This window comes from Pseudomonas plecoglossicida NBRC 103162 = DSM 15088, assembly GCF_000730665.1.
GTDB lineage: Bacteria > Pseudomonadota > Gammaproteobacteria > Pseudomonadales > Pseudomonadaceae > Aquipseudomonas > Aquipseudomonas plecoglossicida.
The window spans coordinates 1-47,231 of the sequence record NZ_BBIV01000047.1 but is presented as its reverse complement, the minus strand read 5'-3'; the positions used below and the strand labels follow the sequence as shown (position 1 = coordinate 47,231).

General features: G+C 64.1%; 38 protein-coding genes and 3 pseudogenes. 21 read left to right on the top strand and 20 right to left on the bottom strand.

Going from position 1 to position 47,231, the window contains the following annotated elements; genetic code table 11:
* Positions 1 to 135: 135 nt before the first annotated feature.
* The 11 genes from PPL01S_RS25880 (at position 136) to PPL01S_RS20845 (ending at position 15,649) form a co-directional block, all read left to right on the top strand.
* Complete coding sequence (locus tag PPL01S_RS25880) at positions 136 to 2,793, top strand: LuxR C-terminal-related transcriptional regulator (protein WP_028624906.1); 2,658 nt, start codon at positions 136 to 138, stop codon at positions 2,791 to 2,793.
* A 112-nt stretch (positions 2,794 to 2,905) separates the two neighbouring features.
* Positions 2,906 to 4,693: an acyl-CoA dehydrogenase C-terminal domain-containing protein gene (locus PPL01S_RS20890; RefSeq protein WP_016395068.1), complete on the top strand. Its 1,788-nt coding sequence runs from the start codon at positions 2,906 to 2,908 to the stop codon at positions 4,691 to 4,693.
* Between the two features lie 163 nt (positions 4,694 to 4,856).
* Positions 4,857 to 6,959: a 3-hydroxyacyl-CoA dehydrogenase NAD-binding domain-containing protein gene (locus tag PPL01S_RS20885; RefSeq protein ID WP_028624907.1), complete on the top strand. Its 2,103-nt coding sequence runs from the start codon at positions 4,857 to 4,859 to the stop codon at positions 6,957 to 6,959.
* 33 nt (positions 6,960 to 6,992) lie between these two features.
* A complete protein-coding gene (locus PPL01S_RS20880; protein ID WP_016395070.1) occupies positions 6,993 to 8,177 on the top strand; it encodes an acetyl-CoA C-acyltransferase in 1,185 nt (394 codons plus the stop codon).
* A gap of 17 nt (positions 8,178 to 8,194) precedes the next feature.
* On the top strand, positions 8,195 to 8,968 hold the full coding sequence (locus PPL01S_RS20875) for an SDR family NAD(P)-dependent oxidoreductase (protein WP_016395071.1): 774 nt from the start codon (positions 8,195 to 8,197) through the stop codon (positions 8,966 to 8,968).
* A 17-nt stretch (positions 8,969 to 8,985) separates the two neighbouring features.
* Entirely contained in the window at positions 8,986 to 10,614 is a 1,629-nt protein-coding gene (prpR, locus tag PPL01S_RS20870) for a propionate catabolism operon regulatory protein PrpR (RefSeq protein WP_016395072.1), read from the top strand.
* Between the two features lie 94 nt (positions 10,615 to 10,708).
* Positions 10,709 to 12,046 (top strand): UDP-glucose dehydrogenase family protein, encoded by a 1,338-nt coding sequence (locus tag PPL01S_RS20865; RefSeq protein WP_016395073.1) that lies wholly within the window; start codon positions 10,709 to 10,711, stop codon positions 12,044 to 12,046.
* Positions 12,034 to 13,008, top strand: coding sequence for an NAD-dependent epimerase/dehydratase family protein (locus PPL01S_RS20860; protein WP_016395074.1), 975 nt, complete (start codon positions 12,034 to 12,036; stop codon positions 13,006 to 13,008). Before PPL01S_RS20865 ends, PPL01S_RS20860 begins: the two co-directional genes overlap by 13 nt.
* Before the next feature lie 35 nt (positions 13,009 to 13,043).
* Positions 13,044 to 13,775, top strand: a complete 732-nt coding sequence (locus tag PPL01S_RS20855; RefSeq protein WP_016395075.1) for a glycosyltransferase family 2 protein — start codon at positions 13,044 to 13,046, stop codon at positions 13,773 to 13,775.
* Positions 13,772 to 14,044 (top strand): lipid-A-disaccharide synthase N-terminal domain-containing protein, encoded by a 273-nt coding sequence (locus PPL01S_RS20850; RefSeq protein ID WP_016395076.1) that lies wholly within the window; start codon positions 13,772 to 13,774, stop codon positions 14,042 to 14,044. Before PPL01S_RS20855 ends, PPL01S_RS20850 begins: the two co-directional genes overlap by 4 nt.
* A 3-nt stretch (positions 14,045 to 14,047) precedes the next feature.
* Entirely contained in the window at positions 14,048 to 15,649 is a 1,602-nt protein-coding gene (locus tag PPL01S_RS20845) for an ArnT family glycosyltransferase (RefSeq protein ID WP_042156604.1), read from the top strand.
* A gap of 422 nt (positions 15,650 to 16,071) precedes the next feature.
* Here the strand turns inward: PPL01S_RS20845 and PPL01S_RS20840 are convergent, their stop codons facing one another.
* The 5 genes from PPL01S_RS20840 to PPL01S_RS25250 form a co-directional block, all read right to left on the bottom strand.
* A complete protein-coding gene (locus tag PPL01S_RS20840) occupies positions 16,072 to 16,533 on the bottom strand; it encodes a hypothetical protein (protein ID WP_144062907.1) in 462 nt (153 codons plus the stop codon).
* Between the two features lie 378 nt (positions 16,534 to 16,911).
* Positions 16,912 to 18,183, bottom strand: a complete 1,272-nt coding sequence (locus PPL01S_RS20835) for a Rid family hydrolase (RefSeq protein WP_016395079.1) — start codon at positions 18,181 to 18,183, stop codon at positions 16,912 to 16,914.
* A gap of 226 nt (positions 18,184 to 18,409) precedes the next feature.
* Positions 18,410 to 22,405, bottom strand: a complete 3,996-nt coding sequence (locus PPL01S_RS20830) for a hybrid sensor histidine kinase/response regulator (RefSeq protein WP_016395080.1) — start codon at positions 22,403 to 22,405, stop codon at positions 18,410 to 18,412.
* A gap of 41 nt (positions 22,406 to 22,446) precedes the next feature.
* Positions 22,447 to 23,601, bottom strand: a complete 1,155-nt coding sequence (locus PPL01S_RS20825; protein WP_016395081.1) for a response regulator — start codon at positions 23,599 to 23,601, stop codon at positions 22,447 to 22,449.
* 216 nt (positions 23,602 to 23,817) lie between these two features.
* Positions 23,818 to 24,129, bottom strand: coding sequence for a hypothetical protein (locus tag PPL01S_RS25250; RefSeq protein ID WP_156042647.1), 312 nt, complete (start codon positions 24,127 to 24,129; stop codon positions 23,818 to 23,820).
* Positions 24,130 to 24,395: 266 nt separating this feature from the next.
* Here PPL01S_RS25250 and PPL01S_RS20820 point away from each other — a divergent pair, with 266 nt between their 5' ends.
* Positions 24,396 to 25,625 (top strand): MFS transporter, encoded by a 1,230-nt coding sequence (locus tag PPL01S_RS20820; protein ID WP_016395082.1) that lies wholly within the window; start codon positions 24,396 to 24,398, stop codon positions 25,623 to 25,625.
* Positions 25,626 to 25,698: 73 nt separating this feature from the next.
* Here the strand turns inward: PPL01S_RS20820 and PPL01S_RS20815 are convergent, their stop codons facing one another.
* On the bottom strand, positions 25,699 to 25,950 hold the full coding sequence (locus PPL01S_RS20815; RefSeq protein ID WP_016395083.1) for a hypothetical protein: 252 nt from the start codon (positions 25,948 to 25,950) through the stop codon (positions 25,699 to 25,701).
* A 146-nt stretch (positions 25,951 to 26,096) separates the two neighbouring features.
* Positions 26,097 to 26,468, bottom strand: a complete 372-nt coding sequence (locus PPL01S_RS20810) for a DUF6632 domain-containing protein (RefSeq protein ID WP_016395084.1) — start codon at positions 26,466 to 26,468, stop codon at positions 26,097 to 26,099.
* A 255-nt stretch (positions 26,469 to 26,723) separates the two neighbouring features.
* Here PPL01S_RS20810 and PPL01S_RS20805 point away from each other — a divergent pair, with 255 nt between their 5' ends.
* The 4 genes from PPL01S_RS20805 to PPL01S_RS20790 all read left to right on the top strand — a co-directional run bounded on the left by PPL01S_RS20805 (position 26,724) and on the right by PPL01S_RS20790 (position 29,229).
* Positions 26,724 to 27,173: a hypothetical protein gene (locus tag PPL01S_RS20805; protein WP_016395085.1), complete on the top strand. Its 450-nt coding sequence runs from the start codon at positions 26,724 to 26,726 to the stop codon at positions 27,171 to 27,173.
* A 96-nt stretch (positions 27,174 to 27,269) separates the two neighbouring features.
* On the top strand, positions 27,270 to 28,082 hold the full coding sequence (locus PPL01S_RS20800; RefSeq protein ID WP_016395086.1) for a hypothetical protein: 813 nt from the start codon (positions 27,270 to 27,272) through the stop codon (positions 28,080 to 28,082).
* Positions 28,083 to 28,130: 48 nt separating this feature from the next.
* Positions 28,131 to 28,661 (top strand): hypothetical protein, encoded by a 531-nt coding sequence (locus PPL01S_RS20795; protein WP_016395087.1) that lies wholly within the window; start codon positions 28,131 to 28,133, stop codon positions 28,659 to 28,661.
* A gap of 13 nt (positions 28,662 to 28,674) precedes the next feature.
* The gene (locus PPL01S_RS20790) at positions 28,675 to 29,229 is read left to right on the top strand and encodes a YdeI/OmpD-associated family protein (RefSeq protein WP_016395088.1); all 555 of its coding nucleotides are present in this window, start codon (positions 28,675 to 28,677) and stop codon (positions 29,227 to 29,229) included.
* Between the two features lie 305 nt (positions 29,230 to 29,534).
* Here PPL01S_RS20790 and PPL01S_RS20785 read toward each other — a convergent pair whose 3' ends face one another.
* The 3 genes from PPL01S_RS20785 to PPL01S_RS20775 all read right to left on the bottom strand — a co-directional run bounded on the left by PPL01S_RS20785 (position 29,535) and on the right by PPL01S_RS20775 (position 32,248).
* Positions 29,535 to 29,975, bottom strand: coding sequence for a CopD family copper resistance protein (locus PPL01S_RS20785; protein ID WP_016395089.1), 441 nt, complete (start codon positions 29,973 to 29,975; stop codon positions 29,535 to 29,537).
* A gap of 9 nt (positions 29,976 to 29,984) precedes the next feature.
* Positions 29,985 to 31,172: an NnrS family protein gene (locus PPL01S_RS20780; protein ID WP_016395090.1), complete on the bottom strand. Its 1,188-nt coding sequence runs from the start codon at positions 31,170 to 31,172 to the stop codon at positions 29,985 to 29,987.
* Positions 31,173 to 31,321: 149 nt separating this feature from the next.
* Positions 31,322 to 32,248 carry a transporter gene (locus PPL01S_RS20775; RefSeq protein WP_244212777.1) on the bottom strand — a complete coding sequence of 309 codons (927 nt, stop codon included), beginning with the start codon at positions 32,246 to 32,248 and terminating at the stop codon, positions 31,322 to 31,324.
* 116 nt (positions 32,249 to 32,364) lie between these two features.
* Here PPL01S_RS20775 and PPL01S_RS20770 point away from each other — a divergent pair, with 116 nt between their 5' ends.
* Together PPL01S_RS20770 and PPL01S_RS20765 are read left to right on the top strand one after the other, a co-directional pair.
* On the top strand, positions 32,365 to 33,411 hold the full coding sequence (locus PPL01S_RS20770) for a L,D-transpeptidase (protein ID WP_255212399.1): 1,047 nt from the start codon (positions 32,365 to 32,367) through the stop codon (positions 33,409 to 33,411).
* A gap of 152 nt (positions 33,412 to 33,563) precedes the next feature.
* The gene (locus PPL01S_RS20765; protein ID WP_016395093.1) at positions 33,564 to 34,280 is read left to right on the top strand and encodes a murein L,D-transpeptidase catalytic domain family protein; all 717 of its coding nucleotides are present in this window, start codon (positions 33,564 to 33,566) and stop codon (positions 34,278 to 34,280) included.
* A gap of 96 nt (positions 34,281 to 34,376) precedes the next feature.
* Here PPL01S_RS20765 and PPL01S_RS20760 read toward each other — a convergent pair whose 3' ends face one another.
* Complete coding sequence (locus PPL01S_RS20760; protein WP_081663664.1) at positions 34,377 to 35,177, bottom strand: FAD-dependent oxidoreductase; 801 nt, start codon at positions 35,175 to 35,177, stop codon at positions 34,377 to 34,379.
* 341 nt (positions 35,178 to 35,518) lie between these two features.
* On the opposite strand from PPL01S_RS20760, the gene PPL01S_RS20755 reads away from it, so the two are divergent.
* Both PPL01S_RS20755 and PPL01S_RS20750 read left to right on the top strand, forming a co-directional pair.
* Positions 35,519 to 37,312, top strand: a complete 1,794-nt coding sequence (locus PPL01S_RS20755; protein WP_033743016.1) for an alpha/beta fold hydrolase — start codon at positions 35,519 to 35,521, stop codon at positions 37,310 to 37,312.
* Positions 37,313 to 37,431: 119 nt separating this feature from the next.
* Positions 37,432 to 38,370: a malate dehydrogenase gene (locus PPL01S_RS20750; RefSeq protein ID WP_016395096.1), complete on the top strand. Its 939-nt coding sequence runs from the start codon at positions 37,432 to 37,434 to the stop codon at positions 38,368 to 38,370.
* A gap of 48 nt (positions 38,371 to 38,418) precedes the next feature.
* Here PPL01S_RS20750 and PPL01S_RS20745 read toward each other — a convergent pair.
* The 9 genes and pseudogenes from PPL01S_RS20745 to PPL01S_RS20705 all read right to left on the bottom strand — a co-directional run.
* A pseudogene (locus PPL01S_RS20745) lies at positions 38,419 to 38,953 on the bottom strand (sodium/glutamate symporter); the annotation flags it as partial.
* Positions 38,896 to 39,336 (bottom strand): annotated as a pseudogene (locus PPL01S_RS24820) (arginase family protein); the annotation flags it as partial. The pseudogenes PPL01S_RS24820 and PPL01S_RS20745, both read right to left, overlap by 58 nt.
* 1 nt (position 39,337) lies before the next feature.
* A pseudogene (locus PPL01S_RS20735) lies at positions 39,338 to 39,610 on the bottom strand (helix-turn-helix domain-containing protein); the annotation flags it as partial.
* 232 nt (positions 39,611 to 39,842) lie between these two features.
* Positions 39,843 to 40,439: a cytochrome c3 family protein gene (locus PPL01S_RS20730; protein WP_016395100.1), complete on the bottom strand. Its 597-nt coding sequence runs from the start codon at positions 40,437 to 40,439 to the stop codon at positions 39,843 to 39,845.
* Between the two features lie 9 nt (positions 40,440 to 40,448).
* Positions 40,449 to 40,934: a nitrate reductase cytochrome c-type subunit gene (locus PPL01S_RS20725; RefSeq protein ID WP_016395101.1), complete on the bottom strand. Its 486-nt coding sequence runs from the start codon at positions 40,932 to 40,934 to the stop codon at positions 40,449 to 40,451.
* Between the two features lie 11 nt (positions 40,935 to 40,945).
* Positions 40,946 to 43,444: a nitrate reductase catalytic subunit NapA gene (gene napA / locus PPL01S_RS20720; protein WP_028624909.1), complete on the bottom strand. Its 2,499-nt coding sequence runs from the start codon at positions 43,442 to 43,444 to the stop codon at positions 40,946 to 40,948.
* Positions 43,441 to 43,701 carry a chaperone NapD gene (locus PPL01S_RS20715; protein ID WP_016395103.1) on the bottom strand — a complete coding sequence of 87 codons (261 nt, stop codon included), beginning with the start codon at positions 43,699 to 43,701 and terminating at the stop codon, positions 43,441 to 43,443. Before PPL01S_RS20715 ends, napA begins: the two co-directional genes overlap by 4 nt.
* 33 nt (positions 43,702 to 43,734) lie before the next feature.
* Positions 43,735 to 43,902, bottom strand: coding sequence for a periplasmic nitrate reductase, NapE protein (napE, locus tag PPL01S_RS20710; protein WP_016395104.1), 168 nt, complete (start codon positions 43,900 to 43,902; stop codon positions 43,735 to 43,737).
* 118 nt (positions 43,903 to 44,020) lie between these two features.
* Complete coding sequence (locus PPL01S_RS20705; protein WP_028624910.1) at positions 44,021 to 45,586, bottom strand: sensor domain-containing diguanylate cyclase; 1,566 nt, start codon at positions 45,584 to 45,586, stop codon at positions 44,021 to 44,023.
* A gap of 248 nt (positions 45,587 to 45,834) precedes the next feature.
* On the opposite strand from PPL01S_RS20705, the gene PPL01S_RS20700 reads away from it, so the two are divergent.
* Positions 45,835 to 47,160, top strand: a complete 1,326-nt coding sequence (locus tag PPL01S_RS20700; protein WP_016395106.1) for an MFS transporter — start codon at positions 45,835 to 45,837, stop codon at positions 47,158 to 47,160.
* Positions 47,161 to 47,231 lie beyond the last annotated feature (71 nt).

Below are 47,231 nucleotides of genomic sequence, written 5' to 3'. Positions count from 1 at the left end.
GCTCGCGATGCGCCGCGCGGGCGGCGCTCGATGTTCGCCCCCACGCAACTCCCACGACATCCACACCAAAAATTTACCCGCCGCGCTGCCGCGCTCCGCTAGGATGTCTGGCCGAACCGACGGAACCTGCTCACCATGCATCTTCCCGCGCTCAAACCGAACCAGCTGCGCCCACCCGCCGAGCCGTCCAAAGGCGTGGTGCGCACGCGGCTGCTCGAACAGCTGGCCAACGCGCTGGAGGCGAACACCTTCGTGCTCCTGCAAGCACCGCTGGGCTATGGCAAGAGCACCCTGCTCGGCCAGTTCGCCCGCAGCCTGCCAGGGGCCTGGGGATGGCTGCGGCTGACCCGCGCCGAAAACCAGCCATTGGCCCTGCTGCTGCACCTGCACGCGGCGCTGCAACTGCCTGAGCAGCAACGCGAGACGCCACAGGCCGAACAGCTGTGGAGCCTGATCCTGGCTGACCTGGAGGCGCGCCAGGCACCTGTCACCCTGCTGCTCGACGACCTGCACCTGCTCAACGCAGCGCCCGCCTGGCACTACCTGGACACCCTGCTGCGCTACCCGCCGCCCGCGCTGCGCCTGCTGGCGGCCAGCGAAGGCCCGCCGTTCCTGCCCCTGGCCCACCTGCGCCGTGACGACCGGCTGACCCAGCTCGGCGCCTGCGATCTGGCCCTGGACAGCGACGAGACCCAGCAGTTGGCGATCGCCCGCGAGGTCAAGCTGGGCAGCGATGCGCTCTATCAGCTGCGCGCCGGCAGCGAAGGCTGGCCCACTGGCGTGCTGTTCTGGCTGCAGGCCTACCGCGCGGCATTGCACAGCACCGGCCAGGCACCCGGCGACCTGCGCCCGATCACTCGCCAGGCCTACGCTCAGGCCCGGCAGTTTCTCGAAGAAGAATGCCTGCAACGCCTGCCCGTGGGCTTGCGCGGGTTTCTCGAGCAGACCGCCGTGGCCCAGGTGTTCGATGCAGGCCTTGCCGGTGAACTCGCCGCCCCGGCCGATGTGCCAAGCGCGCTGCGCCAGTTGCAGCGCATGGCCCTGATCATCGAGGTGCCCCAGGGCGAGCACACCGAATACCGCTACCACCCTGCCCTGCGCAACAGCCTCTACCAGCGCCTGGAACAGCGCGACCCGCAACACCTGCGTCAACTGCATCGTCAGGCCGCCAACTGGTTGCTGGCGCAGCGCCGCTTCACCGAAGCGATCTACCAACTGGGGCGCGCCCGCGACCTGGACGCCGTGCTCAGCATCGTTGACCGCCACGGTTTCGAACTGCTGCGCGAGGGCAAGGTCAATACCCTGGTCGATGTGCTCGACGAAGTCGCCGGCAACAAAGGCAACGACAGCTTCACCCTGGCGGTGACCGAAGCGTCCACGGTGATGGTCACCAACGACATCGCCCAGGCCTGTCACTGCCTGCACCAGCTCTACGCCCTGCAGCGCCGTCAGACGGTGCCGCGCCACCCCGAGCGGGTGCAGCAGACAGTGATGTTCCTGCGCAGCCGCCTGGCCTACCTGGGCGGCAACCTGGGGCACGGCCTGGCCCTGGCGGCGCGGGCCTTGCAGCAGTTCCCCCAGGACAATGCCGCGCGCTCGGTGCTGTATTTCGACCGTGCCAACTGCCTGGCCGCGCTCGGCCACCTGCCCCAGGCCCATGCCGAAGGCAGCCGCGCCCTGCGTCAGCTGCAGGGCTTTGGCCTGAGCGGTTACACCAACCTGCTGCAACTGCTTTTGGCCCAGATCGAGCTGGCCCAAGGCGCCAACGAGGCAGCCTGGGCGCGCCTGCAAGGCATGGCCGAAACACCCGCTACCGGCAGCTCCGGGCGCTTCTATGAACTGTTCCACCACCTGGGCAAGGGCCTGGCGCTGCTGCAGGCCAACCGCCTGGCCCAGGCGCGCCAGGAAATGGCCCAGGCCGAAGTGCTGGCGCTGGGCTTTCCCCACAGTGCCGCGCTGCCCTGGGTGTTCCACCACCAGGCGTGCCTGCACTGGGCACTGGGTGAAACGGCCCAGGCCAAGGCCCGCTGGGTGGAGGTGCGCCGACTGGCCCGACAGTTCCGCCTGTTCACCCTCTACCGCCAGGCCGGGGCATGGCAGGCGCGCCTGGCCCTGCACGACAACGACCAGGACTACCTGCCCGACTGGCTCGGCCAGTGGCACTGGTGCAACCGCCAATATGGCGAGCAACTGCTGCCCGAGGAGTGGCTCGCCTACGCCTGGGTGCAACGCCACCTGGGCCAGCGCGACAAGGCGCGACAGATCCAGCAGATGCTGCAGGCCAGGGCCCAGGCACAGGCCAACCACCGCCTGTTGCTCGATGCCCAGTTGCTCGACGCGGCGCTGCTGCAGGACCGCGGTGAGCGTGACGAGGCCCTGCTGAGCCTCGAACAGGCCTTGCAACTGGCCTGCGCGCACGGTTTCGGCCAGTTGCTGCAGTACGAAGGCGACACCAGCCTGGAGGCCCTGCGCCAACTGTTGCTGCCGCAGGTTCGCGAACGCCTGGGGCTGACAGCGCCGGCGCCGCCTCGCGAGCACCTCAATGCGCTGTTCCGCCCGCTGCTGGCGGGCAAGGACAGTGCCGAGAGCGCGCTGATCGTGCCGCTGTCGCGCCGCGAACTGGAAGTGCTGCAGCGCATGGCCCGCGGCCAGAGCAACGGGCAGATCGCCGAGGCCATGTTCATCAGCCTGAGCACGGTCAAGACCCATATCAACAACCTGTTCCGCAAGCTGGATGTGGCCGACCGCGACAGCGCCCTGTGTTCGGCGCGCGAACTGCAGCTTTTGAACTGACCTCCACCTGGGCCCAGCGCCGATTCCACCCGCCAATCCACCTGGGGGGTGGACGCGGCGCCCGGGCCCTGCCTGTTACAACATGCCGAGTCCACCCAGCCAGGAGTCAGGCATGCCCAGCTACACCGCCCCATTGCGCGATATCACCTTCGTGGCCCAGGAACTGCTCGACCTGTGCAGCCACTACCAGCAACTGACTGGCTGTGAAATCCCGGATGAAGCCACCTTCGCCGCCATCGTCGAGGAAGGCGCCAAGTTCGCCGAGCAGGAGCTCGCCCCGCTCAATGCTGTGGGCGACCAGCACGGTTGCCAGTGGCAGGACGGCAAGGTCATCACGCCGCCAGGCTTCGCCGATGCCTACAAACGCTTTGCCGACAACGGCTGGCTGGGCCTGGACAAGGACCCGGCCTTCGGTGGCCAGGGCCTGCCGCCGTCGCTGGGCTTCGTCAACTACGAAATGGTCTGCAGCGCCAACCATGCCTGGGGCATGTACGGCAACCTCGCCGGCGGTGCCATCAGCACCCTCAGCGAGCACGCCGACGAAACCCTGAAGCAGCGCTTTCTGCCGGCGATGATCGAAGGCCGCTGGGGCGGCACCATGTGCCTGACCGAAGCCCACTGCGGCTCGGACCTCGGCCTGCTGCGCACCAGCGCCAGGCTCGAGGCCGATGGCAGCTACCGGATCAGCGGCAGCAAGATGTTCATCTCCGCCGGTGAACATGACATGACCGAAAACATCATCCACCTGGTGCTGGCGCGCATCGAAGGTGCGCCGGCGGGGGTCAAGGGCATCTCGCTGTTCGCCGTGCCGAAGATCCAGGTCGATGCCCAGGGCCAGCTGGGCGCGCCCAACGGCGTGAGCTGCGGCTCCATCGAACACAAGATGGGCATCCACGGCAACGCCACCTGCGTACTCAACTTCGACGGCGCCAACGGCTACCTGCTGGGTGAGGCCAACCGTGGCCTGAACGCCATGTTCACCTACATCAACGAGTCGCGCCTGGCCGTGTCCCAACAGGCCCAGGCCCATGCCGAGGCGTCGTTCCAGGGGGCCCTGGCCTATGCCCGCGAACGCGTGCAGATGCGCGCCACGCCGCGCCTGCGCGTTGAGCAGCCGGCCGACCCGATCATCGGCCATGCCGATGTGCGGCGCATGCTGCTGACCCAGAAAGCCTACGCCGAAGGCGGCCGCATGCTCGCCTACACCTGCGCCAAGGGCGTCGACCAGCTGCACCACGGTGCCAGCGCCGCTGTACGCCAGGCTGCGGCACGCCGCCTGGCACTGCTCACGCCGATTGCCAAGGGCTTCCTCACCGAAACCGGCAACGAAGCGGCGCAGCTGGGCATCCAGGTGTTCGGCGGCCACGGCTACATCCGTGAATGGGGCATGGAGCAGATCGCCCGCGATGTGCGCATTACCGCGATCTATGAAGGCACCAACACCATCCAGGGCCTCGACCTGCTGACTCGCAAGGTTTTGGCCGATGGGGGTGAAGCCCTGGGCGAACTGCTGGGCGAAATCGAAGATTTCATCCAGGGCAGCACCGCCCCGGCCCACCTGGCCCAGGCCCTGCTCAAGCAAGTGACGGCCTGGCGTGAAATCAGCGACTGGCTGCGCGACGCCAGCGCTACCGACGCCAACCTGATCGGCGCCAGCGCCTTCGACTACCTGATGCTCAGCGGCTACACCCTGCTCGGCTACCTCTGGCTGCGCGCTGCGTGCGCGGCCGAACGGGCTCTGGCCGCTGGCAGCGATGAGGTGGCGTTCTACCAGGGCAAGCGCGAAACCGCCCGCTTCTACCTGCAGCGCCTGCTGCCACGCGCCAGCCTGCATGAAACGCTGATTCGCAGTGGCAGCAACAACCTGATGGACATCAGCGAGGCCGCTTTCGCCCGCTGATTTGCGCCGAGCTGGTTTGCGCTGCCTGTCCCCTCCGGGCAGCGGTTTTTGCGGGTGGCGGCCCGCGCTACGGGCCGCCACCTGGTTTTTTTATTCAATCGTCCCAGCCCAAGGCGAGGCCCACAAAGCTTCGTCCGGCAAAGAAAACATAAGGCTTCCTCCCATGCAGCTCATCGACTATCGTCGCGACAACCAACTGGCCCTGATCGGCCTGAGCCATGCGCCGGTCAACGCCCTTGGCCACGGCCTGCGCCAAGCGTTGTTGCAGGCCTGCAGCCAGGCCGCCGCCGACCCTGAGGTGCAGGCCATCATCCTGCACGGGCAGCAGCTGCCCTTCAGCGCCGGCGCCGACATCAGCGAGTTCGGCAGTCCACTGACCTGGGAGGCGCCAGCGCTGGGCGATCTGCTCGACGCCCTGACCCGCATCGACAAACCGGTGATCGCCGCCATCGACGGCGTGGCCCTGGGCGGCGGCCTGGAGCTGGCGCTGGCCTGCAGCCACCGCCTGGCCACGGCCAACGCCCGCCTGGGCCTGCCTGAAGTGCGCCTGGGCCTGCTGCCCGGCGCCGGTGGCACCCAGCGCCTGCCGCACCTGATCGGCGTGGCACCGGCGTTGGACATGATGCTCAGCGGTGACCCGATCGATGGTCGCCAGGGCCACGCCCTGGGCCTGGTCGACCGCCTGGCCGAACGCGGCCAGGACCTGCTGCAACTGACCTGCGTCTTCGCCCGGGACCTGCTGACCCAACCCGCCGCAGTCAAAGCCGAGCAAGCCCACTTGGTGCACGACCAGGCCAACGACTTCTTCGCCACCCGCGAGGCCCAGCTGGTTGCGCGCAAGCCCGGCCAACGGGCGCCGTTGCGGGTGTTGGCCGCCGTCCGTGCCGCCTGCGAGCTGCCCCTGGGCGAAGGCCTGGCACGTGAACAGGCGCTGTTCCGCGAAGCCTTGCAAGACCCGCAGGCCACGGCCCTGCGCCACCAGTTCTTCGCCGAGCGCGAAGCGCTGCGGGTGCCGGGTATCGACGCCAGCACCACGCTGCGCGACATCGCCAAGGTGGCGGTGATCGGCGCCGGCACCATGGGCGCCGGTATCGCCATGAACTTCATCAACGCCGGCATCCCGGTGCGCTTGCTGGAGCTCAAGCCCGAAGCCCTGGACCGTGGCCTGGCGCAGATCCGCAAGAACTACGAAAGCAGCATCAAGCGCGGCAAGCTCAGCGCCGAGCAACTCGAACAGCGCATGAGCCTGCTGCAAGGCACCCTCGACTATGCCGACCTGGCCGACGCGGACCTGGTGATCGAAGCGGTATTCGAGGACCTGTCGATCAAGCAGCAGGTGTTCCGCACCCTCGACCGGGTGTGCAAGCCCGGCGCGATCCTGGCCAGCAACACCTCGACCCTGGATGTCGACCGCATCGCCGCCTGCACCCAGCGCCCGCAGGATGTGGTTGGCCTGCACTTCTTCAGCCCGGCCAATGTCATGCGCCTGCTGGAAGTGGTGCGTGGCCGGGCCACGGCGCCGGACGTGCTGGCTACCACGCTGAAGATCGCCAAGCGCATCGGCAAGCTGCCAGTGGTGTCCGGCGTGTGCTTTGGCTTCATCGGCAACCGCATGCTCGAACCCTATGCCCGCGAAGCCCACCGCCTGGTGCTCGAGGGTGCCTCGCCCGCACAGGTGGACAAGGTGCTGACCGACCTGGGCCTGGCCATGGGGGTGTTCGCCATGTACGACCTGGCCGGCATCGACGTCGGTTACCTGGTGCGCCAGTCACGGCAGAGCGAGATCGCCCACGACCCGAGCTACTTCCGCCTGGCCGACGAGCTCTACACCCTCGGCCGCCTCGGCCAGAAGAGCGGGCGCGGGTTCTACCGCTACGAAGGCCGCGAGCGCATCGAAGACCCGGAAGTGGAGCAGATCGCGGCGCAACTGGCAGCCAAGCTGGGCATTACCCGACGCACCATCAGCGACGCGGAAATCCACGACCGCTGCCTGTTCATGCTGATCAACGAAGGCCTGCAGCTGCTCGACGAAGGCATCGCCCTGCGCAGTGGCGACATCGACCTGGTGTGGACCAACGGCTACGGCTTCCCGGCCTGGCGCGGCGGGCCGCTGCACTACGCCCGCGACCTGGGCCTGGACAACGTGCTGGCAGGCATCGAACAGCTGCGCGAACAGCTCGGCGCCTACGGCCGCATGTGGCTGGAACCTGCCCCGTTGCTGCACCGCCTGGCTTCCAGCGCGAAGCTGCGTGAACCAAGCCTCTGAGTCGTTCTCCCCTGGTCTTTAGGAACCCCGAACATGAAAGAAGCCGTCATCCTCTCCACCGCCCGCACCCCTATCGGCAAGGCCTTTCGCGGTGCACTGAACAACGTCCGCTCGCCGAGCCTGGCAGCACACGCCATTCAGGCAGCGGTCGCACGCGCCGGCATCGCCGCTGACGAAATCGAAGACCTGGTCATGGGCACCGCGATGCCCTCCGGCACCGCCGGCTGGAACCTTGGCCGCATGAGCGCGCTGGCCGCCGGCCTGCCGGTGTCGGTCAGCGGCCAGACCCTGGACCGTCAGTGCGCCTCCGGCTTGATGGCGATCGCCACCGCGGCGAAGCAGATCATCGTCGATGGCATGCAAGTGACCGTCGGCGCCGGCCAGGAAAACATCAGCGCGGTGCAAACACGCAACCTCGAATGGGCGCTGGGCGAACAGGACAGCACGGTGATCGAGCGTGTCCCGCATGCCTACATGCCGATGCTGCAGACCGCCGAACACGTGGCCAGCCGCTACGGCATCAGCCGCGAAGCGCAGGACGCCTACGCCTTGCAGTCGCAGCTGCGCACCGCCGCCGCCCAGCGCGACGGGCTGTTCGAGGCCGAGATCGTGCCGGTGACGGCCCAGCAGCGGGTCGTGGACAAGCAGACCGGCGAGGTCAGCTACCGCCAGGTCACGCTGTCGCAGGACGAGGGCAACCGCCCGCAAACCGTCCTCGACGACCTGACGCGCCTGCAGCCGGTGCTCGACGGCGGTTGCATCACCGCCGGCAACGCCAGCCAGCTGTCCGACGGTGCCAGCGCCTGCGTGCTGATGGACGCGCGCCTGGCCGAACAGCGCAACCTGCGCCCGCTGGGCCTGTACCGCGGCATCGCGGTGGCCGGCCTGGCCCCGGAAGAGATGGGCATCGGCCCTGTGTACGCGGTGCCGCGCCTGCTCAAGCAGCATGGGCTGAAGGTCGATGACATCGGCCTGTGGGAACTCAACGAAGCCTTTGCCTGCCAGGTGCTGTACTGCCGCGACAAGCTGGGCATCGACCCGATGCGCCTGAACGTCAACGGCGGCGCCATCGCCATCGGCCACCCCTATGGCATGAGCGGCGCACGGATGGTCGGGCATGCCCTGCTCGAAGGCAAACGTCGCGGGGTACGCTACGTGGTGGTGACCATGTGCGTGGGCGGTGGCATGGGTGCCGCCGGCCTGTTCGAAGTACTTTGAGATCAAGGACCAACGACATGCTTGCAAACACATTCTCCCTGGCCGGCAAGACCGTGCTGGTGACCGGTGCCTCCAGCGGCCTGGGCGAGCACTTCGCGCGCCTGGCCCAGGCCGCCGGTGCCCGCGTGGTGCTGGCCGCCCGCCGGGTCGAGCGCCTGCAGGCGCTGGCACAAGCGCTTGAGGCCAATGGCGGCGAGGCCTTGGCGGTAGCGCTGGACGTGACCCGGCGCGACAGCGTCGAACTGGCCTTCGACCAGGCCGAGGCACGCTTCGGCGTGGTCGATGTGGTAGTCAACAACGCCGGTATCGGCGACCCCGGGCGCTTCCTCGACCTGAGCGAGCAGGACTGGCAGCGCATGCTCTCGACCAACCTCGACGGCGTGTTCCACGTCGCCCAGTGCGCCAGCCAGCGCCTGGTCAAGGCCGAGCGCCCGGGCAGCATCATCAACATCGCCTCGATCCTCGGCCTGCGCGTGGGCAGTGGCCTGAGCCACTACTGCACGGCCAAGGCCGCCGTGGTGCAGCTGACCAAGGCCATGGCGCTGGAACTGGCCCGCTACCGGATCCGTGTCAACGCCATCGCACCGGGCTACTTCAAGACCGAGATGAACGAAGACTACTTCGACGGCGAGGCTGGCCAAAGCTACATCAAGGGCCAGGTGCCGATGCGCCGCCTGGGGCAATTGCACGAGCTGGACGGGCCCTTGCTGCTGCTGGCCAGCGACGCCGGTGCCTACATGACCGGCAGCGTCCTGGCCGTGGATGGCGGGCACCTGGTCAACCCGCTGTAACCCAACAAGGAGCCTGTATGCCTGTTGCCGCCTACCTGCCGCGCGTGGTCGCGCTGGTCACCCACTTGCATCGCCCCGCTGCACCCAGCCGCATGGCGCAGTTGATCGAGCAGGTCGGCGCCGACTACCGGCAGCAGGCGCGCATCGAGGTCATCGAGACCACCCTTGCCGATCTGCTGCCGCTGGCGCGCGAGCTGGAAAGCCGCCAGCAGGCGGACGTCATCCTGTGTTCCGGTGCTGCCGCCGACTACCTGCGCCAGCACCTCTCGACCACGGTCAGGGCCCTGCACCTGGGCGAATTCGACCTGATCCGGGCGCTGGTCCTGGCCCGCGACCGGGCCAGCCGGGTGGGCATCCTCAGTTTTGCCCAGCCCTACCCGGAGCTGGCCGCGATGCAGGCGCTGTTCACCCTGCAGATCCGCGAACACACCTACACCAGCCTGGAGCAGGCCCGGGAACAGGTCGAGCGCCTGGTCGAGGATGGCTTCGAGGTCATCATCGGCTCGCCGACGGTGTGCCAGCTGGCCGATGCGGCAGGCGCCCAGGGGGTGCTGGCGCTGGATGCCGAAAGCCTGCGCCACACCTTCGACAGCCTGGTGACCCTGGCGGCCAGGCCGGATGAAACACCCGTACGGCGCCTGCCGCGTCGCAGCCGCGAGCACACCGCCACGCGCCCCTTCACCGCCCGCCACCGCTTCGAGCAGATGCTCGGCGAGGCCCCGGCCTTTCGCGCCACCCTGAGCCTGGCGCAGCGTTACGCGCAGAGCGACGCCACGGTGCTGATCACCGGCGAAAGCGGCACTGGCAAGGAGTTGCTGGCGCAAAGCATGCACAACGCCAGCCCGCGCCAGCAGGCGCCATTCGTGGCCATCAATTGCGCAGCCTTGCCCGAATCACTGCTGGAAAGCGAACTGTTCGGCTACGAGGACGGCGCCTTCACCGGCTCACGCAAGGGCGGCAAGCCCGGCCTGATCGAGCTGGCCGACAGCGGCACCCTGTTCCTCGACGAAATCGGCGACATGCCAGTGGCCCTGCAAACCCGCCTGCTGCGTGTCTTGCAGGAGCGCGAGGTGCTGCGCCTGGGCGCCTGCGAGCCGACCCCGGTGGACATCCGGGTGATTGCCGCCACCCATTGCGACTTGCCTGCGCATATCGCCGAGCAGCGCTTTCGCCAGGACCTGTACTACCGCCTGAACATTCTGCGCCTGGCCGTGCCGCCATTGCGTGAGCGGGTGGCGGACATCGTGCCGCTGTTCAACGCCCTGCTTGCGCGCCACAGCCGGGCGAGCGACAGGCCACGCCAGGCGCAGGTCGAGCGCCTGCTACCACTGCTGCTGCGCCATGGCTGGCCAGGCAACATCCGCGAGCTGGACAATATCGCCGAGCGCGCGGCCCTGTGCCTGGGTGCACTGGGCCAGGATGATGGCATCAACCTGACCACGCTGTTCCCGGAGTTCTTCCAGGCCGGTGCTGCCGAAGCGCCGAGCCCGTCCCCTGCCCCCAGCGACAACCTGCGCAGCCTGGGCAAGGCCACGGAAGCGGCCCATGCACGCCAGGTCCTGGACCAGTGCGCCGGCGACATGGCCGAAGCCGCACGGCGCCTCGGGGTCAGCCGCAGTACGGTCTGGCGGCGGGTACGCGGCTGATTTCAGGTCACCCTGGTCACAAATCCTCAATACAAACGTGACATTTTTTTTCAGCTTGCCGCGATCTGCCTAGAGACGACGACGGAGCTGTCAAATGAAGGTTACGGTTTTTGGTACCGGCTATGTTGGCCTGACCCAGGCAGTGTGCCTGGCCCAGGTGGGGCACTCGGTACTGTGCATGGATGTCGATGCTGAACGGGTCAAAGCCCTCGAACAAGGCCATTGCCCGATCTTCGAGCCGGGCCTGGCGCCCCTGCTGCAAAAGAACCTGGCGTGTGGTCGCCTGCGCTTTACCACCGACGCAAGCCTTGCCAGCCACCATGCCCGCCTGCTGTTCATCGCCGTCGGCACCCCGCCGCAGGCCGATGGCAGCGCCGACCTGAGCCAGGTGTTCGCGGTGGTGGACAACATCCTCGAACACGCCACGGATGCCAAGGTGATCGTCAACAAGTCCACCTCGCCGGTTGGCACGGTGGATCGGATCAAGGCGCGTATCGCCCAGGCCGTAGGCGACACCGGGCGTTTCCAGGTCATCAGCAACCCGGAGTTCCTCAAGGAAGGCACGGCCCTGGATGACTGCATGCGCCCTGAGCGCATCATCATCGGTGGCGCCGAGCCGGCCGAGGTGGAGCTGCTGCGCGAGCTGTACCTGCCGTTCAGCCGCAACCGGGAAAAGCTCATGGTGATGGACGCCCGCAGCGCCGAACTGACCAAGTACGCGGCAAACTGCATGCTGGCGACGAAGATCTCCTTCATCAACGAAATGGCCAACCTGGCCGAGCACCTGGGCGCCGACATCGAGATGGTGCGCCGCGGTATCGGCTCGGATCCGCGCATCGGCTACGACTTCATCTACGCCGGTTGTGGCTTTGGCGGCTCGTGCTTCCCCAAGGACCTGCAAGCCCTGCGCCGCAGTGCCGAAGCCGAGGGCTTCGAGCCGCAATTGCTGCACGCGGTCGAGTCGGTCAACCAGCGGCAGAAGCACCGGCTGTTCGACAAGATCCGCCGGCACTACCCCGGCGGGCTGCGCGGCAAGGTGTTCGCCCTCTGGGGCCTGTCGTTCAAGCCCAACACCAACGATATCCGCGAGGCATCCAGTCGGGTGCTGCTGGAAGCCTTGTGGGCCGCTGGCGCGCGCGTGCAGGCACACGACCCGCAGGCCATGGAAGAAATCCAGCGGCATTACGGCCCGCGCCCAGACCTGCAACTGGTGCCATGCAAGGACGATGCACTGGAAGGTGCCGACGCGCTGGTGATCGTCACCGAATGGCAGGACTACCGGGTACTGAACCTGGCGCAGGTGCCGCAGCAACTGGCCGACCGGGTGGTGTTCGACGGTCGCAACCTGTTCGAGCCCGAGCACATGACTGCCGCCGGCCTTGCGTACTACGGTATCGGCCGTGGCCAGGTGCAGCCCGCATGCCCGTACTGATCACCGGGGTCGCCGGCTTCATCGGCTTCCACCTGGCCCGGCGCCTGTGCCAGGCAGGGCTGGAAGTGGTCGGTATCGACAACCTCAACACGTACTACAGCGTCGAGCTCAAGCAGGCGCGCCTGCAACAGCTGGCGCAGTGGGCCAATTTCCGCTTCCAGGCGGTGGACATCGCCGAGCCGGCCGCGCTGCAGGGCGTGTTTGCCGGTCAAGCTTTCAGCGAAGTGATCCACCTGGCTGCCCAGGCCGGCGTGCGTTACTCCCTGGACAACCCGGCGGCCTACGGCCAGGCCAACCTGGTCGGCTTTCTCAACATTCTCGAAGCCTGCCGCCAGCAGCCACCGCGCCACCTGATCTATGCCTCCAGCAGCTCGGTGTACGGCGCCAATGCCAAGCAGCCGTTCAGTGTCGACGACCCGGTCGAGCAGCCGGTCTCGCTGTATGCCGCGAGCAAGCGCGCCAATGAGCTGATGGCCCACAGCTACGCCCACCTGTACCAGGTGCCCTGCACCGGACTGCGCTTTTTCACCGTTTACGGCCCGTGGGGTCGACCTGACATGGCGCTGTTCAAGTTCACCCAGGCAATGCTCGAAGGCCGGCCCATCGATATCTACAACCATGGCCTGATGGCACGCGATTTCACCTATATCGACGACATCGTCGAAAGCCTCGTGCGCCTGCGCCTCAAACCACCCCAGCCAGCCCGTGGGCAAGCGCCCAGCCAGCTGTTCAACGTCGGCCTTGGCCAGCCGGTTCGGCTGTTGCAGTTCGTCGACTGCCTGGAGCAGGCCCTGGGCATCGAAGCGCGGCGCGAGTACCTGCCCCTGCAGGCCGGCGACGTGCTGCAGACCTGGGCCGATACCCGCGCGTTGACGCGCTGGATCGACTACACCCCGAGCACGCCCCTGCAACAGGGTGTGCAGGACTTCGTCGGCTGGTACCGGGACTTCTACCGGACCTGAACCGCGCCATCACCACAAGGACACAGGTAGCCCGAATGACAGACCCGCTTGACCTTTCGGTTCTGATACCCGCCAAGAACGAAGCCCAAAACCTGCCGGCATTGCTGCTGGAAATCCGCAGCGCACTGGCCGCTGAAGACTATGAAGTACTGGTGGTCGACGACGGCAGCAGCGATCGCACCCTGGACATGCTGCAGCAGCTGAAAAACCAAGGTTTCGCGCAGCTGCGCATCCTCCGTCATGAGCGCTCGCTGGGCCAGAGCACGTCGATCTGGCATGCCGCGCACGCGGCCCGCGGACGCTGGCTGGCCACCCTCGATGGTGACGGCCAGAACGACCCGGCGGATATCCCGGGGATGCTGGCCCTGGTGCGTGGCCAGGACGACATCACGCTGGTCGCCGGCCACCGCGTCGACCGCCGCGACAGCGCCAGCAAGCGTTGGGCCTCGCGCCTGGCCAACGGCCTGCGCCGGCGCCTGCTCAAGGACGCCACCCCCGATACCGGCTGCGGCTTGAAACTGATCGAGCGGGCAGCCTTCCTGCGCCTGCCCTACTTCGACCACATGCACCGTTACATCCCGGCGCTGATCCTGCGCCACAACGGCCGCCTGCGGGTACACCCGGTCAACCACCGCCCGCGCCAGGCCGGGGTGTCCAAGTACGGCAACCTGGACCGCGCCCTGGTCGGCATCCTCGACCTGGTCGGGGTCTGCTGGCTGCTGCGCCGCACCCGCCTGGACAGCCCCCCGCAGGAGCTCGAAGGATGACCCGCGAGACCCTCTGGCTGATCGTCGGGTTCGCCGGCCAGGCCGTGTTCACCGGGCGCTTCGTGCTGCAGTGGCTGTACAGCGAGCTCAAGCGCCGCAGCGTCATCCCGGTGGGGTTCTGGTACCTGAGCATGCTCGGCAGCGCGCTGCTGCTGGTCTATGCCATCTACCGCCAGGACCCGGTGTTCATCATCGGTCAGTCGTTCGGGATGCTGGTGTACCTGCGCAACCTGCAACTGATCGCGCGTCACCCCGTGCAGAAGGAATAGCCTTTGCCAAGGTTCAAGTCTTTGGGCGTCGAACGCCTGGTGCTGGTTGCGCTGGCGCTGATGCTGGTGGGCGCCGGCATCGGCTGGCGCCAGCCGATGAATGTCGATGAAGAGCGTTTTCTCGGCGTGGCCCTGGAGATGCTGCAGAGCGGCAACTGGTTCATTCCCCACCGCGCAGCGGAAATCTATGGCGACAAGCCGCCGTTGTTCATGTGGACGGTGGCCCTGTTCAGCTACCTGACCGACTCGCCCAAGGTCGCGCTGTACCTGCCGGGGCTGCTGTCCACGGCCACCCTCGTGCTGGTGCTGCACGACCTTGGGCGGCGCCTGTGGTGCCGGCGTGTCGGGGTGATCGCCGCACTGCTGTTCCTGGCGACCTACCAGAGCTACAGCATCCTGCGCACCGGGCAGATCGACAGTTTTCTGTGCCTGTGGGTGGCGCTGGGCGTCTACGGGTTGTTGCGCCACCTGCTGCTGGGGCCGGCGTGGGCCTGGTTCTACCTGGCCTGCGCGGCCATGGGCCTGGGCATCATCAGCAAAGGCGTGGGCTTTCTGCCGGCGCTGCTGCTGCTCCCCTATGCCTGGGCGGTGCACAAGCAATGGCGCGGGGTGGTGGCCATGCCGGGCCAGGGGTGGCGCTGGAGCCTGGGCCTGCTGTGGCTGCTGGCAGGTTGCGCGGTGTGGCTGCTGCCGCTGCTGGTGTCGATCGCCGACGGTGGTGGCGCGGCGGAGCTGGCCTACCTGAAGGAAATCCTCCTGCGCCAGACTGCCAGCCGCTATGCCAATGCCTGGGACCACCGCGAGCCGTTCTGGTACTTCTTCGTCGAGGTCATTCCCAAGTACTGGCTGCCGCTGGTACTGGCCTTGCCCTGGCTGGTGCCGGCCTGGCGCCGGCAACTGCAAAAACGCGACGGGCGCTTTCTCGTGCTGCTGGGCTGGGTGGCGCTGGTGCTGCTGTTCTTCAGCCTCAGCAGCGGCAAGCGCAAGCTGTATATCTTCCCGGCCCTGCCCGGCCTGGTGCTGGCCATCGCGCCGCTGCTGCCGTGGCTGCTGCAACGCTGGTGGAAGGGTCGGCCAGGCTGGCGCAAGGCGTTCACGGCCGTGGTGCTGGCGTGGTTCTGCCTGTGGTTCGCCAGGGGGTTCATCGAGCCGGTCAAGGAAGGTCGCAACCCCCACGAGACACTGATGGCCGAGGCCGCACGTGCCACCGACGGCGCGGAACTGGTGCTGGTCAACTGGCGCGAGGGCCACTGGCTGTTCGCCCGCCAGCCGATCGTCCATTTCGGGTTCAGCGGTAGCTCCAACGCCGAGGCCGCCGCCTACTGGCTGCGCCAGCACCCAGCGGCCTTCGCCTTGGTGCCGGCGGCCGAACTGGGGCACTGCTTCAGTCCGAGCAAGGCACGCAAGCTGGGCGATACCTCGCGGGCCACATGGTATGTGGTGGGCGCCGAGGCCGACAACGGCCGCTGCCAGCCTGCGGCGCCGGATCGCGTCTATCGGTTTGCCTGGGCCAGCGCGTTGCAGGTCTGTGCGCAGCGTGCTGGACAGGCCCCTGCCCGATCGGCCATCAGGGTGCAAGGAACGGCTGGACAGTGCGTTTTCTGAGTTCCTGAAGTTTGTCTGGCGGTACGACAAGGTCACCCGGCCGATGCTTGAAGGCATACGGCTGACCGTTGGGCCGGATGTGCGGACGGTGCATCCGCGCGGCAAGCGACAGCTTCAGGACTTTTTGGACAACCTCGACGACACGGGGACATCCCTATCAGTCAGTGAGGTCAAAGCACAAGCGAGTGTGAAACCCCGATCATTTATTCTTGGTCGAACTCATTCCCGGAAGGTTCAGAAGAAGACAAGGTCTCAGCTTTGCACTTCGGGCATGGGGACGGTGCCTCATAATCTCCATGGGTCTCACAGTAACACCAGTAGTTTCCACATCTGGAGCATCTAAACTCACCGTGATCTTCACTGGCAGACGCACTGGATACTTCATTCGTGAAGCCGCAACGAGGGCAAGTACAGGCTGACATTTAATTGATCTCCTTTCGATTTTTCCACTTGAGGGTCACGTCCAGGGCGATGTACAGCAAAGAAAGAGTCAACACGGCAGAAAACAAGACCGATGAATCATCCAGCTTATAACTGTCAAATAGATCTTTAAGGCCGAATAGCACAGCAAATATGCCGCTATTAGACAGCCCATCACTGGCCGTATCAAATAGCCGGATTCGCCTGAAATGCAAAATTATATAGGAGGCGAAAAAACAAGCCGCGCTGAGAGAGAACTTGAAAATAGGCGCACTCGCAAGGTGGATGTCATCTTTCGAAAGGCTGACCAAGAGGCTGACCACAGCAAAGGAAATACCTAAAAGATTCAAGTTTCCAGACATTCTTGCATCAAGAATAGCGTGGCGTCGCTCCGGAATTTGCCGTTTCTGTCTCGACGGGGTCATGACGCACAGCATCGCGTAGGCCACGAGTGGCAGATACACCAGGTGATCCAGCACCCCTATCGAAAGATGAGTGGCCAATTCACACACGGCAGAGTGCCCCGGAGGCATCGATTCATTCACTGGAGGCGAACAATACGATTTTCATCCTATTCCTCCCGTTAACCCCGAGCGGACCATGAGTGCTTGATTGGATAACGCTAGTACACCGTAGCTGCCGCCGCCAATGTAGCGCCCTCCCCGCACGAACTCCCGCTAAAAACATGCCCGAGTCAGCTGTATACGCCAGCGTCTGGTTGGGCCCTATCGCCGGCAAGCCGGCGATAGGGCCAACGCAGGCACCTTATCGGCCCAGCCGATAGATACCTGCAAACAATCGATTGAGCTATGCGTCTGCCTGCCAGCGTGTCAAATGACCCGCTACTTCCCTGGCGGTGTGCCTTCAGCGTTTGCCACGACCACATCGATTTGTACCAGGGCATCGTCAGGAAGCGCTGACACCCCCACTACCCTGCGTGCCGGCACGCCGCCTGGGAAAAATGCCGTGTACACCTCATCCATTGCTGCCATCTGTTCAATATCTTTAAGGAAGACATTGACCTTCACCACATCACTCAGGGTGTGATTGATACTTTCGACAATGGCCTTGATGTTTTTCAAGCATTGCTCTGTCTGCGCACTTACCCCGCTGCCCACCACTTTCCCGGTGTTCGGGTCGTAAGGCAATTGTGCAGAAAGGTGGTTGTAATGAGAAAAGGCTACCGTTTGTGCAGACAGCGCCTGCCGGGGGGCGCTCGCGGTATTGCTTGCCTTGATGACAATCCCGTGCCTGTCTTCAACCAATTGCGGTGGCGTGCCATCCCCGTGGGATACAACGGCTTCTATCTGGACCAGAGCATCCAGGGGCAAGGCGGAGGCCGCCACGACAGTCCGTGCGGGGAAATAGCCCACCGCCCGGGCAATGGCCGAATCCGGGAAAAAGGTGGTGTACACTTCGTTGACACGCTCGATATCCGAAAGATTTTTAACGAAGATCGTGGTTTTCACGATGTCATCGAAGGGAACGTCAATACTTTCCAGGATGGCCTTGATATTTTTCAAACACTGTACAGCTTGCTCTTTTGCACCGCCCGCTACCAACTTGCCGGTTCGCGGATCGATTGGCAGTTGAGCCGACAGGTTATTGTAATGAGAGAACGCCACCGACTGCGCAGACAATGCGCTGACAGGTGCATTCTCCGTGTTGCTTACCGTCTTTATCAGGTCGCCTGCCTGTGGGGCGTTGGGAATCGTACCTACGCCGTTCGAGATCAACGCTTCCACTTGCACCAGCGCATCCAGGGGCAGTGCTGCAACGGCGACGGTGGTCAGCACAGGAACATAACCGGGGAAGAACGCCGAGTACACGCTGTTGACGGTATCGATGTCGCCGATATGTTTGAGGAATACAGTAATCCGCACGACATCTTGCAGCGTATGGTCGATGCTTTCGACAACCGCCTTGATATTCTTGAAACACTGTTCAGCCTGCGCCTTTACACCCCCCGCCACCAAGACACCCGAGGCGGGATCGATCGGCAGTTGAGCCGAAAGATTATTGTAGTGAGAGAACGCTACCGTTTGTGAGCAGGGGCCTGTGCTCTTTGGAGCATTGCCGGTGTTTCTCGCCAATACAGCGTTATAGCCACTCATGAAAGTACTCCCTTTGCTGAAGACTTCGCGGGTTGTGTGGCAAGCACATGTTCCACTGCGCTATCGACGGCTGCCACCGTTGGACCGGGCGACTGGCTTCACATCCACCAAGGGCAAGTGAGCCAGTGCCTGGGGGTGTTCCCTGGAGCAGCAACAAGTGTAGTGGCCTCTGCGTACGGCGCCATCACCGCTTGCCTGCGCAGCTGATCCATTCACGGCACACGCATCAATGGGTGTCCTGCAACAGCGCCAGGGCCCGGTCGAAATCGAACAGCGCAACCTGCTCGGCAACCTCAGCCAGGCGCTCGGCCAGGCCTGGCTGCAGGGGCAGTGCGCGCAACTGCTCGAGCGCGCTCAGCGCACCCGCATCGCTGGCGCTCAACAGTGCCTTGAGGTGTATCAGCCGCGGCTCCAGTTCACCTTCGTTTGCTGGCCTGTCGTTGGTATCGATGGCCGTACCCGCAGCTAGCCCCGCCAGGGCTTCCAGCGTCGGGGCCAGGCAGTCCTGTGTCTGCGCCAGCAGGCGCTGGATAACCGCGTCTTCCTCCCCCGCCTGACACGCTTGCTCAAGCGCGGCGGCCGCCTGGGCGATGGCCTTGGCGCCGATGTTGCCGGCCGTGCCTCGCAAGGTGTGGGCAATGCGTTGGGCGGCGGTACCATCCGGGCCGGCCAATGCGCTGCGCAACTGCTCGACGAAACTGCCCTGGCCATCGCGAAACTTGATTAGCAGCCGCAAGTAGAGATCGCGCCGCCCCATGCACGTCGACAGGCCCTCATCGATGTCGATGCCCTCAAGGCTGGCAGGCAGATCAATGGGCGCTGGCAGGCCAGCTTGCGGCCGTATCCATCGCGCCAGCGTGGCAAACATGGCATCGACATTCAGGGGCTTGGGGATGTGGTCGTTCATGCCGCTGGCCAACGCCTGTTCGCGATCCCCTTGCATGGCGTTGGCGGTCATGGCGATCACCGGCAAATGCGCAAGGCGAGGCTGTTCACGAATCTTGCGGGTGGCGGTATAGCCGTCCATCACCGGCATCTGGCAGTCCATCAGCACACCGTCGAAGCGGCTGTCGACTGCCAGGATGTCCAGCGCCTGCTGGCCATGCACGGCCACGCGCAACTCAATGCCGGCGCTCTCCAGCAGTTCGCGGGCAAGTTCCTGGTTCAGTTCGTTGTCTTCCACCAGCAGCAGCCTCGCGCCACGCAGCCCGGCCTGGTGGCTGGCGCTGTGTCCTGAACGTTCGGCGGCGCGGCTTTCGCTTTTCTGGATGTGCCCCATGACCGTGGCGATAGCCTCGAGCAGCGCTGAGGGGGTCACCGGTTTGGTCAGCACCACCGGAATCGGGATACCCTGACGCTCGGCCTCTTCCTGGGCCTCGTCTCGACCAAACGCGGTCACCATGATCACCGAAGGCGTCTGGCGCAGGTTGCCGGCGTTCATCCGGCTGACGGTCTCCACGCCGTCCATGCCGGGCATCCGCCAGTCCATGAGCACGAGGTCATAAGGCAGCGCCCTGGACTCCGCGTCGGCCAGCAGCCGCAGCGCCGCAGCACCGCCCTGCGCCACATCGGCTTCCAGGCCGAAGCTGCGCGCCATGGTGCTGAGGATCTCGCGGGCACTGGCATTGTCGTCCACCACCAGTACACGCAAGCCTTGCAGTTCGTCGGCCGCGAACATGCGCCTGGGCGCAGCCTCTGGCTGCAACCCCAGGCCCACCTGGAAGTGGAACGTGGAGCCATGGCCCGGCCTGCTCTCTACCCAGATCCGCCCACCCATCATTTCCACCAGCTTCCTGGATATGGACAGGCCCAGCCCGGTCCCTCCGTACTTGCGAGTGATCGAACTGTCGGCCTGGCTGAACGACTGAAACAGGTGCTCGCACTGCTCGACCGTCATGCCGATGCCGGTGTCGCGCACCCAGAAGTGCAGCGACACCTGCTCCTCGGTGGCACTCAACGCCTCCACCCCGGCCACGACCTCGCCGGTTTCGGTGAACTTGACCGCGTTGTTGCCCAGGTTGAGCAGTACCTGCCCCAGGCGCAGCGGGTCCCCCACCAGCGCAGTCGGCAGATCGGGCTGGGTCTGGAAGAGCAATTCCAGGCTCTTTTGCTCGGCTTTCAGGCCGATCAGGCTGGCAAAGCTGTCGAGCACGTCCTCCAGGCGGAACGGGATGTGCTCCAGACCCATTTTCCCGGCCTCGATCTTGGAGTAGTCGAGAATGTCGTTGATGATGCCCAACAGGTTCTCGGCGCTGCGGTGCACTTTCTCGATGTAGTTGCGCTGCTTGTTGTCCAGGCCCGTGCGCAAGGCCAGGTGGCTCATGCCGATGATGGCATTCATCGGCGTGCGGATCTCGTGGCTCATGTTGGCCAGGAATTCGCTCTTGGCCAGGGTCGCTTCCTCCGCCACTGCGGTGGCCGTTCGCAGCCTGTTCTCCATCGCACGGCGCTCGCTCACATCGCGCACGGAGGCGCAGACGCAGACGCCACGCCCTTCCAGGCTGGGCAGGTGGGACAGGCCTATTTCGACAGAGAACTGCGAGCCGTCCTTGCGCACACCGCGCAGGTCGTCCAGGTTGGCGCCCATCTGCCGGCTGGTGCCGCTGCTGATGAAGCCATTGCGCAAACCCGCATGCCGTTGGCGCGCCTCCTGGGGCACCAGGCGCTCGACGCCCGAACCGATCAGCTCGCCCCGTTCGAAGCCAAACAGTGCGTCCAGCTTCGGGTTGGTCATCAGGATGCGCCCGTCGCCCCCCAGTACCAGCATGCCGTCCGGTGAGGCTTCGATGATGCCGCGGTACCAGGCTTCGGTCGCCCGCAACGCCGTCTGCTGCTGTTCCAGCTCGGTCGCCTGGCGCTCCAGCAGGAGCGTCTGCGCCGCCATCGCATCGGCCTGCCGGCGGGTTTCTGCCAGAAGCACCCGGGCCGCCTCGCTGCGCTCCATGATGGCCATGGCGGCGGCCAACCTGGGCAGCACCTCCTGCAGCAACGTACTCTCCAGTTCTGCAGGTTCGCGAAAGCCGGCCAGCTCCAGCACGCCGAGCACGCGCTCACCGCGCATGACGGGCTGGACCAGCAGCTGGGTAGCTGGCAGTTCACCGAGCTGCGAGCGTATGCGCCAGAATGCGCCTGGCACATCCGACAACCGACGCGGCTGGTGATCGAGCGCACACTGCCCCAGCAGGCCCTCGCCCAGCGCTACGCGTTCTGCCGGGGGCAATTCACCATCCACTGCATAGCCCCCCAGGAGCTGCAGCTGGCTGCCACCTTCGAACAAGGCGTAGAGCACCCCCTGACAGGCCCCCAGCAGCGGTGCGATGCGCTGCAGGAACAAACGCCCAAGCTGCTCTGGCGTCTCAGCCGCCTGGATGTCGTTCTGTACCAGCGATACCTGCGCCTTCAGCCAGCGCTGGCGTTCGAGCTGGCGCGATTCGACCTGCAGCTTGGCAATCGCCCGGGCCAGATCACCGGTCTCGTTACTCAGGTCGGTATGCGGAATCGGGTGGTCCAGCTGGCCGGCAGTGAGCTGATCGACTGCGCTGCGTACCCGCTCCAGCGGCTTGCGGATGGACAGGCTGACCAGCGACGTCAGCATCAGGGCCAACACCAGGCCACCGAGCAACAGCACATAGGTCAGCACGGTGCCCCGCTCGGCAAAGTCGGCGATCTCGTTGACCAGATCTCGCAGCGCGGCCTGCTTGGCCTTGGCAATCCCTTCAAGCACTGCGTCGGCGCGGTCATCCAATTGCTGGAATTCATCGCTGTCCAAACGTTGCACCGCCTCGCTCTGGCGTCCGTTTTCGGCCAGTTCCAGCGCCTGGTCGCTGGTATCGAGAATGCGCTCGAACAGCGACTCGAACTCGGCAAGCCGCTCAAGGTTCACGGCGCGAAAGACCGTTGGCCTGGCGAGCGCCAGGGATTCCTGCAGTTTCTGCTTGTCGGTTTCCAGCTGCCGCAAGGCGCCAATGCGCTTGTCCGCACTGCGCGCGGCGACTGCCTGCTGCAGCGCCTCGATGATGTGCGGCAGCTGGACTCGCACGTCATGCAGGTGATTGGCACCGACCAGGTCCTCGCGGTAGAGCTGCTGCAGTTCGCGCTTGAGCTCCGACTGGATGCGCAGGCTCAATACGCCGAGCACGAGAAACAGCACCAGCAGGACAGCAGGGCCGAGAATCAGCTTGCGGCGCAGTGGCAGGCGCTCGAGCAGAGCGAGTGGATTCATAGACAAGCACTCCTTGACGTTCACCTATCGGCCTTTGCCATTCAGGGTTTTCCGACAGGTTGCCCCGAAACGGCCAGTTGTTCGATTTCTTGCTCGGTGTCGGCGAAACGTTCGGCAATTTCCCGGAAACGCTCGGCGTTGTTCAGGAAGGCATCGCAAATGTCGGGGTCGAAGTGCGAGCCGCGGCCGTCGCGGATCAGCGCCACCGCTTTGTCATGGGGCATCTGCGGTTTGTAGACACGGCGACTGATGAGCGCGTCATACACGTCCGCCACGGCCATCAGCCGGGCGCTGATCGGTATGTCGTCCCCGGCAAGCCCCTGCGGGTAACCGCTGCCGTCCCATTTTTCCTGGTGGCTGTAGGCGATCTCCTTGGCCAGGTGAAGGAACTCGACCCGCATTCCCAGTTGATCCTCGGCACGCTGGATGGCATCGCGGCCGAGGGTGGTGTGGGTCTTCATGATTTCGAACTCTTCGGGTGTGAAGCGTCCGGGCTTGAGCAGGATGTGATCGGGAATCCCGATCTTGCCGATATCGTGCAAAGGGGCTGACTTGAACAACAGGTTGATGGTCGCCTCGTTGAGGAAATGACGAAAGCGAGGATGCTGGGACAACAGTTCGGCCAGGAGCTTGACGTAGTTCTGGGTGCGCCGGATATGGTTGCCGGTTTCGTTGTCTCGCGTTTCGGCCAGCGATGCCATGGCCTGGATGGTGACATCCTGGATCGCCATGATTTCGCATGTGCGCCGCTGCACTTCCTGCTCGAGGTAGTCGTTCTGGTCGCGCAGGAAGTCCGCTGCGGCCTTGACCTTGAGCTGGGCCTGGACCCGGGTCAGGACGATCGGCGGGCTGATCGGCTTGGTGATGTAGTCGGCTGCGCCCAGCTCCAGGCCGCGGACCTGGTCTTCGGCCGCTGCCATGGCCGTGAGGAAGATGATCGGCAGGTCCCGGGTGCGGGCGTCCTGCTTGAGCGCCTCGGCCACGGCGTAGCCAGACAGGCCCGGCATCATGACGTCCAGCAGCACCAGGTCGGGCAGCGGGTCGCCTTCGAGGATGCGCAAGGCCTTCTCGCCGCTGTTGGCGATCTTGACCCGATAACGGTCCTTGAGCAGATCAACCATCAGCATGAGGTTGTCAGGGGAGTCGTCGACCACCAGGATGGTCGGTAGAACCGGGGGGCTGGGCACGCTGTCCATTGATCTCAGCTCTTCCATCTATCAAGAGAGGCCGAAGCGGAGCCGCTTTGTTGCAGGAAGCGTAGCTAACGGAAGATGGGGTTGCTGCCCTAAGCCCGCGAAGGCCGGTTTGTGGGTGCCGTGCTGGAGGGCTGTCACTTCCAGCCACGGCCGTTTGCTGGCTGCGGGCTTCGGGCATTCATGCGATGCTTGCGGTTGATCCTTGATTACAGCGCGCTAATGTTCTCCGGTCTGTGGTAACGCCTGCCCATCATCGTCAGCGAATTGCTCGGTCGGTACAGGCGCATTGGGGTGCATGGAGTGTGACCCATTTCTCCCGACCGTCTGCAGGTAGCCAGATGCATCATCGTCAACGAATCGTCCGACTGCCAAAGGCGCATTGGGATGCATCGAGTGTGAACCATTTCTCTCGACTGCCTGGATAAATCCAGATGTGCCGTCAGCAGTGTCGTTGGTGTCAGCAAGCGCTGTCAGGCAGGCTGCGCCCAGCAGCGCTGCGCTCATCGCACTCAGTGTGGCAGTGCTCATTGTCGTACGCCTCCGTTCAGAGTCGCACCTCGCAGTTTGAACCCCTGTTCGACAAGCAGCATTGCAGGTGACCAACGGCACTGTGGAGCGGCCGCGCCGACGGCCTGCGCAAACGCTCTGCCCGGCACCTTTCATCGATCACAGTGATGATTACTATCGAAATGCCTGCTTGTCGGGTTGGCAAAATCGAACTTTATAATCGCCTGCAGTCTTACCCCGCTCGCTCGCCCTTTTCAGGCGACCTACCCCTCTGGAACCCAAGCACCATGCCAAGCACCCGCCAGGCCCCTGACGGCCCCCTGGAACATCGTCAACAAAGCGTCAAGCAACAGTGGCTGGCGATTCTCTCGGTCGCCGTGGGCGCCTTCGCCCTGGTGACCAGTGAATTCCTCCCGGTGGGCGTTCTCAACGATGTCGCCAGCGACCTCGGCATCAGTGCAGGCCACGCCGGCCTGATGGTGACCCTGCCCGGCATCATGGCCGCCCTCGCCGCCCCGCTGCTGTCGGTCGGCATTGGCGCCCTGGACCGTCGCTACCTGCTGATCGGCCTGACGCTGATCATGATCATCGCCAACGCGGTCGTGGCCTGCGCCAGCGACTTCAACCTGCTGCTGTTCGGCCGTGTGCTGCTGGGCATCAGCATCGGCGGCTTCTGGGCTACCGCCATTGCTCTGAGCGGCCGGCTGGCGCCCAAGGGTGTGGGCGTCGCCCAGGCGACCTCGATCATCATGGTCGGCGTGACCTTGGCCACCGTGCTGGGTGTGCCGGTGGGCACCTGGCTCAGCGGCCTGATGGGCTGGCGCATGACCTTCCTGGTCACCGCACTGGTGGGCGTGCCGGTGCTGCTGGCGCAGCTCTTCCTGCTGCCGCGGCTCAACCCGGACAAGGCCATTCGCATCAGTGACCTGCCGGCGCTGTTCATCAACCCGCAAGCCCGGGTTGGCTTGATCGCGGTATTGCTGATCGGCCTGGCGCACTTTGCCGCCTACACCTATGTCGCCCCGTTCTTCAAGCAAAGCGCCGGTTTCGACGGGCCGACCATCGGCTCGCTGCTGTTGCTGTATGGCGTGGCCGGGGTGGCCGGCAACATCTTTGCCGGCTTCGCCGCCAATCGAAGCGTGCGTCATACCCTGTTGCTGGTCGCGCTGATGATCGCCACCAGCACCGCCCTGTTCCCACACTTCGCCACCGGCATGACCGGCGCTGCCATGCTGATCGCGCTGTGGGGGTTTGCCTTCGGCGCGTTCCCGGCCTGTGCCAGCATCTGGATGTTCGTCGTGGCGCCCAAGGATGTCGAACGCGGCATGCCGCTGTTCGTCGCCATGTTCCAGGTGATCATCGCGCTGGGCTCGTTCTTCGGCGGGCAGATCGTCGACCAGCTGGGCACTGCGGTGCTGTTGAGCCTGGCCACCGCCCTGGTGGGCTGCGGCTTCGTCACCGTGCTGGTGCTGGGCCGCAGCGTCAGCAATAGCCTGGCGGCGCAGCCTGCCAACTGATCGGTGCGGGTTGTATGCCATCTCGCGCCCGTGTTGTCGGGGCCGCTTTGCGCTCCCACCCGCTCATCGAACTTCATCGCACTATGATTTCGTCAGGAAAAAAGACCCCCATCGAACGGTTGTTTCGCACCCCCAGCACCTCCCCTTCCATGCTCTGCACCACCGTCTGCCCACCCTCAATGGGTGCTCCAGTACCTCGATCCTGAGCTTGCGCCCCCGGTGGCAGGCTGAACAGCATCTGGCCTTGATAGCGGCTGACCTGGATGTCGGCAGGATAATGAACGGGACCGAAGTCGAAGGGTTCCGGCATCGAGACAGGTATCATGGACGTCCTTGTAAAACCTGATGTAGACGGCGCAGATTAAACCAGGCTGCGGCGATGTCCAAAGCCAAGGCGCGTGGCTCGAAACACGGATGACCTTGACGGCGCGTGACCAAGGGCGGGCTGCACGTCATGTGATCGAACGCGGCTTATCGCGAGCGGGGCGTCAGGATGGCCAAGGCAACCGCCACGATGAAGAGCGCTGGCACATCACCTGCCAAGTGCCCCATCTGCCCTGGCTGGCTGACCGCCTGGACGGCCATGACTGCTCCGTGTACGGCGCTGGACCACACGGTGAACCCGATCAGACTCAGATTGGCCAAAGGATCACGTGCAGCCAGGATCAGGAACACGCCAAGTGTGGCGTAGAGGCCGACGATCATCATCGGGTAGTCCGAGTGACCGACGTGCCAGGCCCAGCCGGACGGCCAGAACACCATCAGTGGGTAGAGCGCAAGGCACGCGAGGCCGGCCAAGACCAGCGCGACGCGCAGGTACCTGAGGCGATCGACTAAGGGCATGACGGACACCTCTTGAGTGCTGATGAGGTTTGAACACCATGGACGGGAAGTCCGATTTGCTCAAGCAGTTCCGGCAGCAGAGCAAGCAGCGCTTTAGTCAGTGCCGACGTCATCGCCGGCAAGCCGGCTCCCACAGGAGCAGCAACAGCCTGCCTGCGCTGCACGTGTGCAAGCCTTGCCTGTGAACCCAGGTCGATTCAGTTCATGAGCTACACTTGATTGATCATTGATCTACTCCCTCACAGGAGGTCGACAATGAACTTCAAACATGAATTACCCATCGTCTTGGTAATGGCAAGCACCTTGGGCTGCGCTACCTCGGCCAATCATGCAGTCACCGTTGACCTTGAAGCGACTCGGCAAAACGCAGGCCAGATAGCCAACGTCACGCTGTCCAGCCAAGGCACACAGACCGGCCTCACTTTCTTCATAGGCGGCGTTCCGAACGGAACCACCCTGCCCTTGCGCCTCTACACGTTCATAAACAAAGGTAGCTGCCAGCAACCCGGGCCAATGGCATACGCACTGAATGACCGCGTCGACACCGAACGCATGGCAAGAGTACGTACATGGAGGTACTCAAGAACTGCCAATATCACGATGTCGGCGTTGTATGCCCACACGCACTCTATCGTTGTCCGAACAACACCGGCCGACGGCAGCATCGATATTTTCTGCGGGAACATCAATCAAACGGCACCTTGAAGTACATGACGCCAATGCCTTTCTAACCAACCGGGGAGAGACGTTGACCTCGAGTGCTGCGGGCCCGCACGCAGTACCTACCAGCAGGGAGAGCAGATGCAACGAATTCATCTCACGTGGTTGTTCGTTATGATGGTTGTCCTAGAGTCTAGTAGTGCACATGCCGAAGATTCGGCGGAATTGGCCAAGGCAGCGCTCAACCCTGTGGCGGCCATGTACAGCCTGCCCGTGCAGTACAACTGGGATCAGAAGATGGGGCCCACCGGTGAGGGCATGCACAGCGTAACCAACATTCAGCCAGTGCTGCCGTTCCAGTTGAACGAGGACTGGAACCTCATTTCACGTACCATCCTCCCTCTTGTCGACCAGCATGGCTTGGCCCCCAATGGCGCGGCGGACAAATCGGGTGCCGGGGATATCACGCAAAGCTTTTTCTTCTCCCCCAGCAAACCCACCGACAGTGGTTGGATTCTTGGCGCGGGTCCGGCATTGCTGATTCCAACCGGCAGTGATGAATTGCTTGGCAACGAGCAATGGGGCCTGGGCCCTACCGCAGTGGCGCTCAAGCAATCAAATGGCTGGACCCGCGGCATACTCGCCAACCACATCTGGGGCCTTGATGGTGCCCCGCCGGATGAGAAGGAAAAGGTCAACCAGACTTTCCTGCAACCCTTCCTGTCCTATACCACCAAGACGCACACCACGTACGGTATCAACTCCGAATCAACCTATGATTGGCAAGCACGCGAGTGGTCCGTACCCGTCAACCTGACCGTCACCCAACTGCTGAAAATCAGTGGCCAGCCCCTGACAATCCAGGCTGGCCCGAGGTATTGGCTGGATAGATCTGGAGATGGGCCTCAAGGCTGGGGGTTCCGCGCAGCGGTGACGTTACTGTTTCCCCATTGATTGATATCCGCAGTCTGCCGAAACGATTCAGTTACTGAAGGAGCGGCAATGAATAACGTGCTACTGAAGATCAAACATGAATTCATGAAAGCGCTTCCCCCGACCATATTCTTTTTTATCATTCTGCACATCGTGGCCCTTATCCGTTCACTCATGATCAAGGGGTCGGGGGTGGACCTTCCCGTTTCAGCATCCGTGCTGATTGCATCCCTGGTGCTTGGAAAGTCTGTTCTGGTGGCAGACATGTTGCCCTTCATCAACCGTTTCCCTGACAAGCCGCTGATATGGAATGTCAGTTGGAAGACACTCATGTATGCCCTGGTCGCGCTCGTGGTGCATTACCTGGAGCGGCTTTACGACTACTGGAAAGAGGCTCCGAGTTTCATGGACGCGAATTCCCTGCTGTGGTCCTCGATGAATTGGCCGCGCTTCTGGGCCATACAGATCCTGCTCATTACCCTGATTTTCATGTACTGCGTCATCGCGGAACTGGCACGCGTCATAGGTCGTGATCGACTGAAAATGATGTTCATTGGTCCGCTGCCGCCAAAACCTGCTGAATCTGCCGAAGGAGCCTGAGCCAGGCGTTGCAATGACAACAGTCGATGTGAAATCCCGATTCGAAGCAAAGCTTCTTCGTCCGGCAAAACCTGGAAATGACACGTCGTGGGCGTTCGTGGTTCTGCCCAGAGACGCAAGTGAAGCGCTTCCGAGGCGAGGAAGGACGACCGTTGCAGGCACCCTCAATGGGCACGCTTTCCAGGCGACCCTCGAGCCGGATGGACAGCTGAGCCATTGGCTGCGGGTGAATGCAGGGTTACTCGAAGCCGCAGGTGTGGCAGTCGGGGATATCGTCACACTCGAGTTGGCCCCGGTAGCGAAGGAGCCCGAGCCCGACATCCCGGCAGATCTTCAGGAGGCATTGCAGGCCAAGCCCGAGGCGCGTTCAGTCTGGAACAAGACGACGACCCTCGCACGAATAGACTGGATACACTGGGTTACTTCGGCCAAGCAGCTCAAGACGCGCGCGAAACGCATTGCTGATGCCTGCGACATGCTTGCCTCCGGCAAGAAGCACGTTTGCTGTTTCGACCCGTCCGGTTATTACAGCAAGGCCTTCAGGGCGCCGGAGGCAGAAGATTCTTGAGAGGGTATCGAGCGCTGTGATTTGCTCGCCATGACGTTTTCAGCGACCATGAGACCGAGCGCCGCCCGCGCGGCGCATCGCGAGCTGCGCTCGCTCCTACGTTTATTTTTGGCCAATTATGCCTGTGGGGTTTGTGCGCGAACGCCTTGGCGCTTGGCTCGATATCGCGTCCTGCCACCAGGGCGGTCGCGCGTGCCTGTGACAGGCGTTACTGGCCAAAAACAAACGTAGGAGCGAGCGCAGCTCGCGATGCGCCGCGCGGGCGGCGCTCGGTCTCATGGTCGCTAAAACCGCCATGGCGAACACTACCAACTCAACAGAAACATCGCCTTGGCCAGGAACAGGATGACGACCATCTGCACCAGCACGCTGAGGTGGATCAGCCGTGAACGCGCCGGCGTCATGCGCCCCGTGCGCATCAGCAAGACCACGCCGACAAAATGCCCGAAGATGCTCAGGGCCACGCAGATCTTCACCGTCAGCAGCGTCCCGAAGCTGCTGGCGAAAGGATCGGCCAGCGCGCCGCGGTAATGCCAGGCCAACCCAAGGCCGGCACCGAACAGTACCAGCACCACCCAGTGCATGACCTTGCGCGCCCGCTGCCCCAGCGCCCTGGACAGCTGCTCGCGCGGCCCGGGTTCCAGGCTGCGGGCGGCCCGGCTGAGGATCATCACTTCGAAGAACACGCCGCCGACGAAGAAGGCGGCAGCGGCCAGGTGGGCGAATTTCAGCAGCAGGTAGACCATGTCAGCTCCTCATCCGGGATGCCCGTCGGCGCGGGTGCGACAGAGCATGGGGGCGTAGCGATAGAGGTACAGGCCAAAGGCGCAGGCCCAGCAGGCAGCCGACAGCCACAGCGACGGCAAATACAGGAAGCCGACGCCGAAGACACGCAGCAGCCCCCCCAGGTTGAGCAGCACGAAGGCCAGCGTCAGCCCGCCAGGCAGCGCCAACGGCCTGCCGGTATGCCCCAGCGACACCCGCGCCAGCATCGCCAGAATCATCCCGCCGGTGGCGCCGACCGTCAGCGCATGCAGCGCCTGGCTGGGGCCGGCGATCAGCCCGCCATGCCAGAGCGCCATGCCCGCGCAGGCGACGACCATCCAGGCGTAGGCCAGGTGCAGCGACCACAGCAGCGGCACGCGCAACAACCCGGCGTCGAACCAGCGCACCAGGCGGATGCCGTGACCGAGCGCCAGCGCGGCGAATGGCAAGGCGAGCCATGCCTGCGCCACCAGCCCGACGCCGGCGGCATGCAGGACAGCCAGCAGTGCAGTGAGCCCCAGCAGCGCCCAGTCCAGCCAAGGCCAGGGCTGGACCATGGCCGTGCGCCCCAGGCCGCGCTGGGTGAAGAAGGGAATCACTCGCCCACCGATCAACCCCATCATCGCCGCCACCAGCCACACGGCAGCCCAGACGCCCTGCCGCTGCCAGCCATCTTGCCCGTGGGCGACCCCGACCAGCGCCAGCAGGTCGGCCAAGGTGAACAGCGCCAGCACGGCGACAACCGGGTAGTTGCGGCGCTGGCGCACGGCCCAGAGCAAGCGCGCCATGACCAGTGTCGCCGCGACCAGGAACGCCAGGTTGGCCACGACCAGCAACGCCGGCGAACCCAGCCACCAGGCCAGCCGGGACAGCACCCACATCGCCACCAGCAGAGCGAGAGGCTTGCCGGACAGGCTGGGCCGGCCCGTCCAAGTCTGTACGGCGGTGAGCAGGAAGCCGACGATGATGGCGCCGGCAAAGCCGAACACCAGTTCGTGACGATGCCAGGCGAGCCATCCGCCCATGGGTTGTTGCAGTGCGTGCAGCCCCTGGAACGCGGTGATCCAGAGTGGAATCGCCAGCGCCGCGAGCAGGCTGCCCAGCAGGAAGAAGGGCCTGAAGCCGAGGCGCAGCAGCGGGGGGGTGTTCATGGCCTTGCGTTTGTCGAGAATCTGCATGATTGCATCCTCCGGCGGCTACCCCATCGTGCCAAATCCAGTCTTGCCAGACATGATCGGCGTCAAGGAGTGATCCAGAAAGTACAGGTGTTCGTACGGGCCTCATCGCCGGCTTGCCGGCGATGGGCCGCGAAGTGGCCCTTGACCTGTCAAAGCCCTCCGCCGAAGCGGTACTGCCAGACCACCGCATAACCGTCGTACTCGCTGCCGGTACGGGTATATGCACCATGACTCGCCGACAGCTTCAGCGAATGGTTGCGGTTGATCGGCAGGGTCAGGGTGGCCCCGTAGCGCGTGTTCTCTTGATAATCGTGGTTGCCGACGCCATCGATCGAGGTGCTGCCGCCGGCCAGGTAAGTCGCATCCAGCGAGACCCACACACCGTTGTCGAAGGCATAGATAAGATGCCCCTGCAGCTGATTGAGCGGGTCTTGGGACGCCGTGCGGCGGCCAAAGTAATCGTCATTGTCGGTGAAGAAGGTCGTCGCTGCTGCCAGCTCCAGGGTCACCGCTCCCAGCCGCTTGGAAATCCCGAGTTCCGGCTTGAATGACCAGCGATTGTTGCCTAGGTTGACCAGCCTGCCGGGGTCATATTGGCCAAGGGGTGCGGTGACCGCCAGGCTGGCACCGATGATCACGTCCTGCTGATAGTCGGCGAACTCGGCCAGGGACAGCGCTGGCGCGCCATACAGGTTGACCGAGAAGCGAAATCTTGGATCGATCAGCCCGGTCACATCACGTTCCCTGGGCTCACCGGCGAACAGTGCAGACCCCTTCAGATGCGCCCTGGGCAGGACGACGTCGAACTTTCCCGATCGCCCCCATACGTCCACAGACCTGGCAAAGGCAAAGACCGCCGCCTTGATCCTGATCTTGCCGTCCTGCAGCGGCACTGAAGGGTTGGCCGTGACACTGCCATCAAGGTCGCTGTAGCCCATGAGCAGGAAATTGATGCCGACAGGCGTATTGCTGTATGACCTGGGCTCCAGGTCTTCGGCAGCGGCCGCGCCGGCCAGCAGCACAAGCGAAGCGGCCGCGGCCCGGGCAAGCCAGTTGGCGCAGGGTTCGTGTGGCATGCACATTCACGCGCCTCCTGGCGGTTACGCAGCGGTATGTATGTTGTAGCGCATGGCAGCACTTCCACGCATTTGCCGGACGGTGAATGTTCAGATTAAGCTGGCGCCATGCATCCATGAGGAAGGATTCGATGTTGCATATACCGCTCGGACTGGGCCTGTTGCTTGCCGCCGCATGGGTCGAAGCGGCCCCGCTGCAGGTGCCCTCCCCGGCCGAACTCAGGCACCAGCTCGACAGTCTCAAGCCTGGCCAGTTTCTCTGGTACCCGCAGGTCTCGCCGGTGGGGCCGGTGACCGTCGTGGTCAGCCTCACCGAGCAACGTGCCTACGTCTATCGCAATGGCATCGCCATCGGCGTCAGTACCGTGAGCAGCGGCAAGCCAGGCCGGGAAACCCCCACCGGGGTATTCAGCATTCTGCAGAAAAAGGTCGAGCACAAATCCAGCCTCTACAACAGCGCACCGATGCCCTACATGGAACGGCTGACATGGGACGGCATCGCCCTGCACGCTGGCCATCTGCCGGGGTACCCCGCCTCGCATGGTTGCGTGCGCCTGCCGATGGATTTTGCCAAGAAGCTGTATGAAGTCACCGGTTTCAGTTCGACCACCGTCATCGTTTCCGACACCCACAGTGCCCCGGTGGAGGTCTACCACCCCGGTGTGCTGGCGCCCACCGTCAGCGAAGGCAAAGCCCAGGGCCCGCTGGTCCTGAGCAACCAGCAGTTCTGGAACGATCCTGACCCGACGTCGGGGCCACTGTCGATTCTGATCAGTCGCGCCGACCTGCGCGCCTACGTTTATCGCGGCGGCCAGTTGATCGGCTCGGCGCCAGTGTCGCTGGAGAGCGGCAAGCATCGCAGTGGCATGGCGGTGTATTCCCTGTTGCAAAAGCCATCCGCCCTGGCACTCGATGCTGCGCTACCCTTGCATTGGTCGGTGGTGGGCATGAGCAACCCGGAGTACGGGGATACCCCTTATGATCAATTGGGGCAGTTGAGCATGAACCCGGAATTCCGCCGTCATCTACGCACGGCGATGGACGTCGGCACGATGCTGGTGATCACCGATTGGGCGTCCACCCGAGAGACCCGCAGCGATGGAAAATTCACGGTGATCACAACCGACGACGGTGAAGAAGCTAAACCATTGGTCAAGAAATGATCGGCAATCCTGTAGAAATCAAGCAAAGTAGTGGCTTTTGGCTTCAAGCCAGCTGATGTATCGCTCGTAACAACGCAGAAACACAGCAGAACCGACCATCAGGACTTAGCACCTGTCTACGTTTGCAGACCGGTTTTTCAACAGGATTATCCATGTCGATGTTCGAACCCTTGCGGGGAGCCGTGCGGCTCTCCTTGGCCGGTATTGGCCTGTTTTTCCTTGGCGCCTGGCATACCGCCTGCGCGCAATCGCTGCCCAGCGCCGCCGAGTTGCAGCAGCTTGCACCGAACGCCAGCCTTTCGACCCTGGAGCTGGCACTCACCGCCTACGCCTGCGCCAGTCACGACGACGAGGACAAGTTGCTGACGGTGATCGACTATTCCAAGGCCTCGCGTGACAAACGTTTGTGGGTGTTCGACTTGCGCGCCCGCAAACTGCTGTTCGAGGAGTGGGTTGCCCACGGCAAGAACAGTGGCGCCGATGTGCCGACCACGTTCTCCAACGCCCCCAACAGCTACCAATCCTCCATCGGCCTGTACCAAACCGGCCAGACCTACAGCGGCAAGCACGGCCGCTCGCTGCGCCTGCAGGGCCTGGAGCCTGGGTTCAACGACAACAGCATGTCGCGGGCGATCGTCATGCATGCCGCCGCGTATGCCGACCCCAAGGTCGTGCCCGGCCTCGGTCGCCTGGGGCGCAGCCAGGGCTGCCCTGCCGTTCGCCCGGCCATTGCCGGCAAGCTGATCGATACGCTGCGACGCGGCAGCTATGTGTTCGCCTATTACCCGCAGCAGGACTGGCTGAAGAAGTCGCGCTACCTCAACGCCCAGAGCTGTTCGCTGGCTGATCATGCGCTGGCCAGCAAGTAGGTGCTAAAGCACAGACCTGAAGGCCGCTGATGTCCCTGTGGGAGCCGGCTTGCCGGCGATGAGGCCAGCATTGGACACTTGCGAGGACGATTTTCTTCAAGAGGGCAGCACAACGCCGCGCGCCTCGAAATACCGGCTCAAGGTGGAAGCTTCCCCCTCAGGATCAGCCAGCGCGACATAGCTATCGGGCCGCAACAGATAGGCAGCATTTCTGCCAAAGCCGGCTTTCTCGCAAGCCTGCTCCCAAGCGAACACATGCAGTGCAATGCCGTGCTTTGCACACCATTGGGACAGGTCTGCCTTGGCTTGGCCGTAAACATGCACTTGCCACTCGATGGCTGCCAGTGATGCGTAGTTGTCCGCTGCGCCCCCAGTCAGCCAAGGCAGGCGATCACCGCCCTGAACGCCACCGGCCTTGCCCTGACTCAACGGGCTGCCGCGGTAATCAAGGGTGGTTTGCGAAATCACCCGGAACAGATACTCACGGACGCTTTCACGCTTGTACGCAACGCTGGCGAAGATCGGCGCGATGCGCGTGCGCACAAAGTCGGCAAATCCGCCCTGGGCGGTAACCAACGTGAACAGTCTGTCAGTGGTCTCCACCAGCGTGCGGGCAAAGGCCTGGCGTTCGATCTGGTAGCTGTCGAGCAATGCATCGGGCGCCTTGCCTTGGTTCATGGCAGGGGTTTTATAGCCGGCATCTATCACTGCCTCGGCCAGATCGAGCTGACGATAGAGCTCCAGCGTGCGGGCCTGTACAGCCATGGCGCGAGAAGCTTCGCCTGGCCCACTGCTCTTGTCGACGATCCTTACAGCGACGCCTTGTCTGGTGAGCCAAAGCGCAAGCACCAGCCCGGTCGGGCCAGCGCCAACAATGAGAACGTCGGAGTGCGCCATGATCTCACCTCAAGAACGAATGCCTGCAGGGACATGCATGTTCTTCAGTGTACGCAATGTCAACGCTTCATTCGGTATCAGCCCCGGCCGCATCGCCGGCAAGCCGGCTCCCACAGGAGTATCACCCGCTGCCAGGTCTGCGCTGCACATGTGCGAGCCTGGCTTGCCGGCGATGGGCCGCGAAGCGGCCCCAGTACCGTCCCGTCCCGTCAACTCGTCGCCCCACCCGCCCTGCCGTCATGAAATGAAAATCCGCTGTCGTGGGATGAGAAGTCCCCCCGGCCATCGCTGAACTAGAGTCGAAGCACAACAAAACCGAGCCCGGAGACACGAGAGCCGTCATGAGCAGAACCACCCGTACACGCGAGACTGAAACGCCCACCCAGCGTCCCCCTGCTACCGCCCGAAAGCGGCGCGCACGCAAGGTGGTCAACCTCCCTGACAACGCTCAGCATCAGGAACTGATCGGCACCGCTGCCAACCAGACCCTGGCGGGCAACCCGTTGGTCAGCGTGCGCCCGGCCGACCTGGCAAGCTCCGCCGGCTATCTGCTCAAGGCCGTGGGCAAGTCGCCGCTCAAGGCTGGCGCCCATGTGGGTGGCTACCTGAAGGCGCTGCGCGGCATCGTCGGTGGCAACTCCGGCATCGCGCCGGACCCCAAGGACAAGCGCTTCGCCGACCCGGCGTGGCAGTCCAACGCCTTCCTGCGTGCACTGCTGCAGAGCTACCTGGCCGGCCAGAGTGAGCTGACCCGCTTCATCGAGTCCACCGACCTGGCCCCGCTGGAAAAGAGCCGCGCCCGCTTCGTCGCGGCGCTGCTGGCCGACGCCGTGGCACCGAGCAACTCGCCGCTGACCAATCCGGCGGCGCTGCGCAAGCTGGTGGACACCGGCGGCATGAGCCTGGCCAGAGGCTTGCGCCAGTTTGGCCAGGACGTGCTGAACAACCGCGGCCTGCCGAGGCAGGTCGACAGCACCCCGTTCAAGGTTGGCGAAAACATCGCCACGGCCAAGGGCCAGGTGGTGTTCCGCTGTGAGATGTTCGAACTGCTGCAGTTCGCACCCACCACCGAGAACGTCTTCTCCCGCCCTCTGGTGATGTCGCCACCGCAAATCAACAAGTACTACGCCATCGACCTGGCGCCGGAAAAAAGCCTGATCAAGTGGATTCAGGACAGCGGCGTGACCCTGTTCGTCATCAGTTGGCGCAACCCCACCCGCGAGCACCGCGATTGGGGCTTGTCCGATTACGCGCTGTGCCTGGACCAGGCGGTCGACGTGGCACGCAGGATCACCAGCAGCCCGGATGTGAACATGTGGGGCTCCTGCTCGGGTGGCATCACCCTGGCGGCCTACCTGGGCTGGCTGGCGGCGCGTGGCGAAGGCCACAAGGTAGCCAACACCAGCTGGGCCGTGTGCGTGCTCGACATGCCCTCGGCACTGGACGACACCACCCTGGGGCTGTTCACCACCCCCTCCGCCCTGCGCGCGACCAAGGCCAGCTCCCGGCGCAAGGGCGTGCTCAGCGGCCAGGGCATGGCCCGCATGTTCGCCTGGATGCGTCCGAACGACCTGATCTGGAACTACTGGGTCAACAACTACCTGCTGGGCAACAAGCCGCCGGCCTTCGATATCCTGGCCTGGAACAACGACACCACGCGGCTGCCCGCGCAGCTGCACGCGGACTACCTCGACCTGATCCAGCAGAACCCCTACAGCAACCCGGGCACCCTGGAGATCGCCGGCGAGTCGATCGACATGACCCAGGTGCAGGTGGGCGCCTATGTAGTGGGCGGCACCACCGACCACATCACCCCTTGGCAAGGCTGCTACGGCACCGCCCGGCTATTCGGCGAGGACACCACCTACGTGCTGTCCAATGCCGGCCACCTGCAGAGTCTGGTGAACCCGCCGGGCAACCCCAAGTCGTTCTACTACGCAGCGCCTGCCAACGCCGAGGCCCCGGAAACCTGGCTGGAGAACGCCGGGGAGCGCCAGCAAGGCAGCTGGTGGCCGCACTGGCGTGAATGGATCGGGCAGCGCTCGGGCGAGAGCCTGCCGGCGCCGAAGAGACTCGGCTCGCGCAAGTACCCGCCGCTCTGCCCTGCACCTGGCACCTATGTCATGGAGCGGTGAAGCTGCCCCCTGTCGAGGCAACTATAGGCCACCTTCGGGTGGCCTTTTGCTGTGCGCAGGCGATACTTCTTGCTATACGCGGGCGCGCCCTGATGGCGCGAGCCGCAGGGAGGTGCACGTTGAACAAGCTATCAATCGTGGGTGCGGGAATCGTGGGTGAGGCGGCGGCGCAGATCATCGCCCGGGAAGAATACTGTCGCGAGATGACCTTGATCGATGTCCAGGGCAGCCTGGCGCAGGGCAAGGCGCTGGATATCTGGCAAGCGGCTGTCGAGTCCGGCTCCGACACCCGGGTTCATGGCGGGTCCGATGCCCAACTGCTGGAGGATTCCGAGCTGGTGGTGATCACCGCCGGCGTGCCGCGCAAGCCTGGCCAGTCGCGCCAGGACGTCTTGAGCATCAACCTGCCGATCCTCGACGGCATCATGGGGGATATCAAGCGCCATGCGCCGTCGGCGACGGTGCTGGTGGTGTCGAACCCGGTCGACGTGCTGACCTATCGGGCCTGGAGCATCAGTGGGCTGGGGCGCGACAAGGTGTTCGGCCAGGCGGGCGTGCTGGATACCGCCCGCATGAAGTGCTTCATCGCCGAGCAAACCGGGTTTTCCGCGCGCGACATCACGGCGCTGGTGCTGGGCGGGCATGGCGACAGCATGGTGCCGCTGATGCGCTACTGCGCGGTGGGTTCGGTGCCGCTGTCGCACTTTCTGTCGGATGAGCAGATCGAGCGGATCGTCGAGCGTACCCGTCAGGGAGGCGGCGAGATTCTCGGCTTGAAGAAGGTGGGGAGCGCCTGCGATGCGCCGGGCGTGGCCATTGCGCAGATGGTCGATGCCATCGCCAATGGGCGAAACCGCATCTTGCCGACGGTGGCGATTCTGGACGGCGAGTACGGGCGCACCGACATTGCCATGGGGGTGCCCTGCGTGCTGGCGGACGATGGCCTGGTGCGGGTCATCGAGATGCAGCTCGATGCCAAGGAGCAGGCGATGTTCGACCACTCGGCAGACCAGGTGGTGCGGGACATCGCTGAAATGAAGGCGATGTCCTCGCCATGACCGCCCCTGCGTGCAGCGCCTGCTCGACCAGGCGCTGCACGCTGTCGATCAACTGAACGCGTTGATGAACCAGGTGATCACCGGCAAGGCGACGATGTCGATCAGCACCGCACCACACAGCGGCACGATGATGAAAGCCTTGTACGAGAACACCTTGTAGTGATCGCAGATGGCGCCCATGTTGGCCACCGCATTGGGCGTGGCGCCCAGGCCGTGGCCCATGTAGCCTGCGCACAGTACCGCGGCATCGTAGTTGCCGCCGAACAGGCGGAACAGCACGAACACGCACAGCGCGATCATGATCAGCACCTGCACCACCAGGATCACCAGCAACGGCAGGCCCAGCTGCTCCAGCTCCCAGAACTTCAGGCTCATCATGGCCATGGTCAGGAACATGCGCAGGCTGATGTCACCCAAGGTGCTGACCGCGTTGTCCGGAATCTTCAAGCGACACCGCACCGGCCATGATCCCCAGCAGCGGGTCGATCCCCAGTACCTTGGCCATGCCGACGCCCACCAGGTTCTGCAGCAGTGCCAGGCCCCAGCAAGCGCCCAGGTAGACGAACAGGATCTTGTCTGCTCGCAGTACTCGGCGATTTGCCGGAACGGCGTGCCGGAACTGCTCTGCTCGGCGTGGCGAAGGTCAAAATGCCCATCGAAATTGACAATACCGATGCGTGGACGAGCCTCCACACGGCGCAAGTGTTCGGCCAGGCCCATGAAGCTTGCGTAGGCGATTTCATGCCCGCCACCCAGGCCCAGGGGCAAGTGCCCCTGCTCCAGCAGCAGCGTGACACGCTCGGCGTAGGCCCATTGCGCGCCTTCGAGGTCAGTGCCCTGGCAGGCGATATCGCCGCTGTCATAGACCGGCCGCTCACCGCGCCAGGCCAGGTTGGCCAGCGCCTTGCGCAGGGCCGACGGACCGAGGCGTGCGCCCGTGCGGCCCTGGTTGCGGCTTACGCCTTCATAGGCGCTTGAGCTCCGGCAGCGCCTGGGATACCAGCAGCGCCTGGCGGTCGAATTTCTTCGCCAGCTGCAAGCAGGCAGGCCCCGGCAGGTAGCGGCCGTAGCCGTTGTCTTCGGCAAGCCCCCAGCGCAGCAGGGTCTTCAGGTGCCGGTAGGTGCTGCTCAAGGGTTGCTCCAGCTGCAGGCTCAACTCCTTGGCCGCCACCGCATCATCGGCCTGACCGAGGGCGACGAGGATCTGCAGCAGGCGATCGGTGGGGCTGGTGTAGTTCATGTGTGCTCCTTGCCGACATGGTGCACACGGTTTTCTCAAAGGGTGAAACTGGATTCCCACACAATGGGAAAACTCATGCATAAAAAAATATGGGAATCCCCCCGACTGTGGGAGCCGGCTTGCCGGCGATAGGGCCCTGACAGGCAGTCCAACTTTGCCTGGCCCGGGCTCATCGCCGGCAAGCCGGCTCCTACATGATGGGTTTCGCAAAGGGCTTGGGCTACGAGACAGGTCACCAGCCCTTCACTCCACTCATGTCCGGCAATTTGTGGGCAATGCCTTTGTGGCAATCGATGCAGGTGGCCTCGCCGTTGGCCAGTGAGGTGGAATGCATGGCGGCGGCGCGTTTGCTCTGGCGGGTGAAATCCATGAACTGGAAGTTGTGGCAATTGCGGCACTCGCGCGAGTCGTTGGCCTTGAGCCGCGCCCACTCGTGTTCGGCCAGTTCACGGCGGTGGTCGAGGAATTTCTCGCGGGTATCGATGGTGCCGAAGAGCTTGCCCCAGACCTCCTTGGAGGCCTGCATCTTGCGCGCAATCTTGTGCGTCCACTCATGGGGCACGTGGCAGTCCGGGCAACTGGCACGCACACCGGAACGGTTGGTGTAGTGGATGGTGTCCTGCAGTTCGACGAACACGTTGTCGCGCATCTCGTGGCACGAGGTGCAGAACTTCTCCGTGTTGGTCAACTCCAGTGCCGTGTTGAAGCCGCCCCAGAAAATGATCCCGGCGATGAAGCCGCCCAGGGTCAGGAAGCCCAGGCTGAAATACACACTGGGGCGACGCAGGATGCCCCAGTATTCCTTGAGCAAGGCGAGCAGTGATTTCATGGCGCCTCCTCAACGTTTCTGCGCGGCGTTGGCGTCGTCTTGCAAGAGCTTGTCGATGGTCTCGAAGCCATTGCCCACCAGCGGCTGTACCTCCTTTTGCACCACATGGCACTGGTTGCAGAAATAACGCCGCGGCGACACCGCTGCCAGGGCCTGGCCGTCGCGGTCCATGTAGTGGGTGATGCTGATCGCCGTGGCCTGGCTCTTCGCGCTGTTGGCCCGGCTGTGGCACGCCAGGCACTTGTTGCCGTTCATGTCGATCTGGTAGCCGCGAATGGCATGGGGAATGGTCGGCGGCTGGTCGGGGTAGTTGCGCTCGCGCTTGATGTCGCGGTTCTCGTCGTTGGCGATCGGCGGGGCCGGCATGGTCTGGGTCAGGGTGCCGCCCGGGCGGCGTCCGTCGGGCCCCGGGGCATCGAGGGGATAATTGACCTCGGCAGCCAGCGCCAGGCCTATTGCAGCCAGAAGAAACAGGGGCAGCATTCGAATGGGCATGACGGTTCTCCTCAAGCCATGCTGATCAATTCGATCCGGATCGCGCACTTCTTGTAGTCGGTCTGCTTGGAGATCGGGTCGGTGGCGTCGAGCGTGACCTTGTTGATCAGCTTGTTGGCGTCGAAGAACGGCACGAACACCAGGCCGCGTGGCGGCTTGTTGCGGCCTCGGGTCTCGATGCGCGCACGGATCTCGCCGCGCCGGCTGACCAGCTTCACCTCACTGCCACGGCGTGCGTTCAAGGCCTTGGCATCCTCGGGGTGCATGTACACCAGGGCATCGGGCACAGCCTTGTACAGCTCCTCCACCCGCTGGGTCATGGAGCCGGTGTGCCAGTGCTCCAGCACCCGGCCGGTGCACAACCAGAATGGGTATTGGTCATCCGGTGCTTCGGCCGGCGGCTCATAGGGCAAGGCGAAGACGATCGCCTTCTTGTCGGGGTAGCCGTAGAACTGCACATCCGTGCCTTTTTCCACATAGGGGTCGAGCCCTTCGCGGTAGCGCCAGCGGGTTTCCTTGCCATCGACCACGGGCCAGCGCAACCCGCGCTCGCTGTGATACTGGTCGAAATTGGCCAGGTCATGGCCGTGGCCACGACCAAAGCGGGCGTACTCCTCGAACAGGCCTTTCTGCACGTAGAAGCCGAAGGCCTTGGCCTCGTCGTTCTTGTAGCCGGTCTCCATCTGCTCGACGGGGAACTGGTCGACCTGACCGTTCCTGAACAACACCTCGTACAGGGTCTTGCCTTTGTAATCCTCGGTCACCAGCTCGGCCGGCCAGACCTCTTCGGTGGTGAATCGCTTGGAGAACTCCATCAACTGCCACAGGTCCGAGCGGGCGTCCCCGGGCGCGCTCACCAGCTGATGCCAGAACTGGGTACGGCGCTCGGCATTGCCGTAGGCGCCCTCCTTCTCCACCCACATGGCGCTTGGCAGTATGAGGTCGGCCGCCTGGGCGGAAACGGTGGGGTACACGTCGGAAACGATCACGAAGTTCTCGGGCTTGCGCCAGCCCGGCAGCACCTCTTGCATGATGTTGGGGCCGGCATGCATGTTGTTGCTGGCCTGGGTCCAGTAGACGTTGAGGACACCGTCCTTGAGCATGCGGCTCTGCTGCACCGCATGGAAACCGACCTTCTCCTGGATGGTACCGGCCGGCAGCTTCCAGATGTTTTCCGCGGTGGCACGGTGCTTGGGGTTGGCCACGACCATGTCGGCGGGCAGGCGGTGGGAGAAGGTCCCGACCTCACGGGCGGTACCGCAGGCCGAGGGCTGCCCGGTCAGCGAGAAGGGGCTGTTGCCCGGTTCGCTGATCTTGCCGGTGAGCAGGTGGATGTTGTAGATCAGGTTGTTGGCCCACACGCCCCGGGTGTGCTGGTTGAAGCCCATGGTCCAGAACGACACGACCTTGCGCTTGGGGTCGGCATACAGTTCGGCCAGGGCCTTGAGCCGCTCGGCTGGCACGCCACTTTCCTTCGCGGCGCGTTCCAGGGTGTAGGGTTTGACGAAGGCCGCGAACTGCTCGTAGGAAATATCAGACCAGGTGTTGGCCTTGTCGGCGTTCTTGGCCCGGGTTTCCAGAGGGTTGTCCGGACGTAGCCCGTAGCCGATGTCATCGGCGCCCTGGGCGAAGCGCGTGTGCTTGCCAATGAAGTCCTTGTTCACCGCGCCGCTTTCGATGATGTGGTTGGCGATGTAGTTGAGGATCAGCAGGTCGGTCTGCGGCTTGAACACCATGGGGATGTCGGCGAGCTCGAAGCTGCGATGCTCGAAGGTGGACAGTACCGCCACCTTGACGTGTGGCTGGCTCAGGCGCCGGTCGGTGACCCGGGTCCAGAGGATCGGGTGCATCTCGGCCATGTTCGAGCCCCAGAGCACGAAGGCATCGGTGGCTTCGATGTCGTCGTAGCAGCCCATCGGCTCGTCCGCGCCGAAGGTGCGCATGAAGCCCATCACCGCCGATGCCATGCAGTGGCGTGCGTTGGGGTCGATGTTGTTGCTGCGAAAACCGGCCTTCATCAGCTTATTGGCGGCGTAGCCTTCCCACACCGTCCACTGCCCCGAACCAAACATGCCGATGGATTCGGGCCCCTTGTTCTTCAAGGCCTCCTTGTACTTCTGCGCCATGATGTCGAAGGCCTGTTCCCAGCTGATGGCCTGGAACTCGCCCTGCTTGTCGAACTGGCCGTTCTTCATGCGCAGCAGCGGCTGGGTCAGGCGGTCGTTGCCGTACATGATCTTCGACAGGAAGTAACCCTTGACGCAATTCAGGCCACGGTTGACCTCGGCCTTGATATCGCCGTGGGTAGCGACCACGCGGTTGTCCCGGGTGGCGACCATGACGCTGCAGCCGGTGCCACAGAAACGACAGGGCGCCTTGTTCCATTCCAGGGTGACCATGTCCGCTTCGGTCACCAGGTTGCTGGCACTGCTGAAGATCGGCAGGCCGGCAGCCGCGGCGGCAATGGCAGCGGCGTGGGCCTTGGCGAATTCCCGACGAGTCATGCTCATTCGATGTCTCCTGCAGGGTCGAGGAGTTCGTGATAGACCAGCGCGGCATTGAGCACGCCCGGAATGTTGCTGATCTGCTCGATGCTTTTGAGGATCTGGCTTTCGTGCTCGGCCTCGAGCACCACCACCAGCTTTCCAGCGGGGCTTTCCTGATGCAGTTCCAGGCCTGGCAACAGGCGCAGGTTGGCCTTCACGGCGGCGAACAGCTCGGGGCGGGCGTGAACCAGAAGGCTGGCGATGTGCAGGGGCTCATCCATGCGCAGGCTCCAAGGGATGTCGGTCAGGTGTCATCAGTTGGGTGGCCCGGGAGGGCCAAGCAACATCTGCGAAATCCAGATGATGAACCCGTAGCCACCGACGATGGCTACAGACAGCAAGGGAAAGAGGCAGGCGACAAGGAACAGGAAAAGGCGGGTTTCCTTGCCACGCTCGCTTTTGCGCGCTGGGTCAGGGGGCATGGATCGACCTCCAGGCAGACTTGCCTGAAGGTTAGATCAACTTGACCCACGGTGCAGGTGGCGCGACCGATGGCTTTCACAAGGGTTCAATGTCAACGTGGAGAACCGGATCGAAGGATCAGCCGGATACCACCTTGTTGCGCCCCTGCTGCTTGGCCTTGTACAGGCGCTCATCCGACAGCTTCAACACCGCCTCGGCGGTCGGCGCCTGTTCGTCCCTGCAGGCCACGCCCACCGAAAGCGTCAGCCGGCCCACCGCCGGCGTCTGGCTGGTCGCCACATTCTCACGGATCCGCTGCGCGATGGTTTCGGCTGCCGCCAGGGGGGTGTCGGGCATGATGAGGATGAACTCCTCTCCCCCGCTGCGGCAGGCCAGGTCGCTGGCCCGTGAATTGATCTTGAGGATATCGGCGACGTGCCTGAGCACCAGGTCGCCGACGTCATGGCCGAACACATCGTTCACCCGCTTGAAGTGATCGATGTCCAGGGCCAGCACGGCATAGGGCTGTTCGGTCTGGGTCAGCAGCTCGAGAAAGGTGCTCATCGCCCGGCGATTGGCCAGGCCGGTCAGGACGTCGCTCTGCGCTTCCTGGTTCAGGCGGCCAAGGGTTTGTTGCAGCAGCCTGACACCGCTGAGCAGCGCGCGGCGTATCGCCGCCGCATCGCGGTACCAGGCCTGCACGTTGAGCAACTGCGATTCGGCCTGGGGCGCGGTCAACTGCGTGGCGGTGATCGACAGCTGACGCAGGGGTCGCACGATCAGGTTGGTGCCCGCCAGGATCAGCCCCAAGCCGATGATGCTGGCCGGCAGCATGCCGATCAGCGTCTGGCCCATCAGCTCGGACAACGGCGCCAAGGTGCGCTGCCGTGGCTGCTCGGCGATGATGGCAAGCCCGGTGCCCACCACGGGCGCGTAACCGGCCAGCATCTGCGCCTGGTCGCGGTCCGACACCTGCATGGCGCCATACTCGCCGCGAAGCGCCAGGTCCACCGCCGGGCTCGCCGAGAAGATCTCGCCGATCCGTCGTTGATCGGGGTGATACAGCACCCGCCGGTTATCATCGACGACGAACACCAGGGTGCCTTCGTGATGGAAGTGGCTGCTGATCAGCGTATGCAAGGCGCTTTGCTGCCTGAGATAGACGGAACTGCCGATCACCCCGAGAAATTCACCCGTGGCGCGGGTGACAGGTTGCGAGATGAACAGCACCAGATGCCCGGAACGGGAGGTATAGGCCGAGCTGACCATGGGCTTGCGTGCATGCAGGGTCTGCTCCATGAGCGCCGAGTCCAGCGTCGCATCGTGGCCGCTGCGCAGCACCTTCGGCGCCGTCTGCAACACCCTGCCGTCGGCAGCGACGATGGCGACCGCATTGAGGTCCAGGTCCTGGTCCCGCAGGCGGTTGGCTTCTGCCGACAGCACCGCCGGATCATCCCAGTGGTCCGCCAGGATCAGGGCACTGTACTTCATGCGCCGCTGAGCCGAATGAAGAAAGGCCTCGATGCTCGACGCCAGTTTCGCGGCGTAGGCACGGTTGGCTTCGAGCGTGGAATCGACGAGGGCATCGCGCTGGATGCGATAGGCGACGATGAGGCTGTTGCACACGGTGGCGAGCACCGACAACAGCACGAACAGCAGCACGAGTGCGCGCAGATCGAGCAACAGAGGCCAGATACGCTTCATTTGATAGTCCGAATCGGTCGCCGAGGTCACGCTCTACAGGCTAGCTCGGCGACGATCGGCTGGCTGCCCGGATCCCCAAATCATTCGACCCCATATGCGTTCGATAATCGAACGATAGCCCACAACCTTGCATTGACGGCCTCGCCTGCACTGCTCACCATTTCCTTGTCTTGCAGGCCCCTCTGCCCCGATCCCGGCCGCAAGCACAGTGCAATCGGCAGTTCCCTACAATTTCAAGAAACAAGCTCATGACGCCTTCGAAGATCGACACCACCCTGGCGCCCCTGCCCCAGGGCTCCATCGGCAGCAAGATTCGCGGCGCCTTCGCCGTCGGCAAGACGCGCTGGGGCATGCTCGCCCTGGTGTTCTTCGCCACTACCCTGAACTACATCGACCGCGCCGCCCTCGGCATCATGCAGCCGATCCTGGCCAAGGACATGAGCTGGACGGCGATGGACTACGCCAACATCAACTTCTGGTTCCAGGTGGGCTATGCCATCGGCTTCCTGCTGCAGGGCCGGCTGATCGACAAGGTCGGCGTGAAGCGCGCGTTCTTCGTCGCCGTGCTGCTCTGGAGCCTGGCCACCGGGGCCCATGGCCTGGCAACGTCCGCTGCCGGCTTCATGGTCTGCCGCTTCATCCTCGGCCTGACCGAGGCGGCCAACTACCCCGCCTGCGTGAAGACCACGCGGCTGTGGTTCCCGGCCGGCGAGCGGGCCATCGCCACCGGGCTGTTCAACGCCGGGACCAACGTCGGCGCCATGATCACCCCGGCGCTGCTGCCGGTGATCCTCGCCGCCTGGGGCTGGCAGGCCGCCTTCATCGCCATGGGCTGCCTGGGCCTGGCCTGGGTGGTGCTGTGGGGCCTGAAATACTTCAACCCCGAAGAGCACCCCCACGTGCGCCAGAGCGAGCTCGACTACATCCAGCAGGAAGCCGAGCCCGAGGCGGTGCGCGTGCCGTTCCGCCGCATCCTGCGCATGCGCGGCACCTGGGCTTTTGCCGTGGCCTTCGCGATCACCGCACCGGTGTTCTGGTTCTACCTGTACTGGCTGCCGCCGTTTCTCAACCAGCAGTACGATCTGGGCATCAGCGTGACCCAGATGGGCATCCCGCTGATCCTGATCTGGCTGACCGCGGATGTGGGCAGCATCGGCGGTGGCATACTTTCGTCGTGGCTGATCGGTCGCGGCATGCGCGCCACCCGGGCACGGCTGGTGTCGATGCTGCTGTTCGCCTGCACCATCGTCAGCGTGACCTTCGCCGCCAACGCCAGCGGCTTGTGGCTCGCCGTGCTGGCCATTGCCGTGGCGGTGGGTGCGCACCAGGCCTGGACCGCGAACATCTGGAGCCTGCTGATGGACTACACGCCCAAGCACCTGGTCAGTACCGTGTTCGGCTTCGGTAGCATGTGCGCGGCCATTGGCGGGATGTTCATGACCCAGATCGTCGGCAGTGTGCTGACCTTCACCCACAACAACTATGCGGTGCTGTTCACCTTGATTCCGGCGGTGTATTTCATTGCCCTGGTGTGGTTGTACTTCATGGCCCCGCGGGGGGTTGAGGCGGTGTAGGTGCGGGGTGCCTGGCGGGGGAGTTCTGGCGCTCATGAGATCGAGCGCCGCCCGCGCGGCGCATCGCGAGC

Excerpts from the sequence above, each read along its gene's own strand:
- PPL01S_RS20780 (WP_016395090.1), bottom strand. The coding sequence starts at position 31,172 with ATGCAGATTCTCGACAAACGCAAGGCCATGAACACCCCCCCGCTGCTG.
- PPL01S_RS20855 (WP_016395075.1), top strand. The coding sequence starts at position 13,044 with ATGACAGACCCGCTTGACCTTTCGGTTCTGATACCCGCCAAGAACGAA.
- PPL01S_RS20715 (WP_016395103.1), bottom strand. The coding sequence starts at position 43,701 with ATGGATGAGCCCCTGCACATCGCCAGCCTTCTGGTTCACGCCCGCCCC.
- PPL01S_RS20785 (WP_016395089.1), bottom strand. The coding sequence starts at position 29,975 with ATGGTCTACCTGCTGCTGAAATTCGCCCACCTGGCCGCTGCCGCCTTC.
- PPL01S_RS20865 (WP_016395073.1), top strand. The coding sequence starts at position 10,709 with ATGAAGGTTACGGTTTTTGGTACCGGCTATGTTGGCCTGACCCAGGCA.
- PPL01S_RS20825 (WP_016395081.1), bottom strand. The coding sequence starts at position 23,601 with ATGGACAGCGTGCCCAGCCCCCCGGTTCTACCGACCATCCTGGTGGTC.
- prpR (WP_016395072.1), top strand. The coding sequence starts at position 8,986 with ATGCCTGTTGCCGCCTACCTGCCGCGCGTGGTCGCGCTGGTCACCCAC.
- PPL01S_RS20760 (WP_081663664.1), bottom strand. The coding sequence starts at position 35,177 with ATGGCGCACTCCGACGTTCTCATTGTTGGCGCTGGCCCGACCGGGCTG.
- PPL01S_RS20800 (WP_016395086.1), top strand. The coding sequence starts at position 27,270 with ATGCAACGAATTCATCTCACGTGGTTGTTCGTTATGATGGTTGTCCTA.
- PPL01S_RS20775 (WP_244212777.1), bottom strand. The coding sequence starts at position 32,248 with ATGCCACACGAACCCTGCGCCAACTGGCTTGCCCGGGCCGCGGCCGCT.
- napA (WP_028624909.1), bottom strand. The coding sequence starts at position 43,444 with ATGAGCATGACTCGTCGGGAATTCGCCAAGGCCCACGCCGCTGCCATT.
- PPL01S_RS20795 (WP_016395087.1), top strand. The coding sequence starts at position 28,131 with ATGAATAACGTGCTACTGAAGATCAAACATGAATTCATGAAAGCGCTT.
- PPL01S_RS20700 (WP_016395106.1), top strand. The coding sequence starts at position 45,835 with ATGACGCCTTCGAAGATCGACACCACCCTGGCGCCCCTGCCCCAGGGC.
- PPL01S_RS20725 (WP_016395101.1), bottom strand. The coding sequence starts at position 40,934 with ATGCCCATTCGAATGCTGCCCCTGTTTCTTCTGGCTGCAATAGGCCTG.
- PPL01S_RS20790 (WP_016395088.1), top strand. The coding sequence starts at position 28,675 with ATGACAACAGTCGATGTGAAATCCCGATTCGAAGCAAAGCTTCTTCGT.
- PPL01S_RS20830 (WP_016395080.1), bottom strand. The coding sequence starts at position 22,405 with ATGAATCCACTCGCTCTGCTCGAGCGCCTGCCACTGCGCCGCAAGCTG.
- PPL01S_RS20815 (WP_016395083.1), bottom strand. The coding sequence starts at position 25,950 with ATGATACCTGTCTCGATGCCGGAACCCTTCGACTTCGGTCCCGTTCAT.
- PPL01S_RS20890 (WP_016395068.1), top strand. The coding sequence starts at position 2,906 with ATGCCCAGCTACACCGCCCCATTGCGCGATATCACCTTCGTGGCCCAG.
- PPL01S_RS20705 (WP_028624910.1), bottom strand. The coding sequence starts at position 45,586 with ATGAAGCGTATCTGGCCTCTGTTGCTCGATCTGCGCGCACTCGTGCTG.
- PPL01S_RS25250 (WP_156042647.1), bottom strand. The coding sequence starts at position 24,129 with ATGAGCACTGCCACACTGAGTGCGATGAGCGCAGCGCTGCTGGGCGCA.
- PPL01S_RS20875 (WP_016395071.1), top strand. The coding sequence starts at position 8,195 with ATGCTTGCAAACACATTCTCCCTGGCCGGCAAGACCGTGCTGGTGACC.
- PPL01S_RS20730 (WP_016395100.1), bottom strand. The coding sequence starts at position 40,439 with ATGAAATCACTGCTCGCCTTGCTCAAGGAATACTGGGGCATCCTGCGT.
- PPL01S_RS20755 (WP_033743016.1), top strand. The coding sequence starts at position 35,519 with ATGAGCAGAACCACCCGTACACGCGAGACTGAAACGCCCACCCAGCGT.
- napE (WP_016395104.1), bottom strand. The coding sequence starts at position 43,902 with ATGCCCCCTGACCCAGCGCGCAAAAGCGAGCGTGGCAAGGAAACCCGC.
- PPL01S_RS20850 (WP_016395076.1), top strand. The coding sequence starts at position 13,772 with ATGACCCGCGAGACCCTCTGGCTGATCGTCGGGTTCGCCGGCCAGGCC.
- PPL01S_RS20765 (WP_016395093.1), top strand. The coding sequence starts at position 33,564 with ATGTCGATGTTCGAACCCTTGCGGGGAGCCGTGCGGCTCTCCTTGGCC.
- PPL01S_RS20770 (WP_255212399.1), top strand. The coding sequence starts at position 32,365 with ATGAGGAAGGATTCGATGTTGCATATACCGCTCGGACTGGGCCTGTTG.
- PPL01S_RS20810 (WP_016395084.1), bottom strand. The coding sequence starts at position 26,468 with ATGCCCTTAGTCGATCGCCTCAGGTACCTGCGCGTCGCGCTGGTCTTG.
- PPL01S_RS20820 (WP_016395082.1), top strand. The coding sequence starts at position 24,396 with ATGCCAAGCACCCGCCAGGCCCCTGACGGCCCCCTGGAACATCGTCAA.
- PPL01S_RS20880 (WP_016395070.1), top strand. The coding sequence starts at position 6,993 with ATGAAAGAAGCCGTCATCCTCTCCACCGCCCGCACCCCTATCGGCAAG.
- PPL01S_RS20805 (WP_016395085.1), top strand. The coding sequence starts at position 26,724 with ATGAACTTCAAACATGAATTACCCATCGTCTTGGTAATGGCAAGCACC.
- PPL01S_RS20860 (WP_016395074.1), top strand. The coding sequence starts at position 12,034 with ATGCCCGTACTGATCACCGGGGTCGCCGGCTTCATCGGCTTCCACCTG.
- PPL01S_RS25880 (WP_028624906.1), top strand. The coding sequence starts at position 136 with ATGCATCTTCCCGCGCTCAAACCGAACCAGCTGCGCCCACCCGCCGAG.
- PPL01S_RS20885 (WP_028624907.1), top strand. The coding sequence starts at position 4,857 with ATGCAGCTCATCGACTATCGTCGCGACAACCAACTGGCCCTGATCGGC.
- PPL01S_RS20835 (WP_016395079.1), bottom strand. The coding sequence starts at position 18,183 with ATGAGTGGCTATAACGCTGTATTGGCGAGAAACACCGGCAATGCTCCA.